The organism is Gordonia hydrophobica NBRC 16057 (assembly GCF_001592365.1).
GTDB classification, from domain to species: domain Bacteria; phylum Actinomycetota; class Actinomycetes; order Mycobacteriales; family Mycobacteriaceae; genus Gordonia; species Gordonia hydrophobica.
The window spans coordinates 1-57671 of the sequence record NZ_BCWU01000006.1 but is presented as its reverse complement, the minus strand read 5'-3'; the positions used below and the strand labels follow the sequence as shown (position 1 = coordinate 57671).

Below are 57671 nucleotides of genomic sequence, written 5' to 3'. Positions count from 1 at the left end.
ACCGGACGCATCGGGCCGCTCGACCATCCGGCCAACCAGTCGCTCAACGGCTTCTTCGCGCGCCTGCCCGCGATGGGGCTGGGCCACGCGCCGAGCTGGCTGTGGATCCCGACCGGACTCGTGGTCGGGCTGCTCGGCCTGTGGGCGGCACTGGCCGCGCACCGCGCAGGGCGCGAACTGCTCGCGCTCACGGTCACCGGGATGACCTCGTGCGCGGTGTCGCCGTTCTCGTGGGGGCACCATTGGGTCTGGGTGGTTCCACTGCTGCTGGTCGCGGTGATCCACTGCTTCGAGACGACCGACCGTCGTCGCCCGCTGACCTGGCTCTGGTGGCTCGCTCCGGCCGCGGTCATCGGGCTGACGTTCACCTGGTGGCATCGCGTGGTGACGGTGACTCCGCACGGTGTGGAACGACTCAAGATCACCTTCGGGGTCTTCCGCTTCGTCCGCTCTCCCTCCGGACCCGAGTGGGAACTGCCGGTCCGCTTGGTCGGGAGCGGCGCGTATGTCCTGTTGCTCCTGCTGACGATCGCGGTGACGCTCTGGGTGTGCGACGGGCGCAGCGCGATACGATTCAACGCGAACCGCACGCTGCCTGACAGCGCGCAGTGAGTTCGCTGTCCCACCAGGAGCAGTGAGACCACCCGTCGACATCGAATCGAGGAGCAAACGTCGTGCCCGACAACGCCGCGTCCGCTGACAGAGTCCGCCTGCCCGAGACCATCCGGGTTCCGGCGGGCACTACCGCGGGCGCCGCAATGCGGGACACCGAGTTGCCCGACGGCGTGGCCCTGCCGAACAAGGGTCCGCAGGCGATCGTGGTGGTCCGTGAGGCCGACGGCACGCTCCGCGATCTCTCGTGGGCGCCGGACGTCGACACGCACGTGTCGCCGGTCCCGGCCGACTCCGACGAGGGGCGCAGTGTGATCCGCCACTCCTGCGCGCACGTGCTGGCGCAGGCCGTCCAGGATCTGAACCCCAAGGCGCACTTGGGAATCGGTCCGCCCATCACCGACGGCTTCTACTACGACTTCCAGGTGGACGATCCGTTCACGCCCGAGGACCTCAAGGCCCTCGAGAAGCAGATGCGCAAGATCATCAAGTCCGGGCAGCGCTTCTCGCGCCGCGTCTACGAGTCGAAGGACGCCGCCCGCGAAGAACTCGCGACCGAACCCTTCAAGCTGGAGCTGATCGACGACAAGGGCGCGGCCGACGACGACGAGATCATGGAGGTCGGCGGCGCCGAGCTCACCGCCTACGACAACCTGAATCCGCGGACCGGCGAACGTATCTGGGGCGACCTCTGTCGCGGCCCGCATGTGCCCACCACCAAGTACATCTCCGCGTTCAAGCTGACCCGTAGCTCCGCCGCCTACTGGCGCGGCGACCAGAGTCTCGCGGATCTGCAGCGGGTGTACGGCACCGCGTGGGAGTCCGCCGAGGCGATGGACCTCTACCTCGACCGTTTGGCCGAGGCCGAGAAGCGCGACCACCGTCGTCTCGGGAGCGAACTGGACCTGTTCAGCTTCCCCGACGAGCTCGGCTCGGGACTGCCGGTCTTCCACCCCAAGGGCGGCATCATCCGCAAGGAGATGGAGGACTACTCCCGCGAGCAGCACGCGGCGGGCGGATACGAGTTCGTCAACACCCCTCACGTGACCAAATCGAATCTGTTCGAGGTCTCCGGCCACCTGGACTGGTACGCCGAGGGCATGTTCCCTCCGATGCAGCTCGACGCCGAGTACAACGACGACGGCTCGCTCCGCAGGCCCGGCCAGGACTACTACGTCAAGCCGATGAACTGCCCGATGCACAACCTGATCTACGGATCCCGCGGTCGTAGCTACCGTGAGCTGCCGCTGCGGCTGTTCGAGTTCGGCTCGGTCTACCGGTACGAGAAGTCGGGCGTGGTCCACGGACTGACCCGCGCACGCGGATTCACCCAGGACGACGCGCACATCTACTGCACGCAGGAGCAGGTGGTCGAAGAACTGACCACCACGTTGAACTTCGTTCTGCAACTGTTGAAGGACTACGGGCTCGACGACTTCTACCTCGAACTCTCGACCAAGGATCCGGCCAAGTACGTCGGGTCCGACGAGGTGTGGGAGGAGGCCACCGAGACGCTGCGGCAGGTCGGTGAGGCTTCCGGGCTCGAGCTGGTTCCCGACCCCGAGGGCGCCGCGTTCTACGGACCGAAGATCTCGGTGCAGGTCAAGGACGCGCTCGGGCGCACCTGGCAGATGTCCACCATCCAGCTCGACTTCAATTTGCCGGAACGCTTCGAGCTCGAGTACACCGCCAACGACGGCACCAAGAAGCGGCCGGTGATGATCCACCGTGCGCTGTTCGGCTCCATCGAGCGCTTCTTCGGCGTGCTCACCGAGCACTACGCCGGCGCCTTCCCGGTCTGGCTGTCGCCGGTCCAGGTGGTCGGCATCCCGGTCGCCGAGGCGTTCGTGCCGCACCTGCAGAATGTCGTCGGACGGCTCAAGAACCGGCGGGTCCGCGCCGAGGTCGACTTCTCCGACGACCGCATGCAGAAGAAGATCCGCAACCACACCACCGCCAAGGTGCCGTTCATGCTGCTCGCCGGCGAGCGCGACGTCGAAGCGGGCGCGGTGAGTTTCCGTTTCCGCGACGGCACGCAGCTCAACGGGGTGTCGGTCGACGAAGCGATCGTCGCGATCGACGAGTGGGAGGAGTCGCGCCGCAACGACTCGCCGACAGCGGAGACCATGCAGGAATTCCTCGACGCCGCCCGGAAACGCCGATGAGGGAGCAGCGCCGATGAAGAAGAGCGTCCATGACTGATCGGGATCACCTCCAGCGACTGTGGACTCCGCATCGCATGAGCTACATCACCTCGGCCGCGCCGAAGAAGCCGGTCGACGGGGGTGAGCTCAGCGGGCACCCGTTCCTCGACATCCCGCGGATGTCGGACGAGGACGGCCTGATCGTCGCCCGCGGCGAGACGGTGTACGCCGTGCTGAATCTGTATCCGTACAACCCCGGTCATACGATGGTCGTGCCGTACCGTCAGGTCGCCGACCTCGAGGATCTGACCGCGGCCGAGAGCGTCGAACTGATGGAGTTCACCCAGCGACTGATCCGGGTGATCAAGTCGGTCTCGCGCCCGGACGCGTTCAACGTGGGTCTCAATCTCGGTGCGGCTGCCGGCGGCTCACTGTCGGAGCACATCCATCAGCACATCGTCCCGCGCTGGACCGGTGATGCGAACTTCATCACGGTCGTGGGGGATACGAAGGTGCTTCCGCAGCTCCTGCAGCAGACCCGCGGTCTGCTGGCACAGGCGTGGAAAGAACTTCACTAAAGGACCACTCATGCTCAGCATTCTTGGACGGGCCTCGGTCTCGAAGGTCACCGCGCCGATCGGTCGTGCGCTCATCCGGACGGGGTTGACGCCCGACGCGATGACGATCATCGGCACCGTTGTGACGGTCGGCGCCTCGATCGCCCTGTTCTCGCAGGGGTATCTGTTCGCGGGCGCCCTGGTGACGTGGGCGTTCGTCATGTTCGACATGCTCGACGGTGCCATGGCCCGCGCCCGCGGGGGCGGCACCCGATTCGGGTCGGTGCTGGATGCGACGTGCGACCGGATCGCCGACGGCGCCATCTTCGGTGCCTTGGCGTGGTGGGCCGCGTTCGTCGAGCCGCACCGGCTCCTCCTCGTCGCGACTCTGATCTGCCTGGTGACCTCGCAGGTCATCTCGTATGCGAAGGCCCGGGCCGAGGCCGCGGGCCTGTACGGCGACGGCGGCCTCATCGAACGCCCGGACCGCCTCATCATCGTGCTGGTGGGCGCGGGCTTCACCGACTTCCCCGGGCTGCACTGGAGCTGGGCCATCCACGTCGCGATGTGGATCCTCGCCGTCGGCTCGGTGATCACCGTCGGCCAGCGGATGTGGTCCATCTTCACCTCGCCGGGCGCTCGCGACTTGATTCCGACGGCCGACGCCGCGTCGGACACAAGCGCTGACGACCACTCCGACGAGGGCTGAGCCGTGCTGGGAAACCTCACCGACTACGCCGCCGACCTCGGCTATCGAGCCGGGTGGGCGGCGGTCAAGTTCGCCCCGGAACGGCTCGCTCGCGGGCTGTTCGACGCGGTCGGCACCGTCGCGGGTCGACGCCACGGGGGACCGGAGCAACTCCGGAAAAACCTCGCGCGCGTCATCGGGACCACCCCGGAGGCGGTTCCGGCCGACCTCGTGGAACAGGCGATGCGCTCCTACTCGCGGTATTGGCGCGAAGCCTTCCGGCTGCCGACGACCGATCCGGCCGACATCGTCGCGTCCGTCCGCATGTCCGACCACGACCGACAGGTGGTCGACGACGTCTGCACCTCCGGCAAGGGCGTCGTGATGGCCCTGCCGCACTCCGGGAACTGGGACATCTGCGGCGTCTGGCTGGTGGCCCACTACGGACAGTTCGCGACCGTGGCCGAGCGACTCAAGCCCGAGTCGTTGTTCGACCAGTTCGTCGAGTACCGCGAATCGCTGGGTTTCGAGGTCTTTCCGCTGACCGGTGGGGAGCAGCCGCCGTTCGCCGCGCTCGCGGAGCGGCTCCGGGCGGGCGGCATCGTCTGTCTGATGGGCGACCGGGACCTCTCGCACAACGGCGTGCCCGTCGAGTTGTTCGGCGAGCGGACCCGGATGCCCGCGGGGCCGGCGAAACTCGCGATCGACACCGGGGCGCATCTGCTCGCCGTCCACCACAGTTACGTCGACGAGGAGTCGTCGTTGCTCCGCTGCGGAACCATCATCGACACCTCCGGCGGCGTCGAGCAGGCGACCCAGGCGCTGGCCGACGCGTTCGCCGAGGGCCTCGCTGCCGCTCCGGCGGATTGGCACATGCTGCAGCCGCTGTGGGAGAGCGACTGGTCCGCTGAGCGACGCGAACGACTCGGTCTGACCGATGCCTCGTCCTCCGACGACGGCCCGGTGTCCGGCGACGAGGCGCGGTAGGCGAGTGCGATGAAGATCGGGATGATCTGCCCCTATTCGTTCGACGTTCCCGGCGGCGTGCAAGCGCACGTCATCGAACTCGCCGAAGTGTTCATCGGCCGAGGCCACGAGGTCCGGGTGCTGGCGCCGGCGGGGCTCGACGTCCAGATGCCCGACTACTTCGACTCCGCGGGCCCCGCGCTCGGGATTCCATACAACGGCTCGGTGTCGCGAGTCACTTTCTCTCCGAAGGCCTATCACCGGCTGCGGCGGTGGATCGAGGTCAACGAGTTCGATGTGCTGCACGTCCACGAACCAAATGCGCCCAGCCTGTCGATGCTGTCGTTGATGGTCGCGACCGGCCCCATCGTCACGACGTTCCACACGGCGACCACCAAGTCGCTGTGGCTCACGGCGTTCGATTCGATGCTCCGCCAGTACCGCGAACGCATCTCGGGGAAGATCGCGGTCTCCGAGTTGGCGCGGCGCTGGCAGATGGAGTCGCTCGGCAACGACGCCGTCGAGATCCCCAACGGCATCGATGTCGCCTCCTTCGCCGACGTCGAGCCGCTCGACGGCTACCCGCGCACGGGACGTACGGTGATGTTCCTCGGTCGGTACGACGAGCCGCGGAAGGGCATCGACATCCTGATGCGGGCGCTGCCGCGCATCGTCGAGGAGTTCCCCGACGTGACCGTGCTGGTGGTGGGCGGCGGAAGCGAGAAGGCGCTCCGGCGTCGCGCAGGCGACCTGTCCGACCACCTGCACCTGCTCGGCATGGTGGACGACGAGACGAAGGCGCGGGCCCTGGCCAGCGCGGACGTGTATGTGGCGCCCAACCTGGGCGGCGAGAGCTTCGGCATCGTCCTGGTCGAGGCGATGGCGGCGGGCACGGCGGTCGTCGCGAGCGATCTGGTGGCCTTCCAGCGCGTTCTCGACGGTGGCACGGCCGGCCGCGTCGTCGAGACCGGGTCGCCGACCGCGCTGGCCGAGGCCGTCATCGACGTACTCGGCGACGAGGAGGCGCGCCAGGCGCTGATCGCACGGGGACGTGCCCGTGCCGACCTGTACGACTGGTCGCGCGTCGCCGACCAGATTCAGCGCGTGTACGACACCGTCACCCTGGGCGCCGGCCCGGTCGTGGTGTCGGACTGAGGAGATCTTCGTGACGATTCTCTCGCTCGTCGGCATCGTTGTCGGCGCGATCGCCGGTGCCGGGCTGATCTGGCTCGCGATCCTGGCCGCGACCCGAGCGACGCGGCTCGACCGACTCAACGTCCGCGTCGACCTCGCGTACGAGGCGCTGGTGGCCGCCTTGGAGCGGCGCGCCGTGGTCGGCCGGACCATCGCGGCCGCGGATCCGGACGCGGACGGCGCGCAGGAACTGAGTGCCGCGGCCACCGATGCCGAAGCGGCGCCCCGAGGCGAACGCGAAGCTGCCGAGAATCGACTGTCGGTGGCACTCGCGCGGATGGCGGGGGCGAACCGCGCTCCCGCCCTGGTCGCCGAGCTCGCCGACGCTCAGACGCGGGTGACGATGGCGCGACGGTTCTACAATGATGCTGTTAGGGACGCGCGCGCACTCGGTGGTCGACGCATGGTCCGGTGGCTGCGGCTCGGCGGCCATTCGACGCTTCCCGAGTATTTCGAGATCACCGAGCGCGTCAGTGGTGCCCGCTGACCTAACCCCATGCACCCCGTGTGGGGTCGATCGGGTTTACTTGGTGGGTCATTCGATACACGAATAGGGAGATCAATCAGTGTCCAGTGAGGCTCAGAACGCACCGGCGACCGGCACGGCCCGCGTGAAGCGTGGCATGGCGGAGATGCTCAAGGGCGGCGTCATCATGGACGTGGTCACCCCCGAGCAGGCCAAGATCGCTGAAGACGCGGGCGCTGTCGCCGTGATGGCGCTCGAGCGCGTCCCCGCCGACATCCGTGCCCAGGGCGGCGTCTCGCGAATGAGCGACCCGGACATGATCGACGGCATCATCGAAGCCGTCTCGATCCCGGTGATGGCGAAGGCGCGCATCGGTCACTTCGTCGAAGCGCAGATCCTGCAGAGTCTGGGCGTCGACTACATCGACGAGTCGGAGGTCCTGACCCCGGCCGATTATGCGAACCACATCGACAAGTTCGCGTTCACCGTGCCGTTCGTCTGCGGTGCCACCAACCTCGGGGAGGCCCTGCGCCGCATCACCGAGGGCGCCGCGATGATCCGGTCGAAGGGTGAGGCGGGCACCGGCGACGTGTCGAACGCGACCACGCACATGCGCCAGATCCGTCAGCAGATCCGTCGACTGACGTCGCTGCCGGAGGATGAGCTGTACGTGGCGGCGAAGGAGTTGCAGGCGCCGTACGATCTCGTCGTCGAGGTCGCCAAGGCAGGCAAGCTGCCGGTGACGCTCTTCACCGCGGGTGGCATCGCGACGCCCGCCGACGCCGCGATGATGATGCAGCTCGGCGCGGAGGGTGTGTTCGTCGGCTCCGGCATCTTCAAGTCCGGCAACCCCGAACAGCGGGCCGCCGCGATCGTCAAGGCCACCACCTTCCACGACGATCCCGATCAGCTCGCACAGATCTCGCGCGGACTGGGCGAGGCGATGGTCGGCATCAACGTCGACGACATCCCGCAGCCCCACCGCCTCGCCGAGCGCGGCTGGTAGGAGCTATTTCACAGCTCTTGGCGAGGTTCTCGGCGTCGTGGGTGGGATGGCTCAGGTGGGTCAGTTGCGGTCGGCCATGACGCCGCCGTCGGCATCCCAGAGGGCACCGGTGACCCAGCCGGCCGTGCCTGGCCAGGCTCTCGCGCGCGTCGTCGAGCTTGGCTTGGTTCCGGCCGACGATGACGGCGTCGACGTCGTCGGAGGCGACCGTGCCGGGCGGTTCGTCGGTAGACGAGAACCGCGAATGGAGCCATAGTGGGCATGTATGCCCGCCGGTACTGCGGAGCCGATCAGCCCTTCGGCGTCAGCTCAGGATCACTGCGCCGCGGCGGCCCAGATGCTGTTGGGAGAACGTGACCTTCACAGACTGGCCCTTGTTCACGGTGCGGTTGATGCTGGTGCTAGTCCACCGCGTCTGTCCTTCGGCATCGGTGAACTGGACGGTGACCCTGGTGACCGGCGAGTAGTTCACGGAGTAGTGACGGGCGCGGGTGACGACACCGGAGACGACCACACCGTCACGCTTGACGGTGGCGCGCAGTGCGGCCTGCCGCTGGGATCGGATGCGGACGCCTTCGAAGACGATGATGGTGACGACACCGCCACCGATGAACGCGTAGAAGGTCGCGATCGTGACCACCCGGGTGGTCACGTCCTCGACGCCGAGCGGCGACGAAGCCATCGCGTCGCCGACCAGCGCGCCGGAGCCGATGGCGATGAAATACATCGCTATGGACCAGGTGGTCAAGCGAGAGTCGAAACCTTCTTCGGTGCCGAAGGAAATGAGGAAGGTTCCGGCGAGCAGCAGCGGTATCGGCAGGATGTTGCCGACCAGGCTGACCCACAGCGGCAGCGGTGACGCGTCTTGCATCACGATGGTCCAGGCGCCGACCAGCGCGAACAGAATCGATATGATGCAGAGCACGTATCCGGCTGCTCGGCGCGCGGAATCGCGGTTCCACCAGCGGGACTCCGGATTGATGAGAGTCATGTCGGGGCCTTCCGTTCAGATCGCTGGGTGTGAGCCGTCCGTCAGCTCAGGATCACTGCGCCGCGGCGGCCCAGGTGCTGTTGGGAGAACGTGACCTTCACGGACTGGCCCTTGCTCACGGCGCCGCCGATGCTGGCGCTGCTCCAGCGCGTCTGGCCCTCGGCGTCGGTGAACTGCACGGTGACTCTCGTGACCTGCTGATAGTTCACGGAATAGGGGCGGGCACGGGTCACGACTCCGTTGACGACGGTGCCGTCGCGCTCGACAATCGCTCGCAGCGCGGCCTTTCTTGTGGATCGCAAACGCAGCGCTTCATAGATCAGGATGGCGGCGACACCGCCACCGATCATCAATCCGAACATCACGGCGGTGACCACGTCGCCGCTCGACGGGTTGGAAGCCTGCGTGCCGCCGATCAGTGAACCCGTCCCGATGGCGATGAAATACATCGCCATCGCCCAGACGAACAGGCGAGAGTCGAAGCCCCCGACGGTGCCGAACGACACGAGGAATGTCCCCAGGACGATCAGCGGTATCGGCAGGAAGTTCCCGACCAGGCTCGCCCACAGCGGCAGCGGCGAAGTGCCCTGCATTCCCATGCTCACACTGCCGACGAAGGCGAGGACGACCGAGACGATGTAGAACAGACATCCGGAGATGCGGCGAGTGGAGTCGCGGTTCCACCAGCGAGACTCCGGATTGACGAGGCTCATGGTCGAGTCTCCGTTTCGGATAGGCGGCACGTCAAGGCTCAACCCAACCACATGACGTGTGCTGAGACCGACTTCAGGAGGCGCGTGCCGACCACGGCATCACCGATCGCGCGCGCCAAAGTACACTTGTTGCGATATGGGTCTACGAAATGACTGGCCACACCGCGGATCACGCCAGCGGGTCCGTGCGGCTGGGGGAGCGTCGGGCCTGGGCGGCCGACATTCGATGGCAGGAGCACGATGACCGAACCGAAGATTCTGCGTGACGAGGCGGTTGCCGGACACGACGAGGTCGGGAACCTCGTCGTCGACTGGGCGGTGGTCTGTCACGTGGGTCGCGTTCGCGAAGCGAATGAGGACGCGGCGCTCGCGATTCCCGGTCGCTATGTCGTCGCAGACGGTATGGGCGGGCACGACAGCGGCGAACTCGCCAGCGAGGCGGCACTGCGAACCCTCGCCGAGGTGCCCGTCGGCGAGAACTCAGCGGAGGCGCGTGCTCATCTGACCGAACTTCTGGAGCGTGCGCAGGAGCGGATCGGCGAGCTCGGCACCGAGACCGGACGCCGCGCAGGGACCACCGCCACCGGCATCGTTCTCACGACCGACGACGGTGTGCCGCACTGGGTCGCGTTCAACATAGGCGACTCGCGCACGTACCTGTGGTCGGCCGGGGAGTTGCGGCAGGTGAGCGTCGACCACTCGCAGGTCCAGGAGCTGGTGGACGCCGGCTATCTGACGCCCGAGCAGGCTCGGGTCGATTCGCGGCGCAACGTGATCACTCGCGCGCTCGGTGCCGGAATGGCGGCGCCGGTGGCTGATTACTTCGGGTTCGAAGCCAAGGCGGGCGATACCATCCTGCTGTGCTCGGATGGGCTCGACGGCGAGCTGACCGACGACGAGATCGAAGTGATCTTGGAGGCCTCGCCGGACAACGAGGTAGCCGCGGCGGCGCTGGTCGAGGCGGCTCTGGAGTGCGGTGCTCACGACAACGTGACGGTGGCCGTCGTGTCGGTTGCCGGAACATCGGTGACCGGAGCTGTCGAGGAGCGCAGCGGCGAAGAGATCGGGGACTGATCCACCTTGCAGCCGGACGTGTCGACAACATTCGCCGAGTTCTGCGGTGAGCGATTCCCGGTGCTGTCCGGCCATCCGTTCTACATCGGCCGCGAGGCGACCCTCACCGTCGACGACAATCCGTATCTGCATCGGCGGTTCCTCGTGTTGCACGACGAGAACGGGATGTGGTGGCTGACCAACCTGGGGACCCATCTGTCCGCGACGGTGACCTCCGCCGACCTGGGATTCAGTGCGACGCTGGGGCCCGGCGCCCGCATGCCGCTCGTCTTCGGTCGTACCAGCATCGTGTTCACCGCCGGGCCGACGACGTACGAGGTGCAGGTTCAGGCCGGCTCACCTGACGTGTCCGCGCCGACCGTCGAGCACCTGGTCGGCGGTGACACGACGCGCGGCGTGCCGAACTTCACCGAGAGTCAGCGGCTTGCCATTCTGGTGCTCGCCGAGGCCATCCTGCGGCGCGACGGAACCGGTGCGAGTGCACTCCCCAGCTCGGCTCAGGCCGCGGCACGGCTGGGGTGGTCGTTGACGAAGTTCAACCGCAAGCTCGACAACGTCTGCGACAAGCTCGACATGATCGGTGTCAGCGGCATGCGGGCGGGCGGCGGCAAGCTCGCGACCAACCGCCGGTTGCGTCTGGTGGAGTACGCGCTCTCCACCCGGGTGATCACCCGGGACGACCTAGGATTGCTCGACGCGGAGCACGCGCGCAATCAACCCCCTGACCTGCAGTGATGGCATGGGGAGTTCTCCCCATCGACGGGCTTGCCGACAGGCCATAGCGTTCTTTCCAACAGCAACGGAACAACGAGTTCCAGCGCACAGGAAGGGACAGAGAAGATGACCGTCACCGCAATCGCACCCGCCGGCACCACCCACCCCGCCACCGTTTCCGCAGCGGGTGGCCCGCGTTCTGCGTCCGCTGTCGACCGTCGTCGCCGCGAGGCGCTCGCCCGGCTCAGCGCTCGCGTCATGCCGCTGCCGGGGCAGCCGCTGCACACTTCTCCCGCGACCCTGACGATTGTTCGCGACGAACCGGCCGCACCCGCGATGCCGCAGCCGACCTTGACCGACCGTGAGGTGGAGGTCCTGCGCACCTGGCTGCTGCTCGATTCCAAGCCCGCTGTGGCCGAGGCGCTGTTCATCTCGCTCGGAACCGTGAACACGCACTTGACGCGCATTCGCGCCAAGTACGCCGAACTCGGCCGGTCAGCGTCCACCAAAGCGGCGCTCGTCGCCCGCGCGATTCAGGACGACATCGTCGACATCGACGAGCTCTGACTCTGCTAGCCGGTGAAGGCCTCGTCGCGGAGCATCGGGATGTCGAAGCAGGCGTCGGGGACGCCGAACGCGTCCACCAGGTTGTGGGCGTACGGGCGGAGTTCGCCGCAGAGGTCGTTGACTCCGCGTCGGATGGCCTTCGCTCGTTCGACGCTGACGTGCCGATGCATGAGGAACCAGCCGAGATCCTCCTCCAGCAACGAGTACACGAAGAGATTGCGCACCTGCTTGAGCACGGTGCGCGTCTCGCGGTCTTCGACGCGACCGATGACCTCGACGAAGCTCTCGAGGACGATGCGTTCGATGTGGGACTCGCCGACCTTGATCAGGTGATCCTGCGTCTCGGTGAAGACCTCGAGGGCGTCCGCGTCGTCCTCCTTGGCGCGCCGCATGCGGGCCGCCGCGGTCCGGGTCAGGTGATCCTCGCGGTTCCGCAGCAACCTCAACTGGGTGCCGGGGTGGGTCAAGGCACTGTTCTCCGGGTCCTCGTCGGAATCGTCGAGCAGCGTCTGCACCACCTGGCGCGCCGCCGTCTTCTCCAACGCGTAGCTGGTGGCCATGCTCGCCACGAAGCGGACCCACCCGACTGCGTCGAGGCCCTGCACGTCGTCGGCGTAGGCGGTCAACTGCTCCTTCGCGACCAGTTGGGTGAGCACCAGGTTGTCGCCCTCGAACGTGGTGAACACGTCGATGTCGCCGCGCAGCAGCGGCAGCAGGTTCTCGGACATGTAACCCGCACCGCCGCACGCCTCGCGCGCCTCGGAGATGGCCCGTTGCGCGAGGGTGGTGTGCCCGGCCTTGATCGCGGCCGCCTTGGTCTCGAGTCGGCGGAGCTCCTTCGGGTCGACGGTGGCCGGATCCGCGGTCTGCATGTCGTGGAGTTCGGCGGTCACCTCGTTCTGAGCGATCGCGAAGGCATAGGCGCGCGCCACCAGCGGCAGCAGTCGACGCTGATGTGTCCGGTAATCCAGGAGCAGCATCTCCGTGTCGCCGCCCGGCGCCTGGAACTGCCTGCGCTGCAGGGCGTACTTGACGGCGAGCGCCAACCCGAGACGTCCGGCGGCGCCCGCGGAGGCGCCGACGGTCACGCGACCGCGGATCAGGGTGCCGAGCATCGTGAAGAACCGCCGGTTGTCGGACTCGATGGGGCTGGAATACGTGCCGTCGTGAGCGACGTCGGCATACCGGTTCAGCAGATTGGTGCGCGGGATCCGCACGCGGTCGAACAGGATTCGGCCGTTGTCCACACCCGGCAGCCCGCCCTTGTATCCGCAGTCGGACGTCGTGACGCCGGGCATATCCGCACCGTCGGCGTCGCGGATCGGCACGACGAAGCAGTGCACGCCGCGGCTGACCGGCTCCTCGCCCGGCGCCCCGGTGACCAGCTGCGCGAAGACGGCGGCGAAACGCGCGTGCTCAGCGGCGCCGCCGATGTAGTCCTTCCGCGATCCCGGCGTCGGGGAACAGATCTCGAACTCTCCGGTCTCGGGCAGGTAGGTGGCGGTGGTCTCGAGCTGCTGGACGTTGGAGCCGTGTCCGGTCTCGGTCATCGCGAAACAACCCAGGACGTCGAGGTCGATCAGGCCCTTCACATAGGTGTCGTGGTGTTCCTGCGTACCGAGGTTCTCAATGGCGCCGCCGAACAGTCCCCACTGGACGCCTGCCTTCACCATCAGCGACAGGTCGCCGTAACCGAGGGTCTCGATGGCGGTGACCGCGCCGCCGACGTCGCCGGTTCCGCCGTGCTCCGGACGGAATCCGGATGCGGGGAAGCCGAGCGGCACCATGTCCTTCATCTGTCCCAGCACCCGGGTGCGGTAGTCGTCGAGCGACAGTCCGGACTGCGGGACCAGCGCTTGGTCGTTGATCTGGCGGCGCACGACGTCGCGCGTCGGCCCCCACCGCCCGTCGAGAACGGATCGAAGGTACGGGGTCAGGGTGCTCTCGGCGCTCATGGTTTTCGACCCTACCTGTGAGTTCGGGTCGGGGCTCGGTGCGATAATCAGCGCGTGGCGCACATCGAAGAGATCCTGGCTGTCGAGCGGATCGACAATGACATCTATCGTGGCGGGTCGTTTCCCAGCCATTTGAGGAGAACGTTCGGCGGACAGGTGGCCGGTCAGGCGCTGGTGTCGGCGACCCGGACGGTGGACCCCGCGTTCGCCGTGCACTCCCTGCACGGGTACTTCTTGCGACCGGGTAAGCCGGACAAGCCCGCGGTCTACCTGGTGGACCGGATCCGTGACGGACGGTCGTTCGTCACCCGCCGGGTGACCGGTGTACAGGACGGCGAGGCCATCTTCTCCATGTCGGCCTCGTTCCACGTCACCACCGACCACGGGATCGAGCATCAAGACCGGATGCCGCCCGCGCCGGATCCCGACACGCTGCCGGACCGCGCCGAGTCGGCGACCGACACCCAACGCATGCTCCTTGCCGAATGGGACACCTTCGACATCCGGATCGTCGACCAGTCGGACACCGTGAAGATTCCGGGACTTGCTGCACAGCAACGCGTCTGGTTCCGTTACCGCACTCCGCTGCCGGACGACCACCTGCTACACGTGTGCACCCTCGCCTACATGAGCGATATGACGCTGCTGGGCTCGTCCGCGGTGGTCCACCCCGATGAGGAGACGCAGAACGCCTCGCTCGACCACGCGATGTGGTTCCTGCGTCCCTTCCGCACCGACGACTGGCTCCTATACGATCAGACGTCTCCGTCGGCCGGCGGCGGACGCTCTCTGACTCAGGGTCGGATCTTCGACCGCAGTGGTCGGATGGTGGCCGCGGTGACGCAGGAGGGCCTGACCCGAAGCGGCGTTCCGGGCTCGGCCGCGTCGATCATGAGGCAGGCCGAATGAGTGAGCCCACGATCGGCGTGCTGGCTCTGCAGGGGGATGTCCGCGAGCACATCGCGGCGTTGAATGCCTGTGGGGCACAGGCGATTCCGGTTCGACGGCGGGCTGAGCTCGACGCTGTCGACGGGTTGGTGATCCCGGGTGGGGAGTCGACCGCGATGAGCAGGCTGCTCGGCGTGTTCGACCTCTACGACCCGCTCGTCGCACGCCTTCGCGACGGACTCCCGGCCTACGGCTCGTGCGCGGGCATGATCATGCTCGCGTCGAGGATTCTCGACACCCGGCCCGACGCACGGCACCTCGATGCGCTCGACATCACGGTGCGGCGCAACGCTTTCGGGCGTCAGGTGGAGTCGTTCGAGGCCGACCTGGCGTTCTCGGGGATCACCGATCTGCCGGGCGCCGAACCCATGCGCGCGGTCTTCATCCGCGCACCGTGGGTGGAGGAGGCCGGGCCCGGTGTCGACGTGCTGGCCACGGTCGACGAGGGGCCTGCCGCGGGGCGTGTCGTCGCCGTACGGCAGCGCAACGTGCTGGCCACTTCGTTTCATCCTGAAGTCACCGGCGACGTGCGGGTGCACCAGTTCTTCGTGGATATGGTGGGGGCGGCGTAGAATTTCCCGGTGCCCTGCGGCAGCCACGTGTTGTCCGGGTAACGAGAACTCTTCAAGAAAGGGAACACCAATGAGCGGCCACTCCAAATGGGCCACCACCAAGCACAAGAAGGCTGTCATCGATGCCAAGCGCGGCAAGATGTTTGCCAAGCTGATCAAGAACATCGAGGTGGCGGCCCGTACGGGTGGCGGTGATCCCGGCGGAAATCCGACGTTGTACGACGCGATCCAGAAGGCGAAGAAGTCGTCGGTTCCGAACGACAACATCGAGCGCGCCCGCAAGCGCGGCGGCGGCGAAGAGGGCGGCGGCGCCGACTGGCAGAACATCACGTACGAGGGCTACGGCCCCAACGGTGTCGCCATTCTGGTCGAGTGTCTCACCGACAACCGCAACCGCGCGGCCACCGAGGTCCGTGTCGCGATGACCCGCAACGGCGGCAACATGGCCGATCCCGGTTCGGTCGCGTACCTGTTCACCCGCAAGGGCGTCGTCACCCTGGAGAAGGGTGACCAGACCGAGGACGACATCCTCATGGCCGTCCTCGACGCGGGCGCCGAGGAGGTCACCGATCTCGGTGAGACGTTCGAGGTCGTCAGCGATCCCGGCGATCTGATCGCCGTGCGCACCGCCCTGCAGGAGGCCGGCATCGATTACGACTCGGCCGAGCCGGATTTCCGCGCGTCGGTCGAGGTTCCGGTCGACGCCGACGGTGCGCGCAAGGTCATGAAGCTCATCGATGCGCTCGAGGACTCGGACGACGTCCAGAACGTCTACAGCAATATCGACATCAGCGATGAGGTGCTCGCTCAGCTCGAAGACGACTGATAGGCTCTCGAACAAATGTTCTGACCGGGTCGGAGGCGGCCCGGCGGAGATCGAGAGGTGAGTGGCGCGTGCGTGTTCTGGGCATCGACCCCGGCCTGACGCGGTGCGGCATCGCACTCGTCGAGGCCGGGCAGGGGCGGAGGGTGACCGCGCTCGACGTCGACGTGATTCGCACGCCCGCTGATATGGCGTTGGAGAAGCGTCTCCTCGGCATCTATCGGGCGGCGACGACGTGGTTCGACACGCACCAGCCCGACGTCGTCGCCATCGAGCGGGTCTTCGCCCAGCGTCAGGTGAGCACGGCGATGGGCGTCGCGCAGGCCTCCGGAGTCATCGCACTCGCGGCGGCCGAGCGCGACCTGCCCGTCGACTTCTACACGCCGAGCGAGGTGAAGGCCGCGGTCACCGGGTCGGGGCGGGCGGACAAGGCGCAGGTCACAGCGATGGTCACCCGCATTCTCGGGATGCAGAAGCCGCCGAAACCGGCCGATGCCGCCGACGCCCTGGCGTTGGCGATCTGCCACAGTTGGCGCGGTCCGGTGAATCGCCGGATGCAGGAGGCCGCTGAGCGCGCACAGGAGGCGCAGAACCGCCACCGGGCGCGACTCAAGGCGGCTCAGGAGGAAGCCCGCGCGTTGACGGGCGGAAAGGCTGCGCTGTGATCGCGTCCGTGTCCGGGGAGATCATTCACATCGCACTCGATCACGCGGTGGTGGAGTGCGCGGGAGTCGGTTACCGGGTGCTCGCGACCCCGCCCACGTTGGGGACGCTCCGTCGCGGCGAGCAGGTGCGACTGCTGACCACGATGATGGTCCGCGAGGACTCCATGACGCTGTACGGATTCACCGATCCCGATGCGCGCGATCTGTTCAGCCTGTTGCAGACGGTCACCGGCGTCGGCCCGCGCCTCGCGATGGCGACCCTGGCCGTATTGGAACCCGATAGCCTTCGCCGTGCTCTCGCCGACTCCGACGCCAAGGCGCTGACCGCGGTTCCGGGCATCGGTAAACGCGTCGCCGAGCGCCTGGTCGTCGAACTCCGCGACAAGGTCGCGGCGGCGCCGGGCGAGACCACGACGCCCGGTGGGCCGGCCGTCGGCGGCGTCGGCGCGCAGGTGGCCGAAGCCCTTGTCGGGCTCGGCTTCACCGAGTCGGCGGCCGACAAGGCCGTCGCTGCGGTGCTCGCCGAGAACGCGGACGCCGACTCGTCGACGCTGCTCCGGGCGGCGCTCACCTCCCTCGGGCCGCGTCGATGACGACCGACGCCGAGGACTTCGGTCCGGGAGAGTTTCTCAGCGCGAACCTCGTCGAGGGCGACAGTGACGTGGATGCGAGTCTGCGGCCGGGAAGCCTCGGCGACTTCATCGGGCAGCCCCGCGTCCGCGAACAATTGGAGTTGGTCCTGCACGCGGCCCGTGCGCGTGGCCGCACGCCCGATCACATTCTGCTGTCGGGACCGCCCGGACTGGGCAAGACGTCGCTCGCCATGATCATCGCCAGTGAGATGGGCGCCGCCATCCGGATCACCTCGGGTCCCGCGCTCGAGCGTGCCGGCGATCTGGCCGCAATGCTGTCGAACCTCGTCGAGGGCGACGTCCTGTTCATCGACGAGATCCACCGGATCGCGCGGCCAGCCGAAGAGATGCTGTACCTGGCCATGGAGGATTTTCGCGTCGATGTCGTCGTAGGGAAGGGCCCCGGAGCCACCTCGATTCCGCTCGAGGTGGCTCCGTTCACCCTGGTCGGCGCGACGACGCGATCGGGCGCACTGACCGGGCCACTCCGCGACCGGTTCGGTTTCACCGCCCACATGGAGTTCTACGAGGTCGACGAACTGGTGCGCGTGCTGCAGCGGTCGGCCGCCATCCTCGGCATTCCGATCGCCGCGGACGCCGCCGTCGAAGTCGCGGGACGTTCGCGCGGCACCCCGCGCATCGCGAACCGGCTGCTTCGCCGCGTCCGCGACTATGCGGAGGTCCGCGGAGACGGGACCGTCGATCTCGCGGCGGCGCGGGCCGCACTCAAGGTCTACGACGTCGACGAACTGGGACTGGACCGCCTCGACCGGGCCGTTCTCGGCGCCCTGGTCCGCGGGTTCGGTGGGGGACCGGTCGGCGTCTCCACGTTGGCGGTGGCCGTCGGTGAGGAGCCCGCGACCGTCGAGGAGGTCTGCGAGCCGTTCCTGGTCCGCGCAGGCATGATCGCGCGGACGCCGCGGGGCCGAGTGGCCACCGCCGCCGCCTGGCATCACCTCGGGCTGCAGCCTCCCGCGGGCGCGATCAATCAGGTGCACGGCGTGCGGGCCCGCGAGGACGACACCGGCACGCTGTTCGACTGATCACGTCATCGGTCGATCTCGCTGCGTCGACGGGAAAACTCCTGCTGAGCGTCGTCGCGGTGGCGGTCGACAGTGGACACCCGTGCATCGACTCCCGACCTGTGCGTGAGGTTTTGTCCCCGGGCCTGGCACACTGGTCCCCATGGAATCGTTGATCCTTCCGTTGATGCTTGCTGCCATGGCGGCGTTCATGTTCTTCAGCATCCGCAATCAGAAGAAGCGCGCTGCCGCCGCAGCCGAGATGCAGAACTCGCTCGAGGCCGGCTCGCGCGTGCAGCTCCACGCCGGTCTGTTCGGCACCGTCGTGGAGGCTGAAGAAGGCCAGAACATCAAGATCGAGATCGCGCCCGGTGTGGTCACCGAGTGGAACCGTCTCGCCATTCGCGAGGTGGTCTCGCCGGAGGCACCCGCCATCGAGACGATCGACGACGATCGGATCGCTGTCGATGAAACGGACACCGTGTCGCTCGACAAAGAGCAGAACGAAGAGAAGTAGAACGAACGCGTGACTAAACCCAATCTGCGCGGTGGAGCAGGCAGGCTCCGACCCGAGGCTCCGCCGTGGCAGCCGCTCACGGTCTTCTTCCTGATCCTCGGGATCGTCTACGCCCTGGTGTTCTTCACCGGCGGCGGCAGCCCCACTCCCAAACTGGGCATCGACTTGCAGGGCGGCACGCGCGTCGTCCTGACCGCGCGGACCGACGACGGCAGCGCGCCGTCGTCGTCGCAGCTGGAACAGGCTCGCCAGATCATCGACCAGCGTGTCAACGGTCTCGGCGTCGGCGGCTCGGAAGTGGTGATCAACGGAAACACGATCGTCATCACCGTCCCCGGCGACGACGGCAAGCAGGCGCGCGACCTCGGTCAGACCGCACGCCTCTACATCCGACCGGTGGTCGAGCAGCAGCCCGCCCAACAGCAGAAGCCCGATCCCGCCGCCAAGGACGTCGTCGATATGACGCCCGAGGAGCAGACGGCCGCGGTGGACGCGCAGCGGAAGGCGCGGCAGGCGCCCGCGAACGCCGACGAGGCCCAGCTGGCGGCGCTGCGGGCCGAGATGGCGAAGGTCAACTGCGCGCCGGACTACAGCGATCCGCTGGTCGGCTACGACAAACCCGACCAGTACCTCGTCGCCTGCGGCAAGGACGACGGCATGGTGTACCTGCTGAAGCCGATGCTCATCGACGGCCGCGACATCGCTGACGCCAAGTCGGGACAGAACCAGACCGGTGCATGGACCGTCAACGTCGATTTCAAGGGCGACGCACAGAAGACGTGGGCCGACTTCACCGGCAAGAACGTCGGCGTTCAGACCGCCGTCACGCTCGACACCCGAGTACTCAGCGCTCCGTCGATCAACCAGCAGATCCTCGGCACCACTGAGATCAGCGGTCGATTCACCCAGTCCGAGGCGAATGCGCTCGCGAACGCACTCAAGTACGGTTCGCTGCCGCTGTCGTTCGCCATGTCCGACGCACAGACCGTGTCGGCGACCCTGGGTCTGCAGTCGCTCAACGCGGGACTGATCGCGGGTCTTGTCGGCCTGATCCTGGTCCTGCTCTACTCGCTGCTGTATTACCGCGCGATGGGGTTCCTGTCGGTGCTGTCGCTGATCCTGGCCGGCGCCATGGTCTACGGCATCATCATCCTGCTGGGGCGCTGGATCGGGTTCACGCTCGACCTGGCGGGCATCGCCGGTCTGATCATCGGCATCGGCATGACGGCCGACTCGTTCGTCGTCTACTTCGAACGCATCAAGGACGAGATGCGCGAGGGCCGAACCGTCAGATCGTCGGTCACCCGCGGCTGGCAGAGCGCCCGCCGCACCGTGTGGACCGGTAACGCGGTCAGCTTCATCTGTGCCGCGATCATCTACGTGCTGGCAGTCGGCGCCGTCCGCGGATTCGCGTTCACGTTGGGTCTGACGACCCTGATCGACATCATGATCGTCTTCCTGGTCACGCATCCGATGGTGGTGCTCGCCAGCCGCAACGAGTTCCTCTCCCGGCCCGCCGTCAACGGCCTGGGCGCGGTCTCGGAGGTCGCTCGTGAACGCCGCAAGGCGCACGTTGCCGCACGTGCGGCCGCCGGCGTCAGCGCAGCGACGGACGCGGGGGCGGCAAACGAAGGGGACAAGCAGTGACCAACCCGTCCACGGACGACCGGAAGGCCACGACCGAATGGTCCGACGCCGACTACGTCGCCGATAAGAATCAGTCGTTCCTGTCGCGCCTGTACTCGGGCACCGGCGCCTTCGACGTCGTCGGCAAGCGCCGGATGTGGTACATCGTCTCGGGCGTCATGATGCTGATCTGCATCCTCTCGATCGCGATTCGCGGGTTCACCTTCGGCATCGATTTCGAGGGCGGTACCCAGATCTCGATGCCCGCACGGGGCTCCATCACCACCTCGGATGTATCGAAGGTCTTCGAGGACACGCTGCAGCGTGCGCCGGAGACGGTGCAGGAGGCCGGCGCGGGCGCTGCGGCGACCTTCCAGATCCGTACCGAGACGCTGACCGGCGCGGAGACCGCCGAGGTGCTGCACGCGCTCGGCACCGCATTCCAACCGGACGTCAACCCGGGCGACGTCAGCTCGTCGGACGTCAGCTCCACGTGGGGCCAAGAGATCACCAAGAAGATGCTCATCGCCCTCGTGGTGTTCTTGATCGTCGCCTTCATCTACATCGCCATCAGATTCGACAAGGAGATGTCGATCGCGGCGATGGCCTCCCTCGTCTTCGACCTCGTCGTCACGGCAGGCATCTATTCGCTCGTCGGCTGGGAGATGACGCCTGCGACCGTCATCGGTCTCCTCACGATCCTCGGCTTCTCGGTGTACGACACGGTCGTCGTCTTCGACAAGGTGGAGGAGAACACGCGGTCGGTGTTCGCCACCACACGGCGGACCTATGCGGAACAGACCAACCTGGCCGTGAACCAGACGCTGATGCGTTCCATCAACACCACGGTGATCTCGGTGCTGCCGATCATCGCGCTGATGGTCGTCGCGGTGTGGATGCTCGGTGTCGGAACCCTGAAGGACCTGGCGCTGATCCAGTTGGTCGGGGTCGTCGTCGGTACCTACTCGTCGGTCTTCCTCGCGTCACCGTGGCTGGTGTCGATGAAGGAACGGAACAAGGACATCAAGCGGCACACCGCGAAGGTGCTCGCACGCCGGGAGAGGATCTCGGCATGATCACCCCGCGGCTGCGCCGGGTCGCAGCGATGCTGGCGGCCGGAGCGGCCGCGGGTGCTCTCCTCGTCGCCTGCGGATCAGACGACCGCGCCGACGTGGACTACCTCATCGACGCGCGCGTCGCGTCGTACAACGTCAACACCGTCGACGGCCATGCCGACGGCGCGGTGATGGCCCTGGCCCGCGTGCTGCCCGGGTTCTCGATCGTCGGGCCGGAAGGCCAGATCATCGCCGACCGCGACATCGGTCGGGTGACGCAGGAGCGCGGCACCGCCCTCACCCTGCGTTACGAGTTCGCTAAGGACGCGGCCTATTCCGACGGCACCGCGATGACCTGCGACGATCTGTTCCTGGCCGCGACCGCGATGAGCGGAGCGACCAAGGGCTTCGACGCGTCGACCAACGCCGGCTACGGCGACATCGACCGCGTGGACTGTGCGCCGGGCGACAAGGTCGCGACGGTGGTCTTCAAGCGCGGTCGCGACTACGGTCAGTGGCGCGAACTGTTCGGCGCAGGCACGCTGCTGCCCGCCCACGTCGTGGCGAAGGCGGCGGGCGTCCCCAACGTCGTCGATCCGATCCGCGCGGGAGACACGAAGGCGGTCGCCGCGATCGCAAAGGCCTGGAACACCGGATTCGACCTGAAGCCGGGCACCGCGATCGACGAGAAGAAGTTCCCGTCGGCCGGTCCGTATCGCATCGCCTCGTACACGGTCGACGGCGGGCTGGAACTGGTCGCCAACGACAAATGGTGGGGTGCGGCGCCCGCGTCCGGCGAAGTGACCGTGTGGCCGCGTGGGACGAACGGGGAGGCCGCCCTGGACGGCTCGCGAGCGACCGTGGTCGACAGCGGTGATCTCGCGCTCGGCGACCGGGTGAGCGGTGTCGAATCGGCCACCCCGGTGGCGAATCGCACCAGCGAACGCGACGAGGCGCCGCTCGCGGTGACCCAACTGGTGTTCGCAGGCAAGGGCGTCGGAGCCGATCCGCTGGTCCGCCGAGCGCTGGCACTCTGCATGCCGCGCGACGCGTTGGCCCGCAGATTCGGCGCCAACGGCATCACGTGGAATCTGCGCGCGGCATCGCCCGCCGATCCGCTTGGGCCGTCGCTCAACGCGCAGTACAGCCGCCGCTATCCGCGGGCCGACGTGCCGCGGGCGACCTCGACGCTCAAGCGTCGCGGCACCGGCGACCGCGCGCACGCCACAGTGCGGATCGGATATCTCGCGCCCTCGAAGGAGAATGCGGAGATCGTGAAGACGATCGCCGACAGCTGTGCCACGGCCGGGCTGACGGTCGAGGACGCCTCGTCGCCCGAACTCCGCATCGGCGAACTCGGTCGGGCATACGACGCACTGCTGACCTCCGACGGCACCTTTGCGGCCTCCAGCACGGCGTCGGGCTTCCCCGAAATCTTCTCGCTGGCGTCCGGAGATCCGCAGAACCTGTCCGGGTTCAGAAACAAGCAGGTGACCGACGCGATCGGCGACCTGGCCGGAACCGTCAGCGACAGTGCTCGACTCCCGCTGCTGCGGACCATCGAGACGGCGGCATGGGACGACCTCCCGACCATTCCGCTGTTCGGCACCGTCCGAGCTCGCGAATCGTCGAACGTCTCGAATCTGGTGCCGGGACTCGGCAGCTCGGGGACGGGCTGGAACATGGATCGCTGGGGGACGTCGTGACAGTGGAGGACCAGTCGGCGCGCTGCCGGGAGCGGGCCGCCGCGGCCGTCGAACGGCATGCACGCCTGATCCCTGACTTTCCGTCGCCCGGCATCGCGTTCAAGGATCTGACGCCGGTGCTGGCGGACGCCGACGGTCTCGACGCCGTGATCGACGCGCTGGCGCACGTGTGCGACGGGGCGGATCTCGTCGCCGGGGTCGATGCGCGCGGCTTCCTGATCGCCGGCGCAGTCGCACGACAACTGGGCGTCGGAGTGGTCGCGGTGCGCAAGGGCGGCAAGCTGCCGCCGCCGGTGGTCGGCGTCGACTACGCGCTCGAGTACGGCACGGCGCGCTTGGAGATCCCCGCCGATGGGATCGATCTCGCCGGCCGCCGAGTGGTGGTGATCGACGACGTCCTCGCGACCGGCGGCACCGTCGTCGCCGCGGCCCGTCTGCTGGTTCAGGCCGAGGCGATCGTGGACACGGTCGCCGTCATCATGGAACTCGACGGTCTGCCGGGGCGCGAACGCGTCATCGCGGACGTCGGACCCGGCGTTCGAGTACATACCCTCTGCCGCGGCTGAGTACGATCGCCCTATGAGCGATCCCGACATCAAGCGACCGGACGACGCCTCGCCACTGAGTTCGCGCCGTGTCCGTGCGCGCCTGGCGCGTCGGATGACGGCACCGCCGCGCAGCGGCGTCGCGCCCGTGCTCGAGCCGCTGGTCTCGCTGCACCGCGAGGTGTATCCGAAGGCCGACGTCGCGGTCCTGCAGCAGGCGTACGCCGTGGCCGACGAACACCACTCCGGCCAGTTCCGGAAGTCGGGTGATCCGTACATCACCCATCCGCTCGCCGTCGCGACCATCCTCGCCGATCTCGGCATGGACACCACGACACTGGTGGCCGCGCTGCTCCACGACACCGTCGAAGACACCGGATACTCCCTCGACGCGTTGGAGAAGGATTTCGGTTCCGAGGTCGCGCATCTGGTCGACGGCGTCACCAAGCTCGACAAGGTGGCGCTCGGCAGTGCGGCCGAGGCGGAGACCATTCGCAAGATGATCATCGCGATGGCGCGCGATCCGCGCGTACTGGTGATCAAGGTCGCCGACCGCCTGCACAACATGCGCACCATGCGTTTCCTTCCGCCCGAGAAGCAGGCGCGGAAGGCGCGTGAGACGCTCGAGGTGATCGCACCGCTGGCGCATCGCCTGGGCATGGCGACTGTCAAGTGGGAGCTCGAGGACCTCTCCTTCGCGATCCTCCATCCGAAGAAGTACGAGGAGATCGTCCGACTGGTGGCCGACCGCGCGCCCAGTCGTGACACCTACCTGGCGCGCGTCCGGTCCGATCTCAACACCGCGCTCAGCGGATCCCGGATCACCGCGACCGTCGAAGGGCGTCCCAAGCACTACTGGTCGATCTACCAGAAGATGATCGTCAAGGGGAAGGACTTCGACGACATCCACGACCTCGTCGGGATGCGCATCCTGTGCGACGAGGTGCGCGACTGTTACGCCGCCATCGGCGTCGTCCATTCCCTGTGGCAGCCGATGGCCGGACGGTTCAAGGACTACATCGCCCAGCCGAGCTTCGGCGTGTATCAGTCCCTGCACACCACGGTGATCGGACCCGAGGGCAAACCCCTCGAGGTGCAGATCCGGACCGTCGAGATGCACCGCACCGCCGAGTTCGGCATCGCCGCCCACTGGCGCTATAAAGAAGGGCGAAAGGGCAAGGGCCGCAAGGCGACCGACGTCGCCGAAGTCGACGACATGGCGTGGATGCGCCAACTCCTCGCGTGGCAGCGCGAAGCGGCGGACCCGGGGGAGTTCCTCGAGTCCCTGCGGTACGACCTCGCGGTGAAGGAGATCTTCGTCTTCACCCCGAAGGGCGACGTGATCACGCTGCCCGCGGGCTCCACGCCGATCGACTTCGCGTACGCGGTCCACACCGAGGTCGGACACCGGTGCATCGGTGCGCGCGTCAACGGCCGACTGGTCGCGCTCGAACGCGCCTTGGAGAACGGCGAAGTGGTCGAGGTCTTCACCTCGAAAGCCGAGAACGCCGGCCCCAGCAAGGACTGGCAGAACTTTGTCGTCTCCCCGCGCGCCAAAGCCAAGATCCGCCAGTGGTTCGCCAAAGAGCGACGCGAGGAAGCGCTCGACAGCGGCAAGGAGGCCATCGTCAAGGAGGTCCGCCGCGGCGGCCTCCCGGTCCATCGACTGCTGTCCGGAGAATCGATCACGGCGCTGGCCAAGGAGTTCGGCTTCAGCGACGTCGACGCGCTGTACACCGCCGTCGGCGAAGGGCATGTGCCTGCGGGTCGGGTGGTCCACCGGCTGGTGGCGATGCTCGGCGGTGTGGACGCCGCAGAAGAAGAGATCGCGGCCCGGGCCACGCCGTCGACCACCACTCGACGCCGCCAGTCCGGCGACAGCGGCGTCGTGGTCGAGGGCGTCGACAATGTGCTCGTGAAGCTCGCGAAGTGCTGTACGCCGGTTCCCGGCGACGAGATCCTCGGCTTCGTCACCCGAGGCGGCGGCGTGAGCGTCCACCGCTCCGACTGCACCAATGCGGACGATCTGCGCTCGCAGCCGGAGCGCCTGCTCTCGGTCAACTGGGCGCCGAATCCGTCATCGGTGTTCCTCGTCGCCATCCAGGTGGAGGCGCTGGACCGCCACCGCCTGCTGTCGGACGTGACGCGCGTGCTGGCCGACGAGCGAGTCAACATCCTGTCCGCGACGCTGACCACCAACCGCGACCGGGTGGCGGTCAGCAAGTTCACGTTCGAGATGGGCGACCCGAAACACCTCGGTCACGTGCTGAACGTGGTCCGCAACGTGGAGGGCGTCTACGACGTCTACCGCGTGACGTCGGCGGCCTGACCGCTCGCTACTCGCTGATGGTCGCGGTCTTGATGTCCAGTGGCGTCTTCGGGTCGCCGTTGTCGGCCGTCCCGGACAGACCCGGATCGATGCCGCCCGCGACCACCTTGTCGACGATCTTCATGCCGTCGTCGCTGACCTTGCCGACGATCGCGAACGGCGACGGCAGCGGGGAGTCCTTCGTGACGATCATGAAGCGTGAGCTGCCGGTGTGCGACAGCCCCTGCTGTTCGTCGTTCTGGTTGATGATGGCGACGGTGCCGCGCGGATAGATCTGCGGGGGAGTCATGCCCATCTGCAGCATCTGCGGGCTGACGTCGCCGTCCTTGAGGCCGGTCGGATTCTCGTCGGGGCTGGTCCAGCCCGGCCCGCCTGCACCGATCCGCGTCGGGTCGCCGCACTGCAGCAGATTGGCGCCGTTCGCCTTCGTCAGGCGATAGCAGTCGGTGCCGTCGTAGAAGTGGTTCTGGGTCAGCGAGATCACCGCGTTCACGTTGCACGGCGCCGACGAACGATCGAGGGTGATCGGGATCGCGCCCAGACCCGTGTTGAGGGTCCAGTCCACGGTGCCGGTGTTCAGCGTGCGGTCGGCGGGCATCGGCGACGTGCCGCCCTTCTTGCTCGCCTCGCGGACGAACGCCAGGTACTTCTCGGCATCGGCGCGCTTGTCTGCGGGCGCCTCGTTGACGCGCTGTTCGAGCGACTTGATGATCTCGACCCAGTTGTCCGGCGACTTCGTGTACTCGCACGCGGTGTGCCGCTGGTCGTCCCAGTGCCGGTAGTAGAAGTAGCCGCCGACCGCGACGGCGGCGAGGACTGCGACGCTGCACAGCGAGATCACGGTGAGTCGACGCTGACGTGCGGCCCGGCGTTCGCTCTCGAGCCGTTCTTCCAGCTTGCGGCGGGCGGCGTCGCGACGCTCTTCGTTGGACGACACGCTGGTGGAACCTCCTGTGCGGCATGTGGGGCGGACTGCTGTCGCTGCAGCGCGCCCCATGCTATCGCAGGGACCTGGAAGGCCGATGAGACAATAGGTTCCAACGTGTCGTCCGGGCAGATCGCCGGGGCGCGAACGAGGAGGTGCGCCCCGTGCTGATCGCCGGGTTCCCCGCAGGAATGTTCCAGACCAACTGCTACCTGGTGGCGCACGATCGCGGCAGCGACGCGGTCGTCATCGATCCCGGTCAGGATGCCGCCCCGAACGTGCGGCAGGCGCTCGCCGAATACGACCTGACGCCCGTCGCGATCTTTCTGACCCACGGGCATCTCGATCACACCTGGAACGCCACCGAGTTGGCCGACGAGTACTCGATTCCCGTCTACATCCACGCCGACGATCGGCCGATGCTGACCGATCCGGGGATGGGCATCGGCAGCGCGCTGTCGTCGATGATCGGCGACATGACGTTCACCGAACCGGAGAAGGTCATCGAGTTCGTCGACGGCGAGGACGTCGACGCCGCGGGCTTCCGCTGGGCTGTCGACCACGCCCCCGGCCATTCGCGCGGCAGCGTGCTGCTGACGCCGGACGCGGCAACGGTGTGCTTCTCCGGGGACGTACTGTTCAATGGATCGATCGGGCGCACCGATCTTCCCGGCGGCAGTCATCAGCAACTGCTCGACTCCATCGCCGCGAAGCTGTTGACTCGGGACGACGACGTCGTGATCCTGCCCGGTCACGGACCCCAGACCACCATCGGCGCCGAGCGGACGGGCAATCCGTTCCTGCTGGACCTTCCCGATGCGAACAAGAAAGGACGATTCGGACTGTGAGTGGAGAATTTGCGGCGCCGAAAGGTGTTCCCGACTATTTCCCGCCTGCCTCGGCCGACTTCCTCGCCGTCCGGAACGCACTGACCGGCGCCGCCCATCGCGCGGGCTACGGACACATCGAGCTGCCGATCTTCGAGGACACGGCGCTCTTCGCGCGCGGTGTCGGCGAGTCGACGGACGTGGTCAGCAAGGAGATGTACACCTTCGCCGACCGGGGCGGCCGCACGGTGACGCTGCGGCCCGAGGGCACGGCGGGCGTGATGCGCGCGGTGATCCAGCACGGTCTGGACCGCGGACAGCTGCCGGTCAAGGTCTGCTATGCGGGGCCGTTCTTCCGGTACGAGCGGCCGCAGGCCGGACGGTACCGTCAACTGCAGCAGGTGGGCGTCGAGGCGATCGGCGTCGACGATCCGGCGCTCGACGCCGAGGTCATCGCCGTCGCCGACGAGGGGTACAAGCGTCTCGGACTGTCCGGCTACCGGCTGGAACTCACGTCGTTGGGCGACGACACCTGCCGCCCGCAGTACCGGGAAGCGTTGCAGGAGTTCCTGTTCGGGCTGGATCTGGATGAGGCGACGCGCGAGCGCGCCCGGATCAACCCGTTGCGGGTCCTCGACGACAAGCGTGCCGAGATCAAGGAGATGACCGCGAGCGCTCCGCTGATGCTCGATCACCTCAGCGAGTCGGCTCGAGAGCACTTCGACCTGGTCCGTCAGCACCTGGACCGACTGGGCGTCGCGTACGTCATCAATCCCCGCCTGGTCCGTGGTCTCGACTACTACACCAAGACCACGTTCGAGTTCGTCCACGACGGTCTCGGTGCGCAGTCCGGCATCGGTGGCGGCGGTCGGTACGACGGCCTGATGAAACAGGTCGGCGGCAAGCAGGATCTCTCCGGCATCGGGTTCGGCATCGGCGTCGATCGCACGGTCCTGGCGCTGGAGGCCGAGGGCGTCTCGGTGGCGGGGGAGGGACGCGTGCAGGTGTACGGAGTTCCGCTCGGCACCGCGGCCAAGAGCGAATTGGTCTGCATCGCCGGGCAGTTGCGCCGCGCAGGCGTGCACGTCGACCTCGCCTACGGCGACCGCGGGCTCAAGGGGGCGATGAAGGCGGCCGACCGCTCCGGCGCCCGCCTCGCCCTGGTCCTCGGCGATCGCGAACTCGAGGAGCGGACGATCGAACTGAAGGACCTGACGAACGGCGAGCAGCGCAAGATCTCGCTCGACGATGTGGTCACCGAGATCGGTACCGTGCTGGCTGACACAGACGCAGTGGCTGCGGACGGCGCGTAGACGGCTGACACGCCTTACAGGTCGTTGGTCGCGAACGTGTCGCAGCGGCCGGGGTCGCCCTGGGCGTAGCCGATCTGGAACCAGCGGACACGCTGTTGGGCGCTGCCGTGGGTCCAGCCCTCGGGATTGGAGCCCGCGCCCTGGATGGTGTCGTCGCCGATGGCCTTGGCGGACGCGATCACGGACTGGATCTGGTCGTCGGTGAGAGGTTCGAGCATCGCGTCCGGCCCCTTGTCGGCGTGGTACGCCCACACGCCGGCGAGGCAGTCGGCCTGCAGTTCGATACGGACCGACCCCGCGTTGCCCATGCGCTGCCCCTTGGCGAGAACCCCGGTCAGATTCTCGACGTGGTGACCGAACTCGTGCGCGACCACGTACTCCTGGGCGAGGGGACCGTCGGAGCCGCCCATCCGCTTGAGCTCGGCGAAGAACGTCGGGTCGAAGTAGGCCGTCTGATCGCCGGGACAGTAGAACGGCCCCATCGCCGACGACGCGGCGCCACAGGCGGTGGTCACATTGCCGGAGAAGATGATGGTCGCCGGCTGGGTGTACCCCTGCATCAGCTGTGACCACACCTTGTTCAGGCTGATCGTCGTGGCCTTGATCCGGCAGGCGTCGTCGGTGTTCGCCTGCTCGATGGTGCAGTTGTCGAGGTGCTTCTGCATCTCGGCGTTGTCGGCACCGGTCACCGACTGGCTCGACGACGAGGAGTCTCCGCCGCCGAGGATGTCGCCTGGATTGAAGCCGAACAGGAGCGCGACGATCGTGACGATCAAGCCGGCGCCACCGCCGAGCGCGATCCTGCCCCCGCCGAATCCGCCGCCTCCCGAACCGCCCGCACTGACATTGCCGCCCTCGAGCGGGCCGCTCCCTCGAAACGTCATGCGCATTACAGTAGCCGCGACGCCGCGCCGTGACGCGACATCGATGCGCTTGTCGCGTTGTCGGCGCAGGTCCGTAGAATCGGACGCAACAGCGTGAACCCTGGCAGCTCTGTGCTGCGCAGAAGGAAGGAACTCAGTGCTCCGCACTCATTTCGCCGGATCGTTGCGTCGGGAAGACGCATCGCAGACCGTCACCGTCGTCGGATGGGTGGCGCGTCGGCGCGACCATGGTGGAGTCGTCTTCATCGACCTCCGTGATTCGTCCGGACTGGTGCAGGTGGTCTTCCGAGACGAGCAGGTCGCCGAGGCGGCGCACCGACTGCGCGCCGAGTACTGCGTCCAGATCACCGGCCAGGTGGACGCGCGTCCTGAAGGCAGCGAAAATGCCGCGCTGGCGTCCGGCGCCATCGAGATCGACGCCAGAGAACTCGTCGTCCTGAACGAGTCGGCTCCGCTGCCGTTCCAGCTCGACGAGCAGCCCGGCGAGGAGGCTCGACTGCGCCACCGCTACCTGGATCTGCGTCGTGAGGGGCCTGCCAAGGCGATCCGACTGCGTTCTCAGGTCAGTGCCGCCGCTCGCGGTGTGTTGGGCGCTCACGACTTCGTCGAGATCGAGACGCCGACCCTGACGCGGTCGACCCCCGAGGGCGCCCGCGACTTCCTGGTTCCGGCGCGGCTGCAGCCCGGTTCGTTCTACGCCCTGCCGCAGAGTCCGCAGTTGTTCAAGCAGCTGCTGATGGTCGCGGGAATGGAGCGCTACTACCAGATCGCGCGCTGCTACCGCGACGAGGACTTCCGCGCCGACCGGCAGCCCGAGTTCACGCAGCTCGACATCGAGATGAGCTTTGTCGACGAGGACGACGTGATCGCGCTCGCCGAGGAGGTCCTGGCCGCCCTCTGGAAGCTGATCGGGGTCGAGATCACCACACCGATTCCGCGCATGACCTACGCCGACGCGATGCGCCGCTTCGGCAGCGACAAGCCCGACCTGCGTTTCGACATCGAACTGGTCGAGTGCACCGAGTTCTTCGCCGAGACGCCGTTCCGCGTCTTCAAGGCGCCGTACGTCGGCGCTGTCGTGATGCCGGGCGGCGCTTCGCAGCCGCGCAGGCAGCTCGACGCCTGGCAGGAGTGGGCCAAGCAGCGCGGCGCGCGCGGCCTCGCCTACGTCCTGGTCCAGGAGGACGGCAGCCTCACCGGTCCGGTCGCCAAGAACATCTCCGACGCCGAGCGTGAGACGCTGGCCGCTCACGTGGGCGCCAAGCCCGGTGACTGCGTCTTCTTCGCTGCAGGAGCGGTCAAGAGCTCGCGGGCGCTTCTGGGCGCCGCGCGCGGTGCCATCGCCGAGAAGCTCGAGCTCATCAAGGACGGCGACTGGGCGTTCACGTGGGTCGTCGACGCGCCACTGTTCGAGCCCGCCGACGACGCGACCGCCGCGGGCGACGTCGCGGTCGGTTCCGGCGCCTGGACCGCTGTGCATCACGCCTTCACCTCGCCGAAGCCGGAATCGCTCGAGAGCCTCGAGTCGAACCCGGGTGAGGCCCTGGCCTACGCGTACGACATCGTCTGCAACGGCAATGAGATCGGCGGCGGATCCATCCGCATCCACCGACGTGACGTGCAGGAACGGGTCTTCAAGATCATGGGCATCAGCGAGGAGGACGCGCAGGAGAAGTTCGGCTTCCTGCTCGACGCCTTCTCGTACGGCGCCCCGCCGCACGGCGGCATCGCCTTCGGCTGGGATCGCATCACCGCCCTGCTGGCGGGCGAGCCGTCGATCCGCGAGGTGATCGCCTTCCCGAAGTCGGGCGGCGGCATCGACCCGCTGACCGATGCGCCGGCACCCATCACGCCGCAACAGCGCAAGGAGACCGGCATCGACGCGAAGCCGCCGAAGGCTTCCGCCGAGACGAAGGCTCCGGCGGACGACTGAGGGCACCATGACGGTAATCGCTGACGAACGGATCTCGTCAGTCCTGCAGACCGCGGAGGGGGTTCTGACACGTCGTGCCGGCACCTCGGTGCAGCTCGACGAGCCGGAGGACCTCGGAGGCACCGGACGCTCCAGCGTCATCCGTGCCCGGGTGCTCGACAACCCGGTCTCGCTTGATCGCACGGTGGTGGTGAAAGCGTTCGACGATCAGACCGCGCCGTCGCAGGTGCTGCGGGAGATCGCGTCGTACCGCTATGCGACGGCGCTCCCGACCGCGTCGCGGCCGGGCCCGCAGCTGCTCGCGTCCGACTTCGAGGAGCGGCTCCTGGTGCTCACCGACCTCGGGCACGGCCGGTCGATGGTCGAATTGCTGGCCTCGACCGATGCCGACGAGGTGGAGCGCGGCGTCAGTGCGTGGGGTCAGGCCCTGGGCCGGATGCATGCGGCCACCCTCGGCGGCGAAGAGGACTTCGACACGCTGATGCGGGTCAGTGGCAAGACCAAGGGCGGAAGTGGTCGGATCACCGTCGCCGGCGGCGGCATCGGCGACGCTGCCGCTGCCTCGGTGAGGGCACACGACGAGCTGCTCGAGACCATCGATGTGGACGCGGTCGAGGGATCTCTCGCCCTGCTCGAGCGCGGACTCCGCCTGTTCGACGCGGGAGACTTCCGCGATTTCCGGGCGTTCAGTCCGGCCGACGTCGGTCCCGGCAACATCTTGATCAACGGCGACGGCGTCCAGTTCATGGACTACGAGTGGGGTGAGTTTCGCGACGCGACGCTCGATGTGGCGTACGCGCTCGCCACGTTCCCCGCACTGCTGTCGGCCGATGTGGTGATGGAGCGTCCCCGCCTGGAGTTGGCGCTGGTGCAGGCGTGGCGCGGCGAGGTGAAGCCGCTGTGGCCGTCGATCAACGACCGCAAGCTGGCCCTGCGGATCTTCACCGCCCGCGCACTCTGGGTGTGGCTGTCGACGTACTGGATGATCCAGGGCGATGCGTCCGGCCACGACTGGGCACTGCACACCGCCGACGCGCGGGTGGTGCTCGCACGGTGGGCCGACCTCGCCGACTCCGGCGAGGCGGCCGGAATCGACGAGAGCTTCGTCGACGCCGCCGACCAGGTCCAAGAGGCACTGCGGATCTACTGGTTCGGGTGAGTTGCCGCGGTGACTGATCAGACGGGGCCGGACGAGGGACTCTTCGCGACCGACGCCGCCGACGAGCAAGCGCCGACCGCACAGGGATCGACAGCAATGGGACCGACCGGCGAGCGCGGCCCGCGGCCGCCGCTCGCCGTCCGGATGCGTCCGCGGACGCTCGACGAGATCGTCGGACAGCAGCATCTGCTCGCCGAGCGCGCGCCGCTGCGCCGACTGATCGCCGGGTCCGGTGCGGCGTCGGTGATGCTCTACGGGCCGCCGGGAACGGGCAAGACGACCATGGCCTCGCTGATCAGTCAGGCCACCGGCGGCCGGTTCGAGGCGTTGTCAGCGCTCTCGTCCGGGGTCAAAGAAGTGCGCACGGTCATCGACATGGCCCGGCGGCGACTGGCGAACGGCCAGCAGACCGTGCTGTTCATCGACGAGGTGCATCGGTTCTCCAAGACCCAGCAGGACGCGCTGCTGGATGCGGTGGAGAACCGGATCGTGCTGCTCGTCGCCGCGACGACGGAGAACCCGTCGTTCTCGGTCGTCGCGCCGCTGCTCTCGCGGTCGCTCGTCCTGCATCTGCAGTCGCTGACCGACGACGACATCAAGGCGGTGATTGCGCGCGCCGTCGAGGATCCCCGGGGACTGGACGGCGCCGTCGCGCTGTCCGAGGAAGCCCTCGAGCACCTGGTCGCCGTCGCGGGCGGGGACGCGCGACGCGCGCTGACCGCACTGGAGGCCAGCGCCGACGCGGTGGCCGACGGCGACGAGATCGAGGTCGCCGACGTGGAGGCGGCGATCGACCGGGCGGCCGTCCGCTACGACCGTTCCGGCGATCAGCACTACGACGTGACGAGCGCGTTCATCAAGTCGATCCGCGGCTCCGACGTCGACGCCGCGGTCCACTATCTGGCGCGGATGATCTCGGCGGGGGAGGACCCGCGGTTCATCGCGCGCCGACTGATGATCCACGCGAGCGAGGACGTCGGCATGGCCGATCCGACCGCATTGCAGACGGCGGTCGCCGCCGCGCAGGTGGTGCAGATGGTCGGTATGCCGGAGGCGCGGCTGGCACTGACCCAGGCCACGATCCATCTCGCGACCGCACCGAAGTCCGGCGCGGTGACCTCCGCGCTCGGCTCGGCGCTGGCCGATGTCTCCGCGGGTCGGGCCGGGGCCGTGCCGCCCGCGCTGCGCGACGGTCACTACGCGGGCGCGCGCAAACTCGGCAACGCCGTGGGCTACCGATTCCCGCACGACCATCCCGACGGGGTACTGGCTCAGCAGTACCCGCCGGACGAGTTGGTCGGCGTCGACTACTACGACCCCACCGACCACGGATTCGAACGAGAACTGCAGCCGCGCGTCGGTCGGTTGCGCTCGATTGTGCGGGGTCTGACCGCGCGTACCCGCTCCCGCAAGTAGTACCGCGGTGGGCGTAAGCTTGACTGCTGATCAATGCCCACCTCGACAAAGGACATCGCCGCAGTGCAGACGCATGAAATCCGGAAGCGTTTCCTGGATCACTTCATCCGGGCCGGACACACTGAAGTGCCCAGCGCCTCGCTGATTCTCGACGATCCGAATCTGCTCTTCGTCAACGCAGGCATGGTGCCGTTCAAGCCGTACTTCCTGGGCGATCAGACACCCCCGTTCGAGCGTGCGACCAGTGTGCAGAAGTGCGTGCGCACGCTGGACATCGACGAGGTCGGCATCACCACCCGTCACAACACCTTCTTCCAGATGGCGGGCAACTTCTCGTTCGGCGACTACTTCAAGCGCGAGGCGATCACCTTCGCGTGGAAACTGCTGACCGATTCCGTCGAGGACGGCGGGTACGGCATGGATCCGACGCGCCTGTGGCCGACCGTGTACCTCGACGACGACGAGGCCGAGCGCATCTGGCGCGACGAGGTCGGTGTTCCGGCCGAGCGGATCCAGCGCCGCGGCATGGCGGACAACTACTGGTCGATGGGCGTCCCGGGACCGTGCGGTCCGTGCTCGGAGATCTTCTACGACCGCGGTCCCGAGTACGGCGTCGAGGGCGGCCCGGAGGCCGACGAGGACCGCTACATCGAGATCTGGAACCTCGTGTTCATGCAGAACGAGCGCGGTGAGGGCACATCGAAGGACGACTACGAGATCCTCGGTCCGCTGCCGAAGAAGAACATCGACACCGGTATGGGCATCGAACGCGTGGCCTGCCTGCTCCAGGGCGTGGAGAACGTGTACGAGACCGACCTGATGAAGCCGATCATCGATCTGACGGCGCTGCTCACCGGCCGCGGCTACGGTGCGGGCAACCACGACGACGACGTCCGCTTCCGAGTGGTCGCCGACCATGCGCGGACCGCGGCCATGCTCATCGGCGACGGCGTGGTCCCGTCCAACGACGGCCGCGGCTACGTGCTGCGTCGACTGCTGCGCCGCATCGTGCGCTCCATTCGATTGCTCGACGCGGGGAACGGGTCGGAGGCTCGCCGCAACGGCGACGCGGCCATGGAGCCGATCATCGCCGCGGTGATCGACGTGATGGCGCCGTCGTATCCGGAACTCGCCGAGCAGCGCGCGCACATCCTGTCGGTCGCGGTGGCGGAGGAGACGACGTTCTCCCGCACGCTGGCCGCCGGTTCCAAGCTCTTCGACGACGCCGCCGACGCCACCAAGAAGGCGGGCAGCACGTCGATCAGCGGCTCCGACGCGTTCACGCTGCACGACACGTACGGGTTCCCGATCGATCTGACCCTCGAGATGGCGGCGGAGGCCGGACTGGCCGTCGACCGCGACGGATTTGCCGAACTCATGAGCGAGCAGCGTCAGCGCGCAAAGGCCGATGCGCGGTCGCGCAAGTCCGCGCACGCCGACCACCACGTGTACCGCGAGTTCCTCGATCGCGGCGAGACCGAGTTCACCGGGTTCACCGAGTTGGTGTCCGAGGCCCGCGTCCTGGGTCTGGTCTCGAACGGCGAGCGGGTCCGGTCGGCGGCGCCGGGCACCGAGCTGGAGCTGATCCTGGATCGCAGCCCGCTGTACGCGGAGTCCGGCGGGCAGATGGCCGACCACGGCACCGTCACCACCAGCGACGGCGTCCGCCTGCGCGTCAACGACGTGCAGAAGGTCGGCAAGAAGGTCTGGCTGCACAAGGTGGTCGTCGACGAGGGCGAGATCGTCGAGGGCGATCAGGTCCTGGCGTCGGTCGACGCGGGCTGGCGGCACGGTGCGACGCAGGGACACTCCGGCACGCACATGGTGCACGCCGCGCTGCGCCAGGTGCTCGGACCGACGGCGACGCAGGCGGGATCACTGAATCGTCCGGGGTACCTGCGCTTCGACTTCCACTCCGGTACCGGGTTGACCGACGCGCAGCGGACCGAGATCGAGCAGATCGCGAACGAAGCGGTGGAGGCCGACTATGCGGTCAACACCTTCGAGACCGACCTGGTCAAGGCGAAGGCGATGGGCGCCATGGCGTTGTTCGGCGAGAACTACGGCGACCAGGTGCGGGTCGTCGAGATCGGGGGACCGTTCTCCATGGAGCTGTGCGGCGGCACCCACGTCGCGAGCTCGGCCCAGATCGGCCCGATCACCGTGATCGGCGAATCGTCGGTCGGCTCGGGAACTCGCCGCGTGGAGGCGTACGTCGGCATGGACTCGTTCCGGTACCTGTCGCGCGAGCGCGCCCTGATGGCCGGGCTCGCCGCGTCGCTCAAGGTGCCGTCGGAGGACGTTCCCGATCGCGTCGAGCAGCTGGTCCTCAAGTTGAAGGAAGCGGAGAAGACCGTGGAGGCGCTGCGCGCCGAGCAGGCGCGGGCCGCGGTCGCCGGACTGATTGACGACGGCGTGACAGTCGGCGACACGCTGGTCGTCGCGGCGCGCGTCGCGGACGGGGTGGACGCCAACGGGCTGCGCGGACTGGTCACCGACCTGCGGGGCAGGATCGCCGACCGCAATGCGGTGATCGCGCTGTTCTCGGCCGGCGACGGCAAGGTTCCCTTCGCCATCGGCACCACCGACGCCGCGCGCGGTGCAGGCATCAAGGCGGGGGATCTGGTGCGCGAGGTGGCCCCGCTCGTCGCCGGTCGCGGCGGCGGCAAGCCCGACCTCGCGCAAGGCTCCGGCTCCGATGCGAGCGGCGTCGACGCCGCCTTGGCTCGCCTCCGCGAGGTGATCGGCGCACGGTGATCACTCCGCGCGGACGGCGAGTGGCTGTCGACGTCGGGAGTGTCCGCGTCGGCGTGGCGGTCTGTGATCCCGACGGGATCCTCGCCACGCCGGTGGAGACCATCCGACGAGCCAAGGACGGATCGGACATCGCACGTCTGGCCGAGATCATCACCGAGTACGAGGCGATCGGCGTCGTGATCGGCCTGCCCCGCACTCTGCGGGGTGAGGAGGGCTCCGCATCGCGAGCAGCCCGGTACTTCGGCAGGCAGTTGGCAGCTGAACTCGACGACCTGTCGATCGAGTTCTACGACGAGAGATTGACCACGGTCACTGCGACGCAAGCGTTGCGTGCGTCAGGAGTGAAAGCCATTCACGCGCGCGCCGTTGTGGATCAAGCGGCGGCGGTCGCTATCCTTCAGGGATGGCTGGACGCGCAGCGATGAGCCACGCCACAACGAGGAGGAGTTTCCCACGTGTCTGATCAGGACGACCCGCGCAGTGATCGCGCAGGCGGCCGGCAGCCCGCCGAGGGCGACGAACGACGCCGCTATTTCGCGGAGTCGATGGGCGCCGGACAGTCGGGCAACCGGCACCGGCGGCGTCGCGCACCGGGCGATCCGACGACGACGGGCAGCATTCCGATCGTTCGCGTCGGCGACTCGCTGCCGGATCCGACGATCGAATACCGGACGCCGGAGCGACCCGAAGGCGAGGCGTCGCCCTACTTCCAGGTGCGGTACCGGCCGACCGAGGTGCAAGGGCTGAGCTTCACCGAGCCGCGCACCTCGCCGTACGCGAGCGAGCCGCCGACAGTGGTCAACCCGCCTGCTCGACACGCATCGCCGCAGCCGCCGGAGCCCACCGCGCCGCCCGCTCCGACTGCCCAGACCCCACCTGCCCAGACCCCACCTGCTCAGACCCCACCTGCTCAGACCCCGCCGGTGCCGCCCCCGCCGCCGCAGACACCGCCGGCGGCACCGGAACCGACCGGGTTGTTCGACATCCTCGATGCGACCCACGAAGAACCGACAGCCACGGCGCCCGCACCGGCATGGGACACCGAGATCACCGATCCACGGCTCCGGGTGGGCAGGCGCGATGAGCCTGCCGATCGGGGCCACGCCGCGCCGGCCTACATTCCCCCCGCAGCTCCCACAGACGCGCCCGCAGACGCCGCGGCAGATGACGTCGTCGAACCCGATGCCGAGGAGTTCGAGCGGGCGATGCCCGCGCGCAAGCGCAATCGCAAGGCGCTGCTCGCCGTTCTCGTGATCATCGTGGTCGCCGTGCTGGTGCTCTCGGGGGTTGCGCTCAAGGCCCTCGGCGTCTTCGATTCGACCACCGACTACGACAGTTCCGTCGGTCACGGCTCGGCGCTGGTGCAGGTGGCCAGCGACTCGTCGATCCGCGAGATCGGCGACACCCTCGCCGACGCGGGCGTGGTCGGTAGCCGCAAGGCGTTCGTCAACGCCACCGGCAACGACACCGTCTCGGCGGGCTTCTATCGACTCCCCAAGGGCATCTCCGCGGCCGCCGCCGTCGAGAAGATGCAGGGCGACGCGAACCGTGTGGGCTTCATGGTGCTGCCCGAGGGCCGACAGCTCGACTCGAAGGAGGGTGCGGACGGCAAGACCACGCCCGGTGTCTTCCAGATGATCGCCGACGCCACCGCGGTGAAGACCGACGACGCGTCGTACGGGGTCACCGTCGACGAGCTGGTGAAAGCCGCCGACGACGCGACGGCCGACCAGCTTGGCATTCCGTCGTGGGCGCGGGAGACGTTCGAGAAGCTCGGCAGCGATCACCGACGCATCGAAGGACTGATCGCCTCGGGCGCCTGGGAGAACATCGATCCCCGCGCCAGCGCGACAGAGATCCTGCGGACGTTGATCACACAGTCGGCGCAGCGGTTCACCGTGTGGGGTCTGGAGTCGGAGAACACGACCGGGCTCACGCCGTACCAGATCCTGGTGACGGCCTCGATCGTCGAGCGAGAGGCCCGCTTGGAAGAGGACTTCCCGAAGGTCTCCCGAGTGATCCTCAATCGCCTGAAGGTCAATCAGCTGCTGCAGATGGACTCCACGGCCAACTACACGGCAAACATTCAGAACATCGATCTGGGCGGCGCCGCGTACAAGGACGAGAACGCCTGGAACACCTACCAGCACAAGGGACTTCCCATCACACCGATCGGTGCGGTGGGTGAGCGGGCGTTGACCGCGACCACCAACCCGGCCGACGGCAACTGGCTGTACTTCGTGACGGTGAACAAGGACGGGAAGACGCTCTTCTCGCGGTCGTTCGAGCAGCACAAGAAGAACCGTCAGGTGGCGTGCGAGAACAAGCTCCTCGTCACCGGATGCGAATGACCGGGACGACACCGCGCAAGGCGGCGGTGCTCGGCTCGCCGGTGGCGCACTCCAAGTCGCCGACCCTGCATCGGGCGGCGTACGACGCCCTCGGTCTGGACGGCTGGACGTACGACGCGATCGAGACCGACGCCGACCAGTTGGCCGAGCGGGTGCGAGCTGCGGGCCCGGAGTGGGTCGGCTTCTCGGTCACCATGCCGGGCAAGTTGGCGGCGCTGGCCTTCGCCGACGAACGCACACAGCGGGCCGAGCTGATCGGGTCGGCGAACACTCTGGTGCGGATCGACGGCGGGTGGCGCGCCGACTGCACCGACGTCGACGGGATGGCCGGTGCACTCGCGGAAGCCGACGTTCCCTCCCACGCCGCTCGTGCGGTACTGATCGGCGCGGGCGGAACTGCCCTGCCGACGATCGCGGCACTGGCCGACGCCGGGATCACCGACGTCTCGATCGTCGCCCGCAACGCGGCGCGCGCCGGCGGCGTGTGTGACCTCGCGGATCGCTTAGGCGTCCGGGTGGAGGTCATCGACTTCGAGGTCGGCGACGTGCTGGCGCAGGCCTGTGCCGACGCCGATGTCACGGTCTCCACGGTGCCTGCGACGGCAGCGGCCGCACTGGTGCCGTCGGTCGTCGCCAGTCGTCGTCTGATCGACGTGATCTACGACCCGTGGCCCACACCGCTCGCCGCGGCGGTCGCCGACGCAGGCGGAACGGTGGTCGGTGGCCTGGTCATGCTGTTGAATCAGGCGTACAGCCAGGTGGAGCAGTTCACCGGAAAGCCCGCGCCGAAGGAGGCGATGGCGGCCGCGCTCGGCGGCTGACCTGCGCTCTGCCTCCCTAACGCAGACCTGTGGATTGCCGGATTGCGGAACCGTCGCACACGGCGGAGGCTGCAGGGCATGATGGCCGCAGGCGTGCTCGTGCTCTGGTCCGTCCTGGTTGCGATGATCGATCACCGTACCGGTCGGATACCGAACCGCCTGGTGATGCCCGCGGTGGCCGGCACGATCGGTGTCGCGGTGCTGCTCCCGACGGTCGGCCTGTCCGCGGCGGCGTTGACCGTGCCGTACGTCGTGGCCTTCGCCGTGCGCGCGGTCGGCGGGGGAGATGTGAAGCTGGCCGTCCCCTGTGGCGGGATGCTCGCCGACCCGGCCCTGGCGCTCGTCGCCGCGGGGGCGGCCGCGGTGGCCACGCTGGTGGTGTGCGCGGTGACGAAACGATCGCGACATCCGCACGGGCCTGCTCTGGTGGGGTCGACTGTGTTACTAATGATGCTCAAGTGGCAGGTGGTGTAGCAGAGTGCTGTCTGCGTCGACGAAGGGCTGACGACCGGATGACCGTGACGCGCAGAGCATTCCTGACCGGCACCGCAGGGGCCGCCGTGGCGGGCCTCACCGCACTGACCGTCCCCGGACGTGCGGCGGCGGTCGGCTCGTCCGACCTGCCGCCGAGCGCAGCGCACACCGACTTCGGCACCCTGCTGGACTACTCCGCGAAACCGCCTTCGGCGGCGGCCATCGCGGACGCGGGCTTCACCGGCGTGATCCGCTACGTCTCCCAGCGGCGCCCCGGCGCCGAGTGGATGCTCGGCAAACCCTTCACGAAGGCCGAAGCCGACGCGCTGCGAGCCGCGGGTCGGTCCATCGTCTCGTGCTATCAGTACGGCAGGGCGGAGACCGCCGACTGGCTCGGCGGATTCGCCGCGGGCGTCGAGCACGCGCGCCGCGGGGTGGAGATTCACGCGGCCGCAGGCGGGCCGCCGACCGCGCCGATCTACGCGTCGATCGATGACGACCCGAGCGAGCTGGCGATCCTCACGCAGGTCATCCCGTACCTGTTCGGCTGGCGGTCGGTGGTCGGTGCGGCACGCGTCGGCGTCTACGCGAACGCGCCGACCATTCAGACGGTGTCGTCGCTGGGGGCGGCGTCGTGGTTCTGGCAGCACAACTGGGGTACCCCGGCGAACTACGTGCATCCCTCCGCTCACCTGCAACAACTCCGTGGTCAGCGGACGGTGGGCGGCACGCAGGTGGACCTCAACACTATTCACAAACCCGCGTACGGGCAGTGGTGAGCAGGGAGGTCGTCCCTGCCTGTGCTCTTCGCCGGGGCTTCTGGAACAATTGTTCCTTGTGTTGCGCTGGATAACTGCCGGAGAATCCCATGGACCGGCCCTGGTGGCCCTTGTCGAGGGCATGGTCGCCGGTGTGGAGATCACCTCGTCCGATATCGCCGAGCAGCTTGCTCGACGTCGTCTCGGCTACGGCCGCGGCGCCCGCATGAAGTTCGAGGCCGACAAGGTGACCATGGTGGGCGGCGTCCGTCACGGCCTCACCATGGGCGGCCCGGTCGCGGTGGAGATCGGGAACACCGAATGGCCGAAGTGGGAGCAGGTCATGGCGGCCGACCCCGTCGACGCCGAGGAACTCGAGGGCAGCGCACGGAATGCGGCCCTCACGCGTCCCCGCCCCGGGCACGCCGACTACTCGGGGATGCTCAAGTACGGCTTCGACGACGCCCGACCGGTCCTCGAACGAGCGAGCGCGCGGGAGACCGCGGCGCGCGTCACCGCCGGCACCGTCGCCCGGAACTTCCTGCGTCAGGTCTTCGGCATCGAGGTGGTCTCGCATGTGATCTCGATCGGCGCCAGCGACCCGTACACCGGTCCACCGCCCCGCTACAGCGACCTCGACGCGATCGATGCCAGCCCGGTCCGCGCGTTCAGCAAGGACGCCGAGCAGTCGATGATCGACGAGATCGAGGCGGCCAAGCGCGACGGTGACACCCTCGGCGGTGTGGTCGAGGTGATCGTGACCGGCGTGCCCGTCGGCCTCGGATCGCATGTCAGCGGCGAGACCCGGCTGGACGCGCGCCTGGCCGGCGCCCTGATGGGCATTCAGGCGATCAAGGGCGTCGAGGTCGGCGACGGCTTCGAGACCGCGCGACGCCGCGGCAGCCAGGCCCACGACGAGATGGTGCCCGGCGCCGACGGCGTGCTGCGCTCCACCAATCGCGCGGGAGGCCTCGAAGGCGGCATGACCAACGGCGAAGACCTCCGCGTCCGCGCCGCGATGAAGCCGATCTCCACCGTGCCGCGCGCCCTGTCGACCGTGGACATGACCACCGGCGAGCCGGCCACCGCCATTCACCAGCGCAGCGACGTCTGTGCCGTCCCGGCCGCGGGCGTCGTCGCCGAGGCGATGGTCGCCCTGGTGGTGGCGCAGGCCGCCCTGGAGAAGTTCGGCGGCGACTCGGCCCGCGAGACGGCGGCCAACCTGCGCAACTACCTCGACGTCGTCGAAGCACGACCGCCGCACCCGGCATCGTGACCGCCAGCCGTCGCCCCGTCGCCGTCCTCGTCGGTCCGATGGGTGCGGGGAAGTCGACGATCGGCGCGGCGCTCGCCGCCCGGTTCCAGGTGGCGCTGTGCGACACCGACGACGAGATCGAGCGTCGGTCGGGGCGAAGCATTCCGCAGATCTTCGCCGACGACGGTGAGGCCGCCTTCCGCGCCCTGGAGGCGGACGTCGTGGCCGACGTGATCGCCTCGCACGATGGCGTGGTGTCGCTCGGGGGCGGCGCGGTGATGACTGAAGCAGTCCGGGGGGTGCTCACCGAGCAGGCTGTCGTGTACCTCGAGATCGGTCCGACAGCGGGTTTCGCGCGAGTCGCGCATTCCAACCGGCCCCTGCTCGCCGCCCCCGACCCGGCGGCACGGTATGCGGATCTGCTGGCGCAGCGCGCCCCGACCTATCGCGCCGTGGCCGCGGTGGTGGTGAATGCCGACCGCGACCCCCGGATGGTCGTCGACGACATCGTCGCCCGTCTCGCCGACGTGCCGAGCGACTCCAGTGACCAGACCCAGTGACCGACAACCCGGCGAGACATGTGCGCAGGGCAGTGGCAAGTGAGAGTGCGAGGAGTGATCAGGCATGACTGAACCGGTGAAGGTCGCGGTCCGGGCCGCGAGTCCCTACGAGGTGACCATCGGTCGCGGTCTGCTCGACGACGTCGCGGCAGCCGCCAGGGGTGCCGACCACATCACGATCATCTATCAGCCGACGCTGAAGGCGACAGCCGAACAGATTCGGGAATACCTGGAGGGCAAGGGTTTCGACGCGCACCGCGTGGAGATCCCCGACGCCGAAGAGGGCAAGGACCTGTCGGTCGCCGCATTCTGCTGGGAGGTCTTCGGCCGGATCGGCATGGGCCGTAACGACAAGGTCATCAGCCTCGGCGGCGGTGCGGCCACCGACCTGGCGGGCTTCGCGGCCGCGACGTGGATGCGCGGGATCGGCGTGATCCATGTGCCGACCACGCTGCTGGCGATGGTCGACGCCGCGGTCGGCGGTAAGACCGGAATCAACACGGATGCGGGCAAGAACCTCGTCGGCTCGTTCCACGAGCCGGACGCGGTTCTCGTCGACCTCGCAACGCTGGAGTCGGTGCCGCGCAACGAGGTGGTGTCGGGGCTGGCCGAGGTCATCAAGACCGGCTTCATCGCCGATCCGGAGATCCTCGACATCATCGAAGCCGACCCGGAGGCCGCGCTCGACGCGTCCGGCACCGTGCTTCCCGAACTGATCCGCCGGTCGGTCCAGGTGAAGGCGGACGTGGTGTCGGCCGATCTGAAGGAGTCCTCGCTGCGCGAGATCCTCAATTACGGTCACACGCTCGGCCACGCGATCGAGCGGCGTGAGCAGTACAAGTGGCGGCACGGCGCGGCCGTGGCCGTCGGCATGGTGTTCGCCGCAGAACTGGCACGGCTCGCCGGCCGCCTCGACGACGCGACCGCCGACCGGCACCGCACCGTCCTCGAACTGGTCGGACTGCCGACGAGCTACGACGAGGACGCGCTGTCAGACCTGCTCAAGACCATGGCGGGGGACAAGAAGAACCGTTCGGGCATGCTCCGATTCGTCGTCCTCGACGGTCTGGGAACCCCGGGTCGGCTGGAGGCCCCGGACCCCTCGCTCATCGCCGCGGCCTACTCGGCGATCGCTACCCGCGCGAAGCCCAGCAGCGGCGGCCCCATCATGCTGTGACGCGGAGCGGTGGTCGTCGTCCCTACGTTGGTCGAGTGCTGCCTGCGAGCGGAGCGGAGGTCGTCGTCCCTACGTTGGTCGAGTGCTGCGTGCGAGCGGAGCGGAGGTCGTCGTCCCTACGTTGGTCGAGTGCAGCACGCAGTTTATCGAGACCGTCGTGAGTTCCGCTGGAATCGCGTGCCTTCCGCCGCCACCGTGTGGTGATCTCGGCAGTGCTCCAACGGATCGTGAGCCGCCGCCTCTGCGGCGGGTGGCGGTGGTCGTCGGGGAGGCCTCGTCCGACTGATCCCAGCTGAGAACTGCCGGCTCAGCCGCTCCCGACGGAACATTGCCGCCGGAGGGGGCTGAGCAAGCAGTTCTTAGCACCATGTGACAGTAGGCGGTGCGCGGCGCGGCGATATCAGATCGAACACAGGCCTCGCGCGAGGCCGCGTCAGTTCGTTCTTCCTACGCTCTCGTGACCGCGAAGTGGTGCGTGGGTGTTGCCGGGTTAAAGGCCAAAATGCGTGTACAGATCCGCCGATTTCTGCCGCCTGACCTCGAGTGATGGTAGGTCGAACATGCTTTCAAAGCACGTTCGGTGTCAGGTCCTCGGAATTCCCCATCGTGTGGTGTATGCGGTCGCAAGCTCGTCACGAACGGAACCACCAGATCGACCCAGGTTGGTGCTCGATGGCCCCAAATTCCAATCCTGGTGCCCGCTGATCGCCTTCGACGACACCCCGGCTGTCAACTGACCGCCACCACGCCGACGCCGCCCGCGGAATCATCACCAACTTCGGCTCCCGAACCCGCTGTTGAAGGTGGGTTCGGGAGCCGAAGTTTCGCGTCAGTCTGTCGGCCCAGGCCATACACACATTTTGGCCTTTAACCAGTGTTGCCGCATTCACCCGAAAACGCCTCGGGCCGGGAACACCAGTTCCCGGCCCGAGGCGTTGGTGGCTTCCTACGCTGTCGCCAACTGCTGCGTCTGCGCTTCCGCGGCTTCGTCGGCGGCCCGCTCGGCCTTGCGCTGATCGCGGCGCACGAACATCCGGCCGAGGCTGACGCCGAAGAATGCGGGCAGATAGACGATCAAGGTGATGAACGAGACGCCTGCGGTCATCTCGATCCAGAATGCGGCCTGACCCAGACCGTTGAGCCAGAAGGTGCCGAGGATCCAGCACACCAGGCACGACACGACGCCGGCGAACACGCCGACCTTCAGCCAGCGGATGGTGAGATCCTCGTAGTCGTCGGGGTCCGGATGCGCGCGGGCGTCCCGGATACCGTCGAGGCCACCCCAGATCACCGCGACCAGGACGACGGCGATGATCGACAGCCACCGACCGACGGGAGAGGACAGCGGTGCGTTGATGACCACGACACCCAGAACGATTCGGGCCGCGATGTGCACAATCGACATCACGACGCCACGCAGAAGCCACGAACTCATGGGAGCACCATACCGGGGAGGAACATGTTCAACAACGCTGACATGCAGAAAGGCGACGCAACGATGCAGCAGAACTACCCGACGGCCGAGCGACGGGCCCGTCTCACCGAAGTGCTGACGCAGCTTCCGGAGTCCGAGCGGGTCGACGCTATTCTGGTGTCGAACCTGGTCAACGTGCGTTACCTCACAGGATTCACCGGGAGCAACGGGTCGGTCATCGTCTGGTCGGACGTCGCCGACCGCGGCGACGACGCCGTCGCGACCGACGGCAGATACACGGCACAGATAGGGGAGCAGGCGCCCGATCTGCTCGCCGTCATCGACCGCGACACCCCGCCCGCACTGCTCTCGTTCGCCGCCGACGTTCGGGCAACTGCGGGCGCCCCCGGTCTGCGCCTCGGGGTCGAGGCCCACACCATGACCATCGCGGGGTTCGCCGCGTTGCGCACGGTCGCGGACGAGCGCGGTGTGGAATTGGTGCCCTTGACCGACACGGTGGAGCGGTTGCGGGAGGTGAAGGACGCCGGGGAAGTGGACTCCATCACGTCTGCCTGCGCGATCGCCGACGATGCGCTCGCCGCCCTGATCGATCGCGGCGGTATCGCTCCCGGCCGGACCGAACGCGAGGTGGCACGCGATCTGGAGTGGGAGATGTTCGCTCGGGGCGCCGATGCGATCGCCTTCGAGACGATCGTCGCCGCAGGCGCGAACTCGGCGATCCCGCACCACCGACCGACGGACGCCGCCCTGCAGGTCTCCGACCTGGTCAAGATGGATTTCGGGGCGGTGCGCGGCGGGTATCATTCCGATATGACGCGCACCTTCGTGCTCGGCGAGCCGCACGACTGGCAGCGGGAGATCTACGACATCGTCGAGGCCGCCCAGCGGGCGGGTCGTGAGGCGCTGATCGCGGGCGCCGATCTGGCTGCGGTGGACGCGGCGGCGCGGACGGTGATCGCCGACGCCGGCTACGGGCAGTACTACGTGCACGGTCTCGGCCACGGTGTGGGCCTGCAGATCCACGAGCGTCCGGGAATCGGGGCCGCTGCGAGCGGTACACTGCCTGACGGCGCAACGGTCACCGTCGAGCCGGGGATCTACCTTCCGGGACGCGGTGGCGTGCGGATCGAAGACACGTTGGTCGTCACCGATGCGCGACCGCGCTTGCTGACGACCACACCCAAGGCGTTCCGCGTCTTGTAGACCGACCGACAGACATCGACTCACGAGGAGTACACACATATGGCGTCGACCGCCGACTTCAAGAACGGACTCGTCCTCAAGATGGAGGGCGACCAGCTCTGGCAGATCCTGGAGTTCCAGCACGTGAAGCCGGGCAAGGGCCCCGCCTTCGTGCGCACCAAGATCAAGAACGTCGTCTCCGGCAAGATCGTCGACAAGACCTTCAACGCCGGCGTCAAGGTGGAGACCGCGACCGTCGACCGTCGCGACATGACCTACCTGTACAACGACGGATCCGACTACGTCTTCATGGATGGCGAGACCTACGACCAGCTCAACATCACCCCGGAGATGGTCGGCGAGGGCGCGCAGTTCCTCCTCGAGAACATGACCGTCCAGGTCTCGATGCACGAAGGTGTACCGCTGCAGGTGGAGCTCCCGGTCTCGGTCGAGCTCGTCGTCAAGCACACCGATCCCGGACTGCAGGGCGACCGCTCCACCGGCGGCAACAAGCCCGCCACCCTCGAGACCGGCGCCGAGGTGCAGGTTCCGCTGTTCATCAACACCGGCGACACCCTGAAGATCGACACCCGCAACGGCGCCTACCTCAGCCGCATCAACAACTGACTGTCAGCCACCGCGTGTCAGCGGTGACCGGTCGCCCGACCCCCGAAAGCCCCAGAGAAGCACGTGAAGAAGCTCGGTACTCGCCATAAGGCGCGCAAGCGCGCGGTGGACCTGCTGTTCGAGGCGGAAGCCAAGAACATCGAGGCCACCAAGCTGATCGCCGAACGGCGAGAGATCTACCCCACCGACGACAGCGTCGGCACGATGTATGAGTACACCGTGCGCGTCGTCGAAGGCGTCACGGCCGACGCCGCCCAGGTGGATGCGGTGATCTCGTCGCATCTGGAGAACTGGAAACTGCATCGCCTCCCGGCGGTCGACCGCGCGATCCTGCGATTGGCCGTCTGGGAGCTGCTGTACGCGAACGACGTCGACATCGACGTGGTGCTCGACGAGGCCGTCGAGCTCGCGAAGGAGCTCTCGACGGACGAGTCGCCCGCGTTCGTCAACGGGGTGCTCGGCAAGGTGGCCGAACTGGCACCTCAAGTCCGCGCGGCCGCATCCGCGGAGTAGACTCGCCTCAGCGCAGCAGGCTTCTCCTCGGTCGCAGCTAACTGAAGAATCGAAGATTTTCCTTTAACGACCCGTCCCGTGAGGCGGAGAAGGAGGTCGACTTGGCATCGCCAGTCGATGGCGCGCGCCCACAGCGCGTGCTGCTTGACGCGTCTGACGTCAGCCGCACGGTGGCCCGCATGGCTCATCAGGTCATCGAGAAGACCGCACTCGACGGTGACGGCGCGCAGCGCGTGGTCCTCATCGGGATTCCGACCCGCGGCACCTCGCTCGCGCGCCGACTGGCCGCCCGGATCGCCGACTTCTCCGGGGTCGACGTGCCCACCGGCTACCTCGACATCACCCTGTATCGCGACGACCTCCGCGACAAACCGCATCGCCCGCTGGAACGGACCCTCGTCCCCGAAGGCGGCGTCGACGGCGCTCTCGTCATCCTCGTCGACGACGTCCTGTTCTCCGGCCGCACGATCCGCGCCGCGCTCGACGCCCTCCGCGACCTCGGCAGGCCGGCCGCCGTGCAACTGGCCGTGCTCGTGGACCGCGGGCACCGCGAACTTCCGCTGCGAGCCGACTACGTCGGCAAGAACGTGCCCACCTCCCGCGATGAGGACGTGCAGGTCCACCTGGTGGAACACGACGGCGTGGATGAGGTGGTGCTCCGATGAAACACCTGCTCGCCGCAGCCGATCTGACGCGTGACGACGCCCTCGACATCCTCGACGAGGCCCAGCGTTTCGAGCAGGCGCTCGCCGGCCGCGAGGTCCGCAAGCTGCCGACCCTCCGCGGGCGGACCGTCATGACGGTCTTTTACGAGAACTCCACCCGCACCCGCGTCTCGTTCGAGGTCGCCGCCAAGTGGATGAGCGCCGACGCGATCAACGTGAGCGCGTCCAGCTCGTCGGTGAACAAGGGCGAATCGCTGCGGGACACCGCGAAGACGTTGCGCGCCATCGGCGCCGACGCCCTCATCCTGCGCCATCCCGCATCGGGTGCCGCGTCGCAGATCGCCCGGTGGACCAACGACGGCACTGACGTGACAGGCCTGCCGACCACCGGTCCGTCGGTGATCAACGCGGGCGACGGCACGCACGAGCATCCGACGCAGGCGCTGCTTGATGCCTACACCATCCGTCAGCGGCTCGGCGGTCTGGAAGGCCGCAGCGTGGCGATCGTCGGCGACATCCTGCATTCGCGCGTCGCCCGGTCCAATGCGCGGCTGCTCGCCACCCTCGGCGCCGACGTGGTCCTCGTCGCACCGCCGACGCTGCTTCCGACCGGGGTGGAGACCTGGCCGGTCCGGGTCGCGACCGATCTGGATGCCGAACTCCCGGCCGCCGACGCCGTGATGATGCTGCGCGTTCAGGCCGAGCGCATGAGCGGCGGATTCTTCCCGAGCACCCGCGAGTACTCGGTCCGGTACGGACTGTCCGACACCCGAATGGCGATGCTTCCCGAGCACGCCGTGATCTTGCATCCGGGTCCCATGCTGCGCGGCATGGAGATCGGCTACCGCGTCGCCGACACGCCGCAGGCGAGCGTGCTCGAACAGGTCCGCAACGGCGTCCACGTGCGGATGGCGGTCCTGTTCCGCCTGATCGCGGGCGCCGAGGGCGATTCCGCGCCCGCCCATCACGCTCCTGTGCAGAACGCTCCTGACCACGACGCCGCCCAACCAACCACCGACTCTCGAGGAGAGAAGTAGTGCCCGTCACCCGCTCGGTCCTGATCAGACACGTCCGACCTTACGGTGAGGGTGATCCGGTGGATGTGGCCGTCGTCGACGGTGAGATCACCGAGATCGGCGTCGACCTGACCGCGCCGGAGGGCGCCGCGACCCTCGACGGTCGCGGCGGCATTCTGCTTCCCGGATTCGTCGATCTGCACACCCACTTGCGCGAGCCCGGGCGTGAGGACACCGAAACGGTCGATTCCGGATCCCGCGCGGCGGCACGCGGCGGTTACACGGCCGTGTTCGCGATGGCCAACACCGCGCCCGTCGCCGACAACGCCGCGATCACCGACCACGTCTGGCGAATGGGCCAGGAGGTCGGCCTCGTCGACGTCCACCCGGTCGGCGCCGTGACCGTCGGACTCGAGGGCGAACAACTGGCCGAGATGGGCATGATGGCCGCCGGCGTCGCGCAGGTGAAGCTGTTCAGCGACGACGGCAAATGCGTCCACGATCCAGTGATCATGAAACGCGCACTCGAGTACTCGAAGGGTCTCGGCGTGCTGATCTCCCAGCATTCCGAGGACCCTCGGCTGACCGTCGGTGCGGTGGCCCACGACGGTCCCACGGCCGCGCGGCTGGGGCTTGCGGGCTGGCCGCGCGCCGCCGAGGAGTCGATCGTCGTGCGCGATGCGCTGTTGGCGCGCGACGCCGGCGCCCGGGTCCACATCGCGCACGCATCCACGGCGGGCACCGTCGAACTCCTCAAATGGGCCCACGGGCAGGGGATCGCGATCACCGCCGAGGTGACGCCGCACCACCTGCTGCTCGACGACTCGCGTCTGGAGTCCTACGACGGCGTGAACCGGGTCAACCCCCCGCTGCGCGAGGAGAGCGACAAACTGGCACTGCGCGCCGCGCTCGCGGAGGGGGTCATCGACTGCGTCGCGACCGACCACGCACCGCACGCCGCACAGGAGAAGTGCTGCGAGTTCTCGCAGGCGCGCCCGGGCATGCTCGGGCTGGAGACGGCGGTGTCGATCATCGTCGAGACGATGGTCGAGCCGGGCCTGCTGGACTGGCGCGGGGTGGCCCGAGTCATGAGCGAACGGCCCGCACAGATCGTCGGCCTCGACGATCAGGGACGACCGATCGCGGTCGGTGAGCCGGCGAACCTGACGATCATCGATCCCGATCGGAGTTGGACGGTGCGGGGCGACCACCTCGCCAGCCGGTCCGCGAACACGCCGTTCGAGGAGATGACGCTGCCGGGCGTCGTCACGGCCACGCTGCTGCGCGGCACGGTGACCGCCGAGCGCACCGCGTCGAGCAGCGACGAGCCGGGAGAGTGGGCATGAGCGGCTGGGCGTACAACCTGATCATCGCCGTCGGCGCCTTCGCGGTGTGGCTGCTTCTGGTGACCCTCGTGGTGCGCGGATGGCGCAACCGCGGCCGCCGCCAGGCCGACGTGATCGGCACGCTGCCGCAGGCCCCGGCCGAGTTGGGCGAGGCCCTGCGCGGTCCGCACACCGGCCTGTACGTCGGCAGCACGATGGCGCCGAGCTGGCAGAACCGCGTCGCCGTCGGCGATTTCGGCGATCGGGCGACGGCACGGTTGACCGGGTACGCCGCGGGCATCCTGATGGAACGGACGGGTGCGTCGACGATCTGGATCCCCGAGGAGTCCATCGCGGCCGTCCGCACCGAGCGGGGGCTGGCGGGCAAGGTGATGAGCCGCGACGGGGTCCTGGTGGTCCGGTGGAGGCTGCCCTCCGGCACGGAGATCGACTCCGGTCTGCGCGCCGACGACAAGACCGCCTATCCGGAGTGGGTGCAGGCCTACACCGAGGTCACTGAGAAGACTATCCGCGCCCTCGAGAGCGCGGACCACGATGATGCCGGCACCGACGAGACTGATGAGAAGGACGACAAATGAGTAGAGCGGTAATGGTGCTGGAGAACGGCCAGGTCTTCACCGGCCGAGCCTTCGGGGCAACCGGACAGACGTTGGGCGAGGCGGTCTTCTGCACCGCGATGACCGGATATCAGGAGACCCTCACCGACCCGAGCTACCACCGGCAGATCCTGGTGGCCACCGCGCCGCAGATCGGCAACACCGGGTGGAACACCGAGGACAGTGAGAGCCTGCTCGGCAAGCGCTCCGCCGTGCGCTGGGTGCCGGGAACGCAGGCGAACGAGCCCTATCAGAAGTGGTCGGCGGACTTCGTCGACCATCGGGATCCGGGCAAGATCTGGGTTGCCGGCTACGCGGTCCGCAACCCCACCCGCCGCGTCTCCAACTGGCGTGCGGGGTCGTCGCTGGAGGACGAGATGATCGGCCAGAACGTGGTCGGCATCGCGGGCATCGACACGCGGGCGGTGGTGCGCGTCCTGCGCGACAGCGGCGCCATGCGGGCGGGAATCTTCTCCGGCGACGCGCTCGGCACCGTCGACGAGATGCTCGAGACCGTCCGATCGCAGCCGTCGATGGCGGGCGCCGACCTCGCCGCCGAGGTCAGCACCACCGAGCCCTACATCGTCGAGGCCGCGGGCGGGCAGGCCAAGTTCACCGTGGCCGCGCTCGACCTCGGCATCAAGGCGAACACGCCCCGCATGCTGGCGGCGCGCGGTGTCGAGGTGCACGTGCTGCCGAGCACGGCCACGTATGACGACATCCGCGCACTCAACGTCGACGGCTTCTTCCTCTCGAACGGCCCCGGCGACCCGGTCACGACCGACCGCGTCGTCGGGCTGACGAGCGAGGTGATCGACGCCGGGCTGCCGATGTTCGGTATCTGCTTCGGCAACCAGATCCTGGGTCGTGCGCTGGGCCGCAGCACGTACAAGCTGAAGTTCGGGCACCGCGGCATCAACATTCCGGTGCTCGACACCCGGACCGGCCGGGTCGCGATCACCGCGCAGAACCACGGCTTCGCGCTGGAAGGCGAGGCGGGCGAGGAGTTCGACACCGACCTCGGCCGCGCCCGCGTCTCGCACGTCTGCGCCAACGACGGCGTCGTGGAGGGCGTGGAGCTGATCTCCGGCAAGGCGTTCTCCGTGCAGTACCACCCGGAGGCCGCGTCCGGCCCGCACGACGCCGCCAACCTCTTCGACAAGTTCGTCCACGTCATGGAAACCTCAGCGATGGAAGGGAACCGTTCCTGATGCCCCGCCGTACAGATCTCTCCCACGTCCTGGTGATCGGGTCCGGCCCGATCGTCATCGGCCAGGCCTGCGAGTTCGACTACTCGGGCACCCAGGCATGCCGCGTCCTCAAGGCAGAGGGCCTGCGGGTCTCCCTGGTCAACTCCAATCCGGCGACGATCATGACCGACCCGGAGTTCGCCGACGCCACGTACATCGAGCCGATCACCCCGGAGTACATCGAGAAGGTGATCGCGACCGAGGCGGCCGCCGGTCATCCGATCGACGCCGTCCTCGCGACGCTCGGCGGGCAGACCGCGCTCAATGCGGCCGTCGGCCTGCACGAAGAGGGCATCCTCACCAAGTACGGCATCGAGCTGATCGGCGCCGACTTCGACGCCATCCAGCGCGGTGAGGACCGCCAGATGTTCAAGGACATCGTCGACAAGGTGGGCGGCGAGAGCGCGCGGTCGGCGGTCTGCCACACCATGGACGAGGTGCACCAGACCGTGGCCGAACTCGGTTTCCCGGTGGTCGTGCGGCCGTCGTTCACCATGGGCGGGCTCGGCTCGGGCATGGCCTACGACAACGACGACCTCGAGCGCATCGCAGGCGGCGGACTTGCCGCGTCCCCGACCGCGAACGTCCTGATCGAGGAGTCGATCCTCGGCTGGAAGGAGTTCGAGCTGGAACTGATGCGCGACAACAAGGACAACGTCGTCGTCATCTGCTCCATCGAGAACGTGGACCCGGTCGGCGTGCACACCGGCGACTCGATCACCGTCGCCCCCGCTATGACCCTGACCGACCGCGAGTACCAGGTCATGCGCGACCTCTCGATCGCGATCATCCGCGAGGTCGGCGTCGACACGGGCGGCTGCAACATCCAGTTCGCGCAAGACCCGCGCGACGGCCGCATGGTCGTCATCGAGATGAACCCGCGGGTGTCGCGGTCGTCGGCTCTGGCGTCCAAGGCGACGGGCTACCCGATCGCCAAGATGGCGGCCAAGCTGGCCATCGGCTACTCGCTCGACGAGATCACCAACGACATCACCAAGGAAACGCCCGCCGCCTTCGAGCCCGCGCTCGACTACGTGGTGGTCAAGGCTCCGCGGTTCGCCTTCGAGAAGTTCCCCGGTGCCGACGACACCCTCACCACCACCATGAAGTCGGTGGGCGAGGCGATGAGCCTGGGCCGCAGCTACGCCGAAGCCTTCGGCAAGGTGATGCGTTCGCTGGAGACCAAGGCCGCGGGCTTCTGGACCGAGGCCGATCGTCCGGATCCGGCGACCGTCGACGTCGACGCACTCCTGCAGGAGATCTCCGTCGCGAAGGACGGCCGCATGTACCAGATCATGCTGCTGCTGGAAGCCGGCGCCACCATCGAGCAGATCTACGAGGCCACGGCGATCGATCCGTGGTTCCTCGCGGAGCTCGACGGCATCCGCGCCGTCGGTCATCAGGTCCGCGACGCCGATGTCCTCGACGAGGAGCTGCTGCGCGACGCGAAGAGCACCGGCCTCTCCGATCGGCAGATCGCCGCACTCCGCGGCACCGACGAGGAGGCCATCCGCACCCGTCGCATCGAGCTGAACGTGCACCCGGTGTTCAAGACCGTCGACACCTGTGCCGCCGAGTTCGAGGCCAAGACGCCGTACCACTACAGCAGCTACGAGCTCGATCCCGCCGCGACCAGTGAGGTCGCGCCGCAGACCGAACGCCCCAAGGTCTTGATCCTGGGGTCGGGGCCGAACCGCATCGGGCAGGGCATCGAGTTCGACTACTCCTGCGTCCATGCGGCGATGACGCTGTCGGAGGCCGGGTACGAGACCGTCATGGTCAACTGCAACCCGGAGACCGTCTCGACGGACTACGACACCGCCGACCGCCTGTACTTCGAGCCGCTGACCTTCGAGGACGTCCTCGAGGTGTACCGCGCGGAGTCCATCTCGGGCACGGTCGCCGGGATCATCGTCCAACTGGGCGGCCAGACCCCGCTCGGTCTCGCTGAACGCCTGGAGGCCGCGGGGGTGCCGATCGTCGGCACCAGTCCGGCGGCGATCGACCTGGCCGAGGACCGCGGCGAGTTCGGCAAGGTCCTCACCGCCGCCGATCTGCCCGCACCCAAGTTCGGGACCGCCACGACCTTCGAAGGCGCCCGCGACATCGCGTCGGACATCGGTTACCCGGTCCTGGTGCGGCCGTCGTACGTCCTCGGCGGACGCGGCATGCAGATCGTGTACGACGAGCAGGGACTCGCCGACTACATCGCTCACGCCACGGAGATCTCCGACGACCGGCCCGTGCTCGTCGACCGGTTCCTCGAGGGCGCGGTCGAGATCGACGTCGACGCCCTCTGCGACGGAGACGAGGTCTACATCGGCGGGATCATGGAGCACATCGAGGAGGCGGGCATCCATTCCGGCGACTCGGCGTGCGCACTGCCGCCGATCACCCTGGGATCGGACGTGCTCGAACGGGTGCGGGTCTCGACCACCGCGCTGGCGAAGGGCCTCGGCGTCCGCGGCCTGATGAACGTGCAGTACGCGCTCGCGAACGACGTCCTCTACGTGCTGGAGGCCAATCCGCGCGCGAGCCGCACGGTGCCGTTCGTCTCCAAGGCCACCGCCGTCCAGCTCGCGAAGGCCTGCGCGCGGGTGATGCTCGGTCGCACCATCGCCGAACTGCGCAGCGAGGGGATCCTGCCGGCGACGGGCGACGGATCCACGGCGCCCAGCACTGCGCCCGTGGCGGTCAAGGAGGCGGTGCTTCCGTTCAACCGCTTCCGGCTGGCAGATGGCACCGGCGTCGACGCGCTGCTGAGCCCCGAGATGAAGTCGACCGGCGAGGTGATGGGCCTGGACGCCGACTTCGGGCGCGCCTTCGCCAAGTCGCAGGCCGGTGCCGGGGGTGCGCTGCCGGTCTCCGGAACGGTGTTCGTCTCGGTGGCCGACCGCGACAAGGCGTCGATCATCTCGCCGATCAAGCGCCTCGCCGATCTGGGCTTCCGAGTCCTGGCCACCGGCGGAACCGCGGACGTGCTCCGTCGGAACGGCATCGAGGTGCAGACGGTGCGCAAGTACTTCGAAGCCGGCGAGGGGGAGAAGACGGTCATCGACGCGATCCGCGGTCGCGAGGTCGACCTCATCATCAACACGCCGTTCGGCACCGCCGGACCGCGCGTCGACGGGTACGAGATCCGCGCCGCCGCGATCGCGGCGACCGTGCCGTTCATCACCACCGTGCAGGGCGCTGGCGCGGCGATCCAGGGCATCGAAGCGGCGCTGAACGCGACCATGGGCGTCCGTTCCCTCCAACGCTGGCAGTCCGAACTCAAGGCCGCACAGTGAGCGAGGCGACCTTCGCGGAGCGGTATCGCGCGGTCGTCGCCGAGCGGGGACGACTGTGTGCGGGCATCGATCCGCACACGGCGCTGCTGGAGCAGTGGGGTCTTCCGGTCTCGGTCGACGGTCTCCGCGCGTTCGCCGACGCGGCGGTCGCCGGACTGGCGCCCATCGCTGCGGTCATCAAACCGCAGGTGGCGTTCTTCGAGGTCTTCGGCTCGGCGGGCTACGCCGTGCTGGAGGAGGTGATCGCCGGCTGTCGTGCGGCAGGCGCCTTGGTCCTCGCCGATGCCAAGCGCGGCGACATCGGCTCCACCATGGCTGCGTACACCGGGGCGTGGCTCGACGACGCGTCCCCGCTCTGCTCCGACGCGGTCACCGCCTCGCCGTACCTGGGCTTCGGCTCCCTGAGCCCGGCGCTCACACTGGCGAAGGAGACCGGTCGGGGCGTGTTCACCCTCGCCCGGACGTCGAATCCGGAGGGCGGCGACGTACAGACCGCGCAGGCGGGCGGGCGGACGGTCGCGCAGTCGATCGTCGACGCCGCGGCCGCAGTGAACGCAGACGGTTCCGGCACCGTCGGGGTGGTCGTGGGGGCGACGCGCGAGCACGGTCTGGACCTGTCGGCGCTGGCGGGTCCGGTGCTCTCGCCGGGCCTCGGCGCACAGGGCGCCACCGCCGCGGACCTCGCCCGGATCTTCGAGGGGGCAGACCTGGCGTGGCTGCTCCCCGCAGCCAGTCGGAGCATCCTGCGAGCGGGCCCGGACGTCGCGGCGCTCGCGGCCGCCGCCGGCGCCACCCGCGACGGGATAGAGGCGGCGCTGTAGCGGTTGCGGCGGTCTCGATTCTCGTCGTCGCTCGCTGCGCTCGCGTCGGCGAACTCGACCAGCGTGGGGTGGGGTCTTTTCACGTTGGTCGACTGCGGAGCCTTCTTCACGTTGGTCGACTGCGGCGTCTTCTCCACGTTGGTCGTGTGCGGGGTCTTCTCCACGTTGGTCGACCGCGGAGCCCTCTCCACGTTGGTCGAGTGCCGCCCGGGAGCGTAGCGAGTGGGCGGTGT

At 68.1% G+C, this 57671-nt stretch carries 53 protein-coding genes (1 of these 53 running past the window's edge); 47 read left to right on the top strand and 6 right to left on the bottom strand.

Annotated features, from left to right (window positions below):
* The 8 genes from GH2_RS11340 to pdxS form a co-directional block, all read left to right on the top strand.
* Positions 1 to 612: the end of a glycosyltransferase 87 family protein gene (locus GH2_RS11340; RefSeq protein WP_244885369.1), read on the top strand. The gene continues 711 nt to the left of window position 1, outside the view; 612 of the gene's 1323 nt are visible here — the last part of the coding sequence; its start codon lies beyond the left edge, outside the window; the stop codon is at positions 610 to 612.
* A 62-nt stretch (positions 613 to 674) separates the two neighbouring features.
* Positions 675 to 2777, top strand: a complete 2103-nt coding sequence (thrS, locus tag GH2_RS11335; protein WP_066167578.1) for a threonine--tRNA ligase — start codon at positions 675 to 677, stop codon at positions 2775 to 2777.
* Positions 2778 to 2806: 29 nt separating this feature from the next.
* Positions 2807 to 3334 carry an ATP adenylyltransferase gene (locus GH2_RS11330; protein WP_066167573.1) on the top strand — a complete coding sequence of 176 codons (528 nt, stop codon included), beginning with the start codon at positions 2807 to 2809 and terminating at the stop codon, positions 3332 to 3334.
* A gap of 10 nt (positions 3335 to 3344) precedes the next feature.
* Positions 3345 to 4022, top strand: a complete 678-nt coding sequence (gene pgsA, locus GH2_RS11325) for a phosphatidylinositol phosphate synthase (protein ID WP_066167570.1) — start codon at positions 3345 to 3347, stop codon at positions 4020 to 4022.
* A gap of 6 nt (positions 4023 to 4028) precedes the next feature.
* On the top strand, positions 4029 to 4988 hold the full coding sequence (locus GH2_RS11320) for a phosphatidylinositol mannoside acyltransferase (protein WP_066168189.1): 960 nt from the start codon (positions 4029 to 4031) through the stop codon (positions 4986 to 4988).
* Between the two features lie 9 nt (positions 4989 to 4997).
* Positions 4998 to 6122: a glycosyltransferase family 4 protein gene (locus tag GH2_RS11315; protein WP_066167566.1), complete on the top strand. Its 1125-nt coding sequence runs from the start codon at positions 4998 to 5000 to the stop codon at positions 6120 to 6122.
* Positions 6123 to 6132: 10 nt separating this feature from the next.
* Positions 6133 to 6648: a LemA family protein gene (locus GH2_RS11310; protein WP_066167563.1), complete on the top strand. Its 516-nt coding sequence runs from the start codon at positions 6133 to 6135 to the stop codon at positions 6646 to 6648.
* A 79-nt stretch (positions 6649 to 6727) separates the two neighbouring features.
* Positions 6728 to 7633 carry a pyridoxal 5'-phosphate synthase lyase subunit PdxS gene (gene pdxS, locus GH2_RS11305; RefSeq protein ID WP_066167559.1) on the top strand — a complete coding sequence of 302 codons (906 nt, stop codon included), beginning with the start codon at positions 6728 to 6730 and terminating at the stop codon, positions 7631 to 7633.
* A 304-nt stretch (positions 7634 to 7937) separates the two neighbouring features.
* Here pdxS and GH2_RS11300 read toward each other — a convergent pair whose 3' ends face one another.
* Both GH2_RS11300 and GH2_RS11295 read right to left on the bottom strand, forming a co-directional pair.
* Complete coding sequence (locus tag GH2_RS11300; RefSeq protein ID WP_066167555.1) at positions 7938 to 8624, bottom strand: hypothetical protein; 687 nt, start codon at positions 8622 to 8624, stop codon at positions 7938 to 7940.
* Between the two features lie 41 nt (positions 8625 to 8665).
* Positions 8666 to 9337, bottom strand: coding sequence for a hypothetical protein (locus GH2_RS11295; RefSeq protein ID WP_066167549.1), 672 nt, complete (start codon positions 9335 to 9337; stop codon positions 8666 to 8668).
* A 240-nt stretch (positions 9338 to 9577) separates the two neighbouring features.
* Between GH2_RS11295 and GH2_RS11290 the strand changes: the two genes are divergently transcribed.
* The 3 genes from GH2_RS11290 to GH2_RS11280 all read left to right on the top strand — a co-directional run bounded on the left by GH2_RS11290 (position 9578) and on the right by GH2_RS11280 (position 11692).
* Positions 9578 to 10411: a PP2C family protein-serine/threonine phosphatase gene (locus tag GH2_RS11290; RefSeq protein ID WP_066167546.1), complete on the top strand. Its 834-nt coding sequence runs from the start codon at positions 9578 to 9580 to the stop codon at positions 10409 to 10411.
* Between the two features lie 6 nt (positions 10412 to 10417).
* A complete protein-coding gene (locus tag GH2_RS11285) occupies positions 10418 to 11146 on the top strand; it encodes a hypothetical protein (RefSeq protein ID WP_066167543.1) in 729 nt (242 codons plus the stop codon).
* A gap of 105 nt (positions 11147 to 11251) precedes the next feature.
* Positions 11252 to 11692, top strand: coding sequence for a response regulator transcription factor (locus tag GH2_RS11280; RefSeq protein WP_066167540.1), 441 nt, complete (start codon positions 11252 to 11254; stop codon positions 11690 to 11692).
* A gap of 5 nt (positions 11693 to 11697) precedes the next feature.
* Here the strand turns inward: GH2_RS11280 and GH2_RS11275 are convergent, their stop codons facing one another.
* Positions 11698 to 13647, bottom strand: coding sequence for an acyl-CoA dehydrogenase family protein (locus GH2_RS11275; protein WP_066167537.1), 1950 nt, complete (start codon positions 13645 to 13647; stop codon positions 11698 to 11700).
* Between the two features lie 54 nt (positions 13648 to 13701).
* Here GH2_RS11275 and GH2_RS11270 point away from each other — a divergent pair, with 54 nt between their 5' ends.
* From GH2_RS11270 to GH2_RS11215, 12 genes are all read left to right on the top strand, one after another.
* Positions 13702 to 14556, top strand: coding sequence for an acyl-CoA thioesterase (locus tag GH2_RS11270; RefSeq protein ID WP_066167534.1), 855 nt, complete (start codon positions 13702 to 13704; stop codon positions 14554 to 14556).
* Complete coding sequence (gene pdxT / locus GH2_RS11265) at positions 14553 to 15167, top strand: pyridoxal 5'-phosphate synthase glutaminase subunit PdxT (protein ID WP_066167531.1); 615 nt, start codon at positions 14553 to 14555, stop codon at positions 15165 to 15167. Before GH2_RS11270 ends, pdxT begins: the two co-directional genes overlap by 4 nt.
* A 70-nt stretch (positions 15168 to 15237) precedes the next feature.
* Positions 15238 to 15993, top strand: coding sequence for a YebC/PmpR family DNA-binding transcriptional regulator (locus GH2_RS11260; RefSeq protein WP_066167529.1), 756 nt, complete (start codon positions 15238 to 15240; stop codon positions 15991 to 15993).
* A gap of 68 nt (positions 15994 to 16061) precedes the next feature.
* The gene (ruvC, locus tag GH2_RS11255) at positions 16062 to 16655 is read left to right on the top strand and encodes a crossover junction endodeoxyribonuclease RuvC (protein WP_066167526.1); all 594 of its coding nucleotides are present in this window, start codon (positions 16062 to 16064) and stop codon (positions 16653 to 16655) included.
* On the top strand, positions 16652 to 17248 hold the full coding sequence (gene ruvA, locus GH2_RS11250) for a Holliday junction branch migration protein RuvA (protein ID WP_066167523.1): 597 nt from the start codon (positions 16652 to 16654) through the stop codon (positions 17246 to 17248). Before ruvC ends, ruvA begins: the two co-directional genes overlap by 4 nt.
* Entirely contained in the window at positions 17245 to 18330 is a 1086-nt protein-coding gene (gene ruvB, locus GH2_RS11245; protein ID WP_066167521.1) for a Holliday junction branch migration DNA helicase RuvB, read from the top strand. The genes ruvA and ruvB overlap by 4 nt, the downstream gene beginning before the upstream one ends.
* Positions 18331 to 18472: 142 nt before the next feature.
* Positions 18473 to 18826, top strand: coding sequence for a preprotein translocase subunit YajC (yajC, locus tag GH2_RS11240; RefSeq protein WP_066167518.1), 354 nt, complete (start codon positions 18473 to 18475; stop codon positions 18824 to 18826).
* A gap of 9 nt (positions 18827 to 18835) precedes the next feature.
* The gene (gene secD / locus GH2_RS11235; protein ID WP_066167515.1) at positions 18836 to 20473 is read left to right on the top strand and encodes a protein translocase subunit SecD; all 1638 of its coding nucleotides are present in this window, start codon (positions 18836 to 18838) and stop codon (positions 20471 to 20473) included.
* The gene (gene secF, locus GH2_RS11230) at positions 20470 to 21528 is read left to right on the top strand and encodes a protein translocase subunit SecF (RefSeq protein ID WP_066167513.1); all 1059 of its coding nucleotides are present in this window, start codon (positions 20470 to 20472) and stop codon (positions 21526 to 21528) included. Before secD ends, secF begins: the two co-directional genes overlap by 4 nt.
* Positions 21525 to 23213: an ABC transporter substrate-binding protein gene (locus GH2_RS21990; RefSeq protein WP_066167511.1), complete on the top strand. Its 1689-nt coding sequence runs from the start codon at positions 21525 to 21527 to the stop codon at positions 23211 to 23213. The genes secF and GH2_RS21990 overlap by 4 nt, the downstream gene beginning before the upstream one ends.
* The gene (locus GH2_RS11220) at positions 23210 to 23779 is read left to right on the top strand and encodes an adenine phosphoribosyltransferase (RefSeq protein WP_372434540.1); all 570 of its coding nucleotides are present in this window, start codon (positions 23210 to 23212) and stop codon (positions 23777 to 23779) included. The genes GH2_RS21990 and GH2_RS11220 overlap by 4 nt, the downstream gene beginning before the upstream one ends.
* Entirely contained in the window at positions 23760 to 26087 is a 2328-nt protein-coding gene (locus GH2_RS11215; protein WP_372434547.1) for a RelA/SpoT family protein, read from the top strand. Before GH2_RS11220 ends, GH2_RS11215 begins: the two co-directional genes overlap by 20 nt.
* Before the next feature lie 7 nt (positions 26088 to 26094).
* On the opposite strand, the gene GH2_RS11210 is transcribed toward GH2_RS11215, so the two are convergent.
* Positions 26095 to 27024: a peptidylprolyl isomerase gene (locus GH2_RS11210; protein ID WP_066167505.1), complete on the bottom strand. Its 930-nt coding sequence runs from the start codon at positions 27022 to 27024 to the stop codon at positions 26095 to 26097.
* Positions 27025 to 27176: 152 nt separating this feature from the next.
* On the opposite strand from GH2_RS11210, the gene GH2_RS11205 reads away from it, so the two are divergent.
* Together GH2_RS11205 and hisS are read left to right on the top strand one after the other, a co-directional pair.
* Entirely contained in the window at positions 27177 to 27860 is a 684-nt protein-coding gene (locus GH2_RS11205) for an MBL fold metallo-hydrolase (protein ID WP_066167499.1), read from the top strand.
* Positions 27857 to 29152, top strand: a complete 1296-nt coding sequence (gene hisS / locus GH2_RS11200; protein WP_066167496.1) for a histidine--tRNA ligase — start codon at positions 27857 to 27859, stop codon at positions 29150 to 29152. The genes GH2_RS11205 and hisS overlap by 4 nt, the downstream gene beginning before the upstream one ends.
* Positions 29153 to 29166: 14 nt before the next feature.
* Here the strand turns inward: hisS and ypfJ are convergent, their stop codons facing one another.
* Entirely contained in the window at positions 29167 to 30036 is an 870-nt protein-coding gene (ypfJ, locus tag GH2_RS11195) for a KPN_02809 family neutral zinc metallopeptidase (RefSeq protein ID WP_066168183.1), read from the bottom strand.
* Between the two features lie 136 nt (positions 30037 to 30172).
* Between ypfJ and aspS the strand changes: the two genes are divergently transcribed.
* From aspS to aroB, 12 genes are all read left to right on the top strand, one after another.
* Complete coding sequence (aspS, locus tag GH2_RS11190; protein WP_066167493.1) at positions 30173 to 31969, top strand: aspartate--tRNA ligase; 1797 nt, start codon at positions 30173 to 30175, stop codon at positions 31967 to 31969.
* Positions 31970 to 31976: 7 nt separating this feature from the next.
* Positions 31977 to 33128 carry a phosphotransferase gene (locus GH2_RS11185; protein ID WP_066167490.1) on the top strand — a complete coding sequence of 384 codons (1152 nt, stop codon included), beginning with the start codon at positions 31977 to 31979 and terminating at the stop codon, positions 33126 to 33128.
* Positions 33129 to 33224: 96 nt separating this feature from the next.
* The gene (locus GH2_RS11180) at positions 33225 to 34544 is read left to right on the top strand and encodes a replication-associated recombination protein A (RefSeq protein WP_066168180.1); all 1320 of its coding nucleotides are present in this window, start codon (positions 33225 to 33227) and stop codon (positions 34542 to 34544) included.
* A 63-nt stretch (positions 34545 to 34607) separates the two neighbouring features.
* On the top strand, positions 34608 to 37301 hold the full coding sequence (gene alaS, locus GH2_RS11175; RefSeq protein ID WP_066168177.1) for an alanine--tRNA ligase: 2694 nt from the start codon (positions 34608 to 34610) through the stop codon (positions 37299 to 37301).
* Positions 37298 to 37726: a Holliday junction resolvase RuvX gene (gene ruvX / locus GH2_RS11170; RefSeq protein WP_066167485.1), complete on the top strand. Its 429-nt coding sequence runs from the start codon at positions 37298 to 37300 to the stop codon at positions 37724 to 37726. Before alaS ends, ruvX begins: the two co-directional genes overlap by 4 nt.
* Before the next feature lie 30 nt (positions 37727 to 37756).
* Positions 37757 to 39652, top strand: coding sequence for an endolytic transglycosylase MltG (gene mltG, locus GH2_RS11165; protein WP_066167483.1), 1896 nt, complete (start codon positions 37757 to 37759; stop codon positions 39650 to 39652).
* Entirely contained in the window at positions 39643 to 40473 is an 831-nt protein-coding gene (locus tag GH2_RS11160; protein ID WP_066167478.1) for a shikimate dehydrogenase, read from the top strand. Before mltG ends, GH2_RS11160 begins: the two co-directional genes overlap by 10 nt.
* 78 nt (positions 40474 to 40551) lie before the next feature.
* Positions 40552 to 40947, top strand: coding sequence for an A24 family peptidase (locus GH2_RS11155; protein ID WP_066167475.1), 396 nt, complete (start codon positions 40552 to 40554; stop codon positions 40945 to 40947).
* A 38-nt stretch (positions 40948 to 40985) separates the two neighbouring features.
* Positions 40986 to 41726 carry a DUF1906 domain-containing protein gene (locus GH2_RS11150; protein WP_066167472.1) on the top strand — a complete coding sequence of 247 codons (741 nt, stop codon included), beginning with the start codon at positions 40986 to 40988 and terminating at the stop codon, positions 41724 to 41726.
* A 40-nt stretch (positions 41727 to 41766) separates the two neighbouring features.
* A complete protein-coding gene (gene aroC, locus GH2_RS11145; protein ID WP_066168174.1) occupies positions 41767 to 42981 on the top strand; it encodes a chorismate synthase in 1215 nt (404 codons plus the stop codon).
* Positions 42982 to 43019: 38 nt separating this feature from the next.
* Positions 43020 to 43520, top strand: coding sequence for a shikimate kinase (locus GH2_RS11140; protein WP_084247468.1), 501 nt, complete (start codon positions 43020 to 43022; stop codon positions 43518 to 43520).
* Positions 43521 to 43584: 64 nt separating this feature from the next.
* Entirely contained in the window at positions 43585 to 44697 is a 1113-nt protein-coding gene (aroB, locus tag GH2_RS11135) for a 3-dehydroquinate synthase (protein WP_066167466.1), read from the top strand.
* Between the two features lie 946 nt (positions 44698 to 45643).
* On the opposite strand, the gene GH2_RS11130 is transcribed toward aroB, so the two are convergent.
* On the bottom strand, positions 45644 to 46132 hold the full coding sequence (locus GH2_RS11130) for a B-4DMT family transporter (RefSeq protein WP_066167463.1): 489 nt from the start codon (positions 46130 to 46132) through the stop codon (positions 45644 to 45646).
* A gap of 24 nt (positions 46133 to 46156) precedes the next feature.
* On the opposite strand from GH2_RS11130, the gene GH2_RS11125 reads away from it, so the two are divergent.
* The 10 genes from GH2_RS11125 (at position 46157) to pyrF (ending at position 57438) form a co-directional block, all read left to right on the top strand.
* A complete protein-coding gene (locus tag GH2_RS11125; protein WP_372434543.1) occupies positions 46157 to 47335 on the top strand; it encodes an aminopeptidase P family protein in 1179 nt (392 codons plus the stop codon).
* A gap of 39 nt (positions 47336 to 47374) precedes the next feature.
* Positions 47375 to 47941 carry an elongation factor P gene (gene efp / locus GH2_RS11120; RefSeq protein WP_066167460.1) on the top strand — a complete coding sequence of 189 codons (567 nt, stop codon included), beginning with the start codon at positions 47375 to 47377 and terminating at the stop codon, positions 47939 to 47941.
* 63 nt (positions 47942 to 48004) lie between these two features.
* Positions 48005 to 48454: a transcription antitermination factor NusB gene (gene nusB / locus GH2_RS11115; RefSeq protein WP_066167457.1), complete on the top strand. Its 450-nt coding sequence runs from the start codon at positions 48005 to 48007 to the stop codon at positions 48452 to 48454.
* Between the two features lie 101 nt (positions 48455 to 48555).
* Positions 48556 to 49119 carry a bifunctional pyr operon transcriptional regulator/uracil phosphoribosyltransferase PyrR gene (pyrR, locus tag GH2_RS11110; protein ID WP_066167455.1) on the top strand — a complete coding sequence of 188 codons (564 nt, stop codon included), beginning with the start codon at positions 48556 to 48558 and terminating at the stop codon, positions 49117 to 49119.
* Positions 49116 to 50156 (top strand): aspartate carbamoyltransferase catalytic subunit, encoded by a 1041-nt coding sequence (locus GH2_RS11105; RefSeq protein ID WP_239588813.1) that lies wholly within the window; start codon positions 49116 to 49118, stop codon positions 50154 to 50156. Before pyrR ends, GH2_RS11105 begins: the two co-directional genes overlap by 4 nt.
* Positions 50156 to 51481 (top strand): dihydroorotase, encoded by a 1326-nt coding sequence (locus tag GH2_RS11100; protein ID WP_066167452.1) that lies wholly within the window; start codon positions 50156 to 50158, stop codon positions 51479 to 51481. Before GH2_RS11105 ends, GH2_RS11100 begins: the two co-directional genes overlap by 1 nt.
* Positions 51478 to 52059: a PH-like domain-containing protein gene (locus GH2_RS11095; protein WP_066168169.1), complete on the top strand. Its 582-nt coding sequence runs from the start codon at positions 51478 to 51480 to the stop codon at positions 52057 to 52059. The genes GH2_RS11100 and GH2_RS11095 overlap by 4 nt, the downstream gene beginning before the upstream one ends.
* Positions 52056 to 53288: a glutamine-hydrolyzing carbamoyl-phosphate synthase small subunit gene (carA, locus tag GH2_RS11090; protein WP_066167449.1), complete on the top strand. Its 1233-nt coding sequence runs from the start codon at positions 52056 to 52058 to the stop codon at positions 53286 to 53288. Before GH2_RS11095 ends, carA begins: the two co-directional genes overlap by 4 nt.
* Positions 53288 to 56617 carry a carbamoyl-phosphate synthase large subunit gene (gene carB / locus GH2_RS11085; protein ID WP_066167446.1) on the top strand — a complete coding sequence of 1110 codons (3330 nt, stop codon included), beginning with the start codon at positions 53288 to 53290 and terminating at the stop codon, positions 56615 to 56617. The genes carA and carB overlap by 1 nt, the downstream gene beginning before the upstream one ends.
* Positions 56614 to 57438, top strand: coding sequence for an orotidine-5'-phosphate decarboxylase (gene pyrF, locus GH2_RS11080; protein WP_066167443.1), 825 nt, complete (start codon positions 56614 to 56616; stop codon positions 57436 to 57438). Before carB ends, pyrF begins: the two co-directional genes overlap by 4 nt.
* The last annotated feature ends 233 nt before the right edge of the window (positions 57439 to 57671 follow it).

Bases quoted from the DNA above. Each gene is read 5' to 3' on its own strand.
- GH2_RS11130 (WP_066167463.1), bottom strand. From the start codon at position 46,132: ATGAGTTCGTGGCTTCTGCGTGGCGTCGTGATGTCGATTGTGCACATC.
- GH2_RS11155 (WP_066167475.1), top strand. From the start codon at position 40,552: ATGATGGCCGCAGGCGTGCTCGTGCTCTGGTCCGTCCTGGTTGCGATG.
- GH2_RS11105 (WP_239588813.1), top strand. From the start codon at position 49,116: ATGAAACACCTGCTCGCCGCAGCCGATCTGACGCGTGACGACGCCCTC.
- GH2_RS11260 (WP_066167529.1), top strand. From the start codon at position 15,238: ATGAGCGGCCACTCCAAATGGGCCACCACCAAGCACAAGAAGGCTGTC.
- GH2_RS11330 (WP_066167573.1), top strand. From the start codon at position 2,807: ATGACTGATCGGGATCACCTCCAGCGACTGTGGACTCCGCATCGCATG.
- pgsA (WP_066167570.1), top strand. From the start codon at position 3,345: ATGCTCAGCATTCTTGGACGGGCCTCGGTCTCGAAGGTCACCGCGCCG.
- GH2_RS21990 (WP_066167511.1), top strand. From the start codon at position 21,525: ATGATCACCCCGCGGCTGCGCCGGGTCGCAGCGATGCTGGCGGCCGGA.
- ruvB (WP_066167521.1), top strand. From the start codon at position 17,245: ATGACGACCGACGCCGAGGACTTCGGTCCGGGAGAGTTTCTCAGCGCG.
- GH2_RS11315 (WP_066167566.1), top strand. From the start codon at position 4,998: ATGAAGATCGGGATGATCTGCCCCTATTCGTTCGACGTTCCCGGCGGC.
- carB (WP_066167446.1), top strand. From the start codon at position 53,288: ATGCCCCGCCGTACAGATCTCTCCCACGTCCTGGTGATCGGGTCCGGC.
- GH2_RS11125 (WP_372434543.1), top strand. From the start codon at position 46,157: ATGTTCAACAACGCTGACATGCAGAAAGGCGACGCAACGATGCAGCAG.
- GH2_RS11140 (WP_084247468.1), top strand. From the start codon at position 43,020: ATGGGTGCGGGGAAGTCGACGATCGGCGCGGCGCTCGCCGCCCGGTTC.
- ypfJ (WP_066168183.1), bottom strand. From the start codon at position 30,036: ATGACGTTTCGAGGGAGCGGCCCGCTCGAGGGCGGCAATGTCAGTGCG.
- GH2_RS11295 (WP_066167549.1), bottom strand. From the start codon at position 9,337: ATGAGCCTCGTCAATCCGGAGTCTCGCTGGTGGAACCGCGACTCCACT.
- GH2_RS11280 (WP_066167540.1), top strand. From the start codon at position 11,252: ATGACCGTCACCGCAATCGCACCCGCCGGCACCACCCACCCCGCCACC.
- GH2_RS11300 (WP_066167555.1), bottom strand. From the start codon at position 8,624: ATGACTCTCATCAATCCGGAGTCCCGCTGGTGGAACCGCGATTCCGCG.
- pdxT (WP_066167531.1), top strand. From the start codon at position 14,553: ATGAGTGAGCCCACGATCGGCGTGCTGGCTCTGCAGGGGGATGTCCGC.
- GH2_RS11290 (WP_066167546.1), top strand. From the start codon at position 9,578: ATGACCGAACCGAAGATTCTGCGTGACGAGGCGGTTGCCGGACACGAC.
- GH2_RS11185 (WP_066167490.1), top strand. From the start codon at position 31,977: ATGACGGTAATCGCTGACGAACGGATCTCGTCAGTCCTGCAGACCGCG.
- GH2_RS11095 (WP_066168169.1), top strand. From the start codon at position 51,478: ATGAGCGGCTGGGCGTACAACCTGATCATCGCCGTCGGCGCCTTCGCG.
- GH2_RS11180 (WP_066168180.1), top strand. From the start codon at position 33,225: ATGGGACCGACCGGCGAGCGCGGCCCGCGGCCGCCGCTCGCCGTCCGG.
- efp (WP_066167460.1), top strand. From the start codon at position 47,375: ATGGCGTCGACCGCCGACTTCAAGAACGGACTCGTCCTCAAGATGGAG.
- GH2_RS11160 (WP_066167478.1), top strand. From the start codon at position 39,643: ATGCGAATGACCGGGACGACACCGCGCAAGGCGGCGGTGCTCGGCTCG.
- GH2_RS11275 (WP_066167537.1), bottom strand. From the start codon at position 13,647: ATGAGCGCCGAGAGCACCCTGACCCCGTACCTTCGATCCGTTCTCGAC.
- carA (WP_066167449.1), top strand. From the start codon at position 52,056: ATGAGTAGAGCGGTAATGGTGCTGGAGAACGGCCAGGTCTTCACCGGC.
- GH2_RS11150 (WP_066167472.1), top strand. From the start codon at position 40,986: ATGACCGTGACGCGCAGAGCATTCCTGACCGGCACCGCAGGGGCCGCC.
- aroB (WP_066167466.1), top strand. From the start codon at position 43,585: ATGACTGAACCGGTGAAGGTCGCGGTCCGGGCCGCGAGTCCCTACGAG.
- yajC (WP_066167518.1), top strand. From the start codon at position 18,473: ATGGAATCGTTGATCCTTCCGTTGATGCTTGCTGCCATGGCGGCGTTC.